Source organism: Gimesia sp. (assembly GCF_040219335.1).
Taxonomy (GTDB): domain Bacteria; phylum Planctomycetota; class Planctomycetia; order Planctomycetales; family Planctomycetaceae; genus Gimesia.
The window spans coordinates 57672-115342 of record NZ_JAVJSQ010000025.1 but is presented as its reverse complement, the minus strand read 5'-3'; the positions used below and the strand labels follow the sequence as shown (position 1 = coordinate 115342).

Sequence of the window (57671 nt, the reverse complement as noted above, 5' to 3'; positions counted from 1 at the left end):
TTGCGGTTTCACGTATGCTGGCAATGCTCACAGACATGAAATTAGTGCCACACTCACATTTTGGCATGCCTGGTAGCATCCAAAAGCACACATTGGTGTATACCGTTATTATGGCCATGCTATTAACGGTTTTCTTTGATTTAAGCCGTATCGCCTCGTTGGGAGCCATCTTCTATATCATCATGGATATCGCCATCCATTGGGGAGTATTTTATCACCTGCGCAAAGACGTAGAGGCCAATAGCCTCGTCTTAATCACGGCCATAATATTGGACGTCGTCGTTTTAGGGGCGTTTCTGGTTGTCAAAGCTCAGACAGACATGCTGGTGATTTACGTTTCCCTTGCCGGATTGAGCTTAATATTCCTCGGTGTCTGGCTTTTTCTTAACTTCAGTCAAACTGACAGTTAACGATGTCGAGTGGAACTCGAAAGCCCGACATATTTCATCATTCTTTTATGCTTGCTAGAACCTCCCCTTGACCCCGTACCATGGTACAGGGTCTATAATACTCGCAGGAGGTTGAAATATGAGTAAGTTGACAATCGGACGAGTCGCCCAGGCAGCAGGGGTTGGTGTAGAGACAGTGCGGTTTTATGAACGGAAGGGGTTGGTCAAACAGCCCGTCGCGCTGTCCTCATTCCGGGAATATCCGCCGGATGTGATTGACAGGATCAAGTTTATCAAACGTGCCCAGGAACTCGGGTTTACTCTCGCTGAAGTCGGACAGTTACTGCATCTCGCGGACAGTCCTCATTCATCCAAGAGAGAGGTCAAGCAACTGGCTGGACAGAAACTGGTTGAAATCCATCAGAAAATTGATGATTTGCAACGCTTGGCGTCAACCCTTGAGACTCTGCATGAAAAGTGCAGTGGACGAGGTACTCTGTCTGACTGTCCGATCATCGAATCAATTACATCCCCGAACAAATAAACCTGTTATTTGAAATATGGAGAACAAAAAGATGACAATGGTGAAGCAGGAAGATCACCTTCAAGAGGTGACCGTATCGACAAATATGAAGTGCCAATCCTGTTTAAGTAAATTACGACCTGTGCTGGATCAGACTATTGAGATACAGGAGTGGGAAGCAGACCTTTCCAGTGAATTAAAAACTGTCACAGCCAAAATGCAGGGGGAAGATCCTGTCGAGAAACTTATCGCGGTTGTAGAGGGAGCCGGGTTTGAGGCAAAGCCTGTTCTAAAACAGAAGGACTTAAAGGCGACTCCCAGGCTGGAGCAGATTCAGCCTCCAGAGGAGAAACATCATTTCAAACTCAGTACCTATAAGCCGCTGCTGCTGGTTGTATTTTATGTATGTGGTGCAGCCGCGATCTTAGCCTCAGCACAAGCATCGGGCTGGGTCTGGGGAAACTTCCTGCGTTTCTTTATGGGCTGTTTTTTCCTGGGATTTGCCTTCTTCAAGCTGCTTGATGTCAGCAAGTTCGCCGATGCCTTTGCGACCTATGATATTGTGGCAAAACGGTCGCGTCTGTACGCGTTACTCTATCCGTTTCTTGAATTTTCACTGGGGATCGCATTTATTTTCGGCTGGGCGCCGGCTCTGATAAACGCTGCCACAGCTCTTGTGATGGGAGTCGGACTGATTGGCGTGCTGCAAGCCGTACGTAAACGTCAGGCAATTCAATGCGCCTGTCTGGGAACCGTGTTTAACCTGCCCATGTCCGCGGTCACGATCATTGAAAACAGTGTGATGATCCTGATGGCCCTGTTCATGCTGTGGTAGGACGGCAAGTTAAAAAATACTTTTTAAGAGACAGGATCTTTATACGATCCTGTTGTTTAACCTGTTCGAGGTGAGAAGTTGCTTCTGCGATTGAAGTGGAGTCATGTCGTCTTCAATCGCAGTCTTCTCCTTGCGGTAGTTTAGTGAGGATAATCTCTCGAGCTTTTAAGATTGAGCATTCTCCTCAAAACGGGGATCTTCGATTCCCCATTTCAACTTCCACTCCATAACACTGCAGTAAAGCACCGGTACGACCAGCATGGTCATGATTTCGATGAGCATGCCCCCGAAACTGGGGATCGCCATGGGGACCATGATGTCAGAGCCCCGCCCCGTGGATGTCAGGACAGGAATCAGAGCCAGAATGGTTGTGGCCGTGGTCATTAAGCAGGGCCTGGCACGCCTTAAGCCTGCAGCCAGAGTGGCATCTCGCGCTTCCCTGGCAGAACCGATCCTGCGTTTACGAAAACTCTGGTCGAGGTAAGTGGTAATGACGACGCCATCATCAGTGGCAATCCCGAACAGGGCCAGGAATCCGACCCAGACAGCAACGCTCAGATTGATTTGATGCACCTGGAACAGAGAGCGCATACTGGTATCGAACAGTTGAAAATCCAAAAACCAGGGTTGTCCATATAGCCAGAGCATGATGAAGCCCCCCGACCAGGCGATCAAAATCCCACTGAAGACCAGCGAGGTCGTGATGACCGAACTGAACTGGAAGTATAAGATCAGGAAAATCACGAACAGCGCCAAGGGCAGTACTATCATCAAAGTCTTCTGTGAGCGGATCTGATTCTCATAACTGCCGGCAAAGCTGTAACTCACACCTGGCGGGAGAACCAATTCTCCGGTTTGTATTTTTTGTTTCAGGAATCGCTGGCAGTCTTCCACAACATCGACTTCGGCATTCCCCGGTTTCATGTCGAACAAGACATAGCCCAAAAGGAAAGTGTCTTCGCTTTTAATCACCTGAGGTCCACGGGTATAGCGTATTTCGGCGAGTTGCTCGAGTGGGATCTGCGCGCCAGTGGGTGTGGGAACCAGAATACGGCCCAATGTTTCAATTTCATCCCGCAATTCACGGGCATAACGCACACGGACCGGGTAGCGTTCACGGCCTTCGACTGTTGTCGTAATCCTCCTACCGCCTATAGCGACCTCAATCACATCCTGAACAGAGCGGATATGTAATCCATATCTCTTAATCGCATCGCGATCGATGTCGATCTCCAGATATGGTTTTCCGACAATACGATCAGCAATCACAGCAGACTCTTCTACTGAAGGAACCTGTTTGAGCAGTCGTTCAATATCCAGAGCCACGCGTTCAATCGTTTGTAAATCGGGACCTTTGATCTTGAGTCCCATCGGGGCACGCATACCACTTTGCAGCATGACAATCCGCGCGGCAATGGGTTGCAGTTTAGGAGCTGATGTTGCCCCAGGCAAACTGGCAGCGTCGGTGATTTCCTTCCAGATATCATTCGGTGACTTTATATGTTCTCGCCACTGACGATAAGGACGCCCACCAGAATCTTCGATCAGCTTTCCATTTTTATCTCGGACAAATTCATTTTTGACTGGATCATATCGATACTTGATACGATGCCCCTGTTGATCCGATTTATACTCAGTCTTGTATGTAATGATGGTTTCAATCATGGAAATCGGAGCGGGATCGAGAGGACTGTCTACTCGACCGACCTTCCCCACAACCGATTCCACTTCGGGGATAGAAATCAACAGTTTATCCTGCAGCTGCAGTACATCCATTGATTCGCCAATAGAGGCATGAGGCATCGTTGTTGGCATATACAGGAAAGAGCCTTCATCTAATGGTGGCATAAACTCTTTACCTAATCCCGGAAATGTCGCTGCCATACTTTTCCACGGAGCTGTGTTACGAACTGGTTCAGGAACGAATCCGAACACACGGTCAAAGCCCAACCAGGCACAACCGCCCAGAAACAGGATCAGTGTTGGAATGGAAAGAAAGAGCAGTTTGTTTTTCAGACACCAGCGGAGCAGCGGTTCATATAAGACGCGCTGGAAGAATTGAAAGAAGGCCAGCAGTCCACCAATTAACAGCGTCACGAACATCAGATTTTGACTAAAACCTTTATCTGGTCCCAGGGGGAGCCAGTGTTCGGTTAGAATCAAGCCGACCACCAGTACGGCCAGGTAGTTTGCGGCCAGGGGCCCAAATTGGCGCAGGCGTTCGGGAATTCGGTGTTCCATTAAATTGTACACCCCCAGCCCCAGTACGATTGCTCCAACCCACCAGGGAAGTGAGAAACGTCCGATGAAACCAGTATTTTCCATAGGGAGCATATTCAGGATAGCCAGCAGAACAATCAGCATGCCAAGAATAACCAGGCTCCAGGGAAGAAAACGCTTGATTGAGGTTGAGTGAACTTTTCCTCTAAACAGAATATGGGCAGCGGGAGGAATAATCGTCAGTGCGACAATGACGGAGGAAATCAAGGCAAAGGTTTTCGTAAATGCGAGCGGCTTAAATAGCTTACCTTCAGCCCCAATCATGGTAAATACGGGCAGAAAGCTGATAACGGTAGTAGACACAGCAGTGAGGACAGCACTGGCGACTTCGCGGGTAGCATTGTAAATCACTTTCAGACGGTCAGCATCCGGACCAGCTTCATCCAGTTGTTTCAGGATATTTTCACAGAGAATGATCCCCATATCGACCATTGTACCTATGGCGATGGCGATGCCGGACAGGGCAACAATATTTGCATCGACCCCCAGTGTTTTCATGGCAATAAAGCACATGAGCACAGCCAGTGGTAACAGGGCACTGATTAAAACTGAACTCCGCAAATGCATCACACTGATCAGAATGACGATGATCGTGACCAGGATTTCCTCAGTGAGTGCGGTGTTCAGGGTCCCCAGCGTTTCATAAATTAACCCTGTACGGTCATAAAACGGAACGACCGTAATCTGGCTGATGGTAGCCCACTCTGGCCACTCACTGCGTTCCAGGGACCTTAAATGCTGAACCCAGGCTTTATCATTCAACTGATCGTTTTGATAGGCATCAAAGTGATGCTGTCGGGCATACTCTGTAATCTTGTCAGGAGTTATCTTCTTGAAGTCAATTAAAACCTTGCTCGGGAGCCCCACAGATACTTCCGCAACTTTTTCTTTCACATTTTTGATTGCTTCAAGCGGATTGTATCCATACCGAACGACGCAAACTCCCCCTACGGCTTCTGCACCCTCTTTGTCCAGCGCGCCACGTCTGAGAGCGGGCCCCAGTGAGACGGTAGCGACATCCTTGACAGTGATGGGTACGTTGTCGCTGACCTTCAGGACCGTCTTCTCAAGGTCGCCAATATTTTCGACAAATCCCAGACCGCGGATGACATATTCTGCCTTGTTTAATTCAATAGTACGCGCCCCCACGTCCACATTTGACATGCGTACGGCATTAAAAACCTGTTCCAGGCTCACCTTGTTTGCCCGCATTGCATCGGGGTCAACGTCGATCTGGTATTCCTGAACGAAACCACCGATCGAAGCAACTTCGCTGATCCCTTCCGCCGAAGCCAGAGCGTAACGCACATACCAGTCCTGTGCCGTACGCAGCTCGCGCAGATCCCACCCTCCAACGACATTGCCATCCGGATCATGGCCTTCGAGCGTATACCAGAAGATCTGTCCCAGGGCGGTGGCATCAGGCCCCAGTGTCGGTTGAACGCCCTCCGGGAGAGTATCCGGAGGCAAACTGTTCAGTTTTTCCAGCACGCGGGAGCGAGACCAGTAGAATTCCGCCTTCTCATTAAAAATCACGTAGATCGTTGAAAAACCAAACATCGAGTAACTGCGGATGGTTTTGACTTCGGGAATCCCGAGCAGTGCCACCGTGAGGGGATATCCAATCTGGTCTTCCACATCCTGGGGCGACCTGCCCATCCATTGACTGAAAACAATCTGCTGGTTCTCACCAATATCAGGGATGGCATCCACGGGGACAGGACTTCTCGGCAGTCCCCCCAGATCCCAGTCGAAGGGGGCAACCAACGCGCCCCAGCCAAGAATCGCGATGACCAGTAAGCTGACTACCAGCTTGTTGTTCAGACTGAACCAGATGACCTTTTCGAGAATCGATTTCGGTTCATCCTGGTTCAAGTTTACATTTTCGGATTCAGTCACCATCTGTTTTCCTGTCGAAACGGAGAGACCATGTTTGCCAACAATATTTACTGATGGTCATGTCCCTTGTGTTCGATTGGTTTTTCCTGAAGTTGCTCTCTAGCGATCGGGACCACTCGATCCGCACACTTTAGCATCGACGTCCCAAAATATGGATTTTTGACCTCAGTATCGCGCTGCAACCAGATCGCTCCCCGCCCCTGAAAGGCCATCGGACAATGCAGTTCATACAGGGGCGGCTGGCGGGCAAGATCAAAAGTCTTCACCAGCACCAGGATTTCCTGGGAAAGCAATGCGAAGGACTTGCGCAGCGACTTCAGGTCCTTTGCCAGCTTAAACTGATCGGCAATCCCGGCGAGATTGGCAGCTTCCTGATTCCAGTATCTCAGAGCATCTCCCTGCAAAGCGGAACTCTGAATCGAACCGAGTATCTGCTTCAACTTCGAACCAGCCCCAAGTGCTTTCTGTTCCTGATCGGATGCCAGAAAATCTGAGAGGGTAAAATAAAAGCTCAGTAACGGTGCTAATTCAGTCTGAAATTCAGCAGGTACTTCAATGTCCTTAGCGCTGTTTTCGTGATTTGTATGATTCATTCCAAACTGGGCACGCACACGTTGTATATGCCGTTTCAGTTTGGCATAGACCTGATCTGCCTCTTCCAGCGATAGAACATCGCCGCCTTCAACCGCGTCATTTGACAGCAACATGGAAAATTCCCCCCACAGCATAGCGGCATGTCCCGTCAGTAGTTTGGTATCTGTCTGCTGCAGGGCCTGTCCCAGTTGCTCGAATGCCGCACGCACTTGAGTCAGTTCCGATTTTTCAATGGCCGCAGTAACGGCATCGGAGGCTTGAAGTACTCTGCTGAGTTGTTGCTGAAACTGGGGTGGCAGAGACATTGTCTGTGACTGCGACTGTTTCTGTTCCATCTTTTTGTTGCTGGAACTGCTGCCGCCGTGGTGATGTCCTCCTCCACCGCCGCCTTCGGGTGTCATCATGGACGGTTTAGCAGAGATCTGCAGAGCACTATCCAACTGGAAGTTGCCATTCGTGACGACAAGTTCACCTTCTCTCAAACCATTCCTGACAATGTAATAATTTCCAGCACGCGGGCCCAGAACGATTTCCCGCCCTTCATAGGTCGGCTTGCTGGCTGTAGGAACTTCGACATAAACAATCGCTCTTGTCCCCGTAACCAGAGCTGCTGATACAGGAATCACCAATGGTTTGTCTTTTTTTTCCTCTGGTGTGATAACGTCTCCCAGCGTCTCAGCGCGAACCAGTGGCATTCCACAGATATCACAGACCCCGGGATGATCCTTAATAATTTCCGGATGCATGGGACTGATCCATTTCCCCATCAGTTCTTCATCGAGGACACGGCCTCCCGTTGCCACCTGTGATTCCACCACGGCGCTGACAAACATTTCCGGTTTCAGCTTGCCATCTTTATTTGGCACATTCACTCTGACTTTGACCGTGCGTGTTGACTCATTCAGGACAGGATCAATGAAGGCAATCCGCCCCGTGAATGTCTCCCCCGGATAGGCTTCGGTTTTGAATTTCACTTTTTGTCCATAATGCAGCCAGATCAGGTCAGATTCGTAGGCATCTAACTTGACCCAAACCAGATTGAGATCGGCTACAGTATAAATTCGATCCCCGGTGCGGACGCGGTCCCCTTCTTCTTTCAGTTTTTTAATCACGATGCCGCCGATCGGTGAGTAAATCGTGAGATGTTCTGAGGGAGTGCCCCGCTTTTCTATTTCCTGAATCTGCTCTGCAGTCAGTCCCAGCAGTCTGAGCTTTTCACGGGCAGATGCAACGAGATCGATCGGTTGCACCAGCCTGGTCGTTTTCGCAGGACCTTCTTTTTTGTATTTCAGTGCCTGAATCAACTCTTCCTGGGCAGCATACAACTCTTCACTGTAGATATAGACCAGATGTTCGCCTTTTTTAACCTCGACGCCGGTAAAATCGACGTACAGTCGATCCAGACGTCCTGAAACCCAGGCCGTGATATGTGCCAGCTTTGTTTCGTCGTACTCGACTTTCCCCACCATGCGAATCTTTGCTGTGACTTCACGCCGCTCCACAGGCGTGGTTTCAATTCGCAGCAGATTACGGGCAGTCTCACTGATCTGAATCGTACGCATTCCCTCCGGCGTCGGCCCCACAGGAACCAGTTCCATACCACAAATCGGGCATTTGCCAGGTGCGTTTCGGCGAATCTGGGGATGCATGGAGCAGGTCCAGATCTGCGGTGCTTTTGCATGCCCTGCATGCGCGGTTTCCTTCGGAGGTTGATCCGACTCCGAAGAGGGGGCCTTCATTGACCAGGCAATACTGAAGCCGATCAATATCAAAAAGGCCGTTTGCAAAACCCAGATTTTCCCGGCATTTCGTTTGTAGAAGTGACGTAACCGGTCAGATTGAAAAGGTGATTTCATTTTCGGCCTCTATCGGAAATCGTAACTTTCCTGAAAACTCAATTCGTGGCTGTCGGCTGATGTCTATTCGACCAGGTCACGAATCGATCCACTTCATCCAAATCTCTAACACCAATCAATGTGATGTAATGAGAACCCCGTTTCCAGCTGGCAGCAATCTGCTGATCGAATTCCACCAGACAACACTTTCTGTCCTTACAGGCAATACAAACATTGGGCCGATCTCCGAACCATTCGCTGGTCTCTTCCTTATCGTGCTCAAAAATTGCCAGCGTGCTACCATCGTTTCTTTTACAAACGGCTTGCACGCAGGTACAACAGGGCATCTTAAACAGATGGGCGGATTCAAGTCTATAATCTGCAGGCAACCCTTTGCTAATGAATGGCTTATAACCAGTTTTCTCTCGAATCTGCCCCTCCTGTAAGGGCTGATTTTGATACTTCGCCAGCAGGAATTGCTGGGCGGCACTGGGATCTTGGGTAAATAGATCGAGATATTGTCCAAACTCAGCGGTAAACTGTTGATGGTTATGTTGATGCTCCTGGACTTCTCGCCCTGACTGAAAGAACCACCAGCCAGTACCGACGGCTACCAGAAAAACTGCCGCTAAAGTCAACCACACCCATTTGAAGAAATTGCGACGTCCAGTCGCGTGATGATTGTCATTTCCTCTTTGATCCATGGTGGGCGAATCATGCAGATGTTGCTGTATTTGATTCCAGATCTGATCAGAGGGGGCTGGGGCATCGAGGGATTCCGTCAACTGTGTCAGCTTTGCAAATACATCCAGTTCTGCTTTGCACTCAGCGCACGTTTCAATATGCGCCGCGACCGCGGATGACCGGGCTTCATCCAGTTCGCCATCATAATAAGCGGAAAGTAATTCCTGGACTTCGGGACAATTCATGTTATGGCTCCCACCCCAGATCAGTCAGGTGCTGTTTCAACTCCCGCCGAGCACGATTCATTCGCGAGCCTACAGTTCCTTCTGCGATATTCTTTACCTCAGCAATTTCACGATATGTCAGTTTTTCCACTTCATGCAGTATGAAAACGGAAAGCACCTCCGGATCCAGTCGAGACAGAGCCTCTTCCAGGAGTTCTTTCATTTCTCTGCGATTCTGCTCTGGCTGATTCTGACTCATGGGTTCTTGTGTAAATGACAGGTGCGACCGGCGGCGTTTTTTCCGCAGGTGCTGAAGAGCCTCATTGATTGCCAGTCGATAAAACCAGGTTTCAAATTTCGATTGGCCCGCATATTGATCGATCTTACGAAATGCCTGCAGAAATATCTGCTGAGTTAAATCAGCAGCATCCTGCAAGCCAACCATCCGAACCATCACGTGATAAATCCGGGCATGGCATAACCCGTAAAGACGCTCTTGCGCATGACTCTCGCCTGCCTGGCACCCTTCGATGGTTTCGGCATCGACCAGAGCCTGCAAAGCAGCGTTTTGTCGGGTTGTTGCTCGTTTAGATGACACGGTTGCAGGATTTCTTCACAGAAACTCAATAATAATTCGTTTTTTTTCAGTAAAGCTACAGAATAGAGAATGTGACGGTAAAAATACAGTAGTTGGAAAACGAGTCCATGGCAGCAGAATATCCAGAGTCATAATGGAACAAGCCCGCTGGTGCAATCCCCTCAACCTGAGTGTTGGTGCAAGACCTTTAGAACATCAGCAGTATGATATAATTCTTATTTTTCGTGAAGAATTCGATGATTCAGGCATCTAAATGAAGAGAAGAGCTTATCAGGTTTGCTCATTGCTTCCTGAAACGGGTGATTCAAAAAAACAGCAATAACGGTCTCCTGTCACTCTCGTTCAGGTTCGAGTTGCAGCACCCTGCTCCGCCCCCCCCATGCGGGAGCTTCAGTGTCGGGCAGTTGCATTTGTCCTTGCGAAAAACCGATCAGTTAGACTTCTGATGAAGCAGAGAGATGCCTGGCTGAAAATCATGGCCCACTCGATTTCACTGAATGCGTCGTATTTCAATATTCAGCGGATGGTGCAGCAGTACGTGCTCAAGGTCTATTACGACTGACAACGGTTTTGAGCCCGCTTTGAATATTAACAGCCTTTCACTGGAAACCAGGGATGAGGCAGCCAGATTGAACAGCTCGCTTCAGTGGCCCAGAAAACGAGTTGATTAAAAGGATGAATAATGCTGCGAAACACCGTTCAGAATATCTGCCAGCACTGCGGGACTCTGGTTGAGAGTGAAACACCTGCCGATCAGTTGCACCAGGGACCGGAATGGGAACGATTTGAAGGTACCCCTGCCCCCCTGGGGGTCAGCTGGTTAAATACGGAACAGGCTTATAATTTTGCCATTGATGCCGTGAATGCGTCCAGGGTGACTTTATTGCTCTTTCGAGAACAGGAATTGGAGACTCCAGCCTGTTGCCTGGAACTCGATCCGCTCAAAAACAAATCGGGCTCCGTGTGGCATTGCCGCGTACCGCTCACGGAGGCCGATGGAGCCGTATATTATGCCTACAAAATCGATGGCCCCGCCGAGCATGCGACCGGCAACTGGCATGTGTACGATCCCGCTAAAATTCTGGTCGATCCGTACGCGCGCAGCATATTCTTTCCCACAATAACACCGGATCGAGATCACTCAGAAATCCCTCATCCTCCTCTGGGTCGTCTGGACATCTGCCGGTGCCCGTTTGACTGGAAAGACGAACTTCGCGTGTGCCACGGTACTGATCTGATCATCTACGAGATGCACGTACGTGGATTCACACAACATCCGAGTTCAGGAATCGACGATGACAAACGAGGCACATTTGCCGGTGTCGTTGAAAAGATCCCTTATCTCAAAGAACTGGGTGTCACAGCGGTCGAATTGATGCCCGTCTTTCAATTTGACCCGTTTGACGAAAACTACTGGGGCTACATGCCCCTGAATTTTTTCGCTCCTCATAATCAATATTCAACGAACCTGTCTTCGTGTGAGCAGCATAGCCAGTTTCGGGAAATGGTCCGCGAACTGCATAGTGCCGGGATCGAGGTGATTCTGGATGTGGTTTATAACCATACAGGAGAGGGAGACCAGCGGGGCCCGACATACTGTTATCGTGGAATCGACAATGCCACCTACTATGTTCCGTCTGGCGATCCGAGTGCCCCCTATGCCAACTTCAGTGGCACAGGAAACACACTCAACACTTCTGCTCCGACTGTCCGCCGCCTCATCCTGGACAGCTTACGCTACTGGGCCAAAGAGATGCATGTGGACGGGTTTCGGTTCGACCTGGCTTCCGTCTTTTCTCGCGGCGGAGATGGGGCTGTGAATCTCAACCAGCCACCTTTATTTAATCAGATTGCCGCCGATCCGGATCTGGCTCATGTCCGTCTAATTGCAGAGCCGTGGGACGCCTCGGGCCTGTACCAGCTAGGCAAGTCTTTTCCCGGTCGTACCTGGATGCAGTGGAACGGCCAGTTTCGGGACACGCTGCAACAGTTTGTCAGGGGCGATCGGGGGCTGATTTCCCAACTGATGACGCGTCTGTATGGCAGTAACGATCTCTTTCCGGATGACACCTATCATGCATTTCGCCCGTTCCAGAGTGTCAACTTTATCACATCGCATGACGGTTTTACGATGTATGACCTCACAGCATACAACAGGAAGCACAATACAGCGAATGGCTTAGATAATCTGGATGGCCCGGACGATTTCAGCTGGAACTGTGGCTGGGAAGGAAATGACCAGTTGCCGCAGGAAGTCGCTGATTTACGCAAACGACAGGTGAAAAACTTCTGCTGTCTGCTGATGCTGTCAAATGGCAGCCCCATGTTCCGCATGGGAGATGAGTTTATGCAGACTCAGGGAGGAAACAACAACCCTTTCAACCAGGACAACGAAACCAGCTGGCTCGACTGGGACCGGCTGACGCAACATGAAGAAGTCTTCCGCTTTTTCAAAAAAATGATCGCGTTTCGCAAATCTCATGGAATGCTGGGGAGTTCGACTTTCTGGCGGGAGAAGATTCAGTGGTACGGGGCAGAACAACCGGAGGTCGATCTGTCCGCCGATTCTCAATGCCTGGCATATCACCTGCACGATCCTTCGCCAGAAACCCGCGACCTTTACGTGATGATCAATGGCTCGACAAGGCCCGTACAGTTCTCAATCCATGCACAAGCAGATAAGACATGGAAACGGGTTGTCGATACTTCCCTGCCCAGTCCCATGGATTTATTAGTGCCTGATATTCAAATCCCGCTGACTCATAATCACTACAGGGTCAATCAGCGCAGCATTGTCGTTTTGGCACAATCGAGAGGTGATACTTGAAATACGGCCCTCCCTGACAATGGATCATTCTACCTGATGACTGAAGTCCCTGAAATAAAATGAGTTCAGGCATCAGTAGACCAGTCGGGCGAACCTCTCTTGACCTGATCTCTGATTAAAAAGATACTCCCTCAGCTTTCCCAAAGCTCTTGATTTCAGAGACTTGCAACACATCTTGAGGCGAAGACGATTTCCCGCGAGTTCGTCTCCAGATCAATTCGGTTTCTGTCCGATTAATACAGATAGAAACCTCTTCGCTGAGATTAAGACAGAAGGGGGAGAAAGATTTCAGTCATGTGGATGTCAAAAACAATCACAACTCGAATCATGGTTTGCCTGGCTGCTTTGACAGTTCCACTGCAAGGTCTGCCTGCCGCATCCTGTCACTGCTGCCCTGGTCAGTCTCAAACTGACACTGAGTGCTGTTCCGAGCAGGGATCATCGACAGACAGTCAGACGACTCGGTGCTGTTGCACGGGGGCCGCTGTCTGCCATTGCAGTGACGATGCTGAGCTCCCATCGATATCGGCTCCGACTCTCGAATCACGGCCCTCTGACATTACCTGTTCCAGCGAAATTCAGGCTGTCGAATCTGGCACCTGCTCTTGTGGTACCGACTGTCATTGTGGTTCTCATCACCAACCTGTCAGCCCTCTTGCTCCTGCTCCCGTCGAAAATAGTCCTGCAGAAAAGCTGGTCGATTTCCCGGAAGTCGTTTTCGTGGTGACGATCGACAATCTGTCACAAACAGCAGGAAAAACGCACTTTAATGCTGCACCACAGGCAGCCCTCGACCGCTGCGTATCTCTTTGTCGTTTCACGCTATAAAGCTGCTCAGACAGCATCTTTACGCGCTGCAGAGTCTGCTGATTTCCCGATATATTGACCGTGTTCAGATTTCTGATTCTGACCACATCCCTCAGGAAATCGGGTCTCCTTCTTCAGCAGACTGGCAGCAGGTGAGAAACACCCCATCAGCGTGAACAGAATTCAGACTTGACTGTTGTAAGTCTGGGCCTTAAAACAAATGAGACTTTCCTTTTTGACCGGTGTAGCAATGTTTCAGACGTTAACACAATCTTTGATCTCCTGGATGCTCGTGGCAGCCACCCTCCTCGGGGGAGTTGTGCCATTCGCACAGGCCGGTCATCGTTGTTCAACTGAAGCCTGCTGCTGCTCGCCTTCGATGGATACAGATCAGAGCTGCTGTTCTGAAACTTCCCATCAACTGCGGTGCCGATGTTCGGTCGAACAGGAGCTGCCTGTTACCCCCGATGAAAACCGCTCTTCCCAGGAACGCGAAGTATCCCGGCTGGCAGCCACTCAGGTGATCACCTATGTCGTCTGCACACAGCAGTTGCAGTCAGGCATGGCGTTCGACACACCTCAATCCTCATTTCAGCCCACGCTTCACCAGCAGGAAGTCCTCTGTAGCTGGTTGATCTGATCTCACCTCTGCTGTCTCAGTGCGCGCTGTTTTCCCTGTTTGATGGATGTTTTGAGACATCCCGGGTTTTGACTCCCACTTCGTGTCTCATTTCCTGATTCAAGTAAAACAGCCAGACCCTATTTTCCCTGAAAATAACCGTTGTCTGACACGATTCCGTAGAGGTTGTTATGAATAATTTGAATCAAAGTGAGATCTGCGCCCGGGATGAGGCGTCTTCACAGAAAAAACAGAATGTCCGCCGCTGGTGGATTCGACTGCTGGTGCAGCCGTTCCTGTTTCTGCTGTGCGGGGCTGTACTGATCGCCGGTCTGGGCGTGGCGCAGCGCATGGGCTTCATCACAGCCGGCGGAGGTGGGCACAGTCATGAATCGCCCCTCAGCAAAGTCGTGAAATATATCTGCCCGATGATGTGCACGCCCCCTCAGACCGAGCCGGGACGGTGCCCGGTCTGTGCCATGGAACTGGTGCCGGCCACCTCGGATGGATCGAAATCAGATCCTAATGCGGTCCGTATCGATCCGGCGGCCCGCAGGATTGCCAACATTCAGACCACCTCGGTCGAATCGATGCCCCTGAGCCACACGATCCAGGCCGTGGGCGAATTAAGCTATGACGAAGGGAACCTCAAGACCCTGTCTGCATATGTGGACGGTCGCATCGAACGGCTCTATGCCGATTTTACGGGTGTCGAAGTCAAACAGGGAGACCGACTGGCTTATCTTTACTCCCCCCTGCTTTATTCGAGTCAGGTCGAACTGCTGCTGGCCAAAAAGGCCTTAGAGAACAGTCGCTCTGCCACACTGAAACGGGTGATCCAGACCAACGAAAACCTCTATCAGAGTTCGAAACAGAGATTAGTCGAACTGGGTATGACGCTGCCCCAGATCGAAGAAATCGAAAAAACGGGCAAGGCCAACAGCCGGATGCATTTATGTGCCCCCATCAGTGGGACGGTCATCAAAAAGCCTGCGGTAGAAGGACAGTATGTCAAGGAGGGACAGGTCATCTATCAGTTGGCTGATCTTTCTCAATTATGGTTGATGCTCGAACTGTTCCCGGAAGATGCCGCCACGATTCGCTATGGACAGAAAGTTGAAGCGACCGTTCAGTCGCAGCCCGATCAGACCTTTACCGGCCGTGTGGCCTTTATCGATCCTCACGTTGATCCCCAGACACGCACGGTCGGCGTACGAATCGTAATGCCTAACCCGGAGGGAGCGCTGCGTGTGGGAGATTACGCCCGTGCGACCATCTCCGTTCCTGCGGGAAGTAAGGGAAAATCCGGAGGCGTTTATGATCCCGAACTGGCAGACTGCTGGATCTGCCCCCGGCACCCGCACGTCATCGCCAAAGAACCGGGCAAGTGTCCTGTCACCGGGCAAGCCCTGGTTCCCACCTCACAATACGGTTATGTCTCACAGTCAATCGCGGAAAGTGAAGCACTCACGGTACCTCGCGATGCCGTCCTGATGGCGGGACAGCATAGTGTGCTCTATGTCGAAACCGAACCGGGACGCTTTGAAATACGTAATGTGGTTCTGGGACCGACCTGCGGCGACCAGATCGTGATCCTGAAAGGAGTCAAGCAGGGAGAGCAGGTCGCGACCCGCGGCAACTTCCTGATCGATTCACAGATGCAGCTGGCAGGCAATCCGTCGCTCATCGATCCGACCCGTGCGGAACCTCTGCCGGATCAGGAAAAATCAGAAACGATTCTGGCGGCTCTTTCGAAGCTCCCTCCTGCGGATCGCAGTCGGGCAGAACAGCAACGGATCTGTCCTGTCACGATGATGTCTCTGGGATCGATGGGGGCCCCTGCCAAAGTCGACCTCAATGGAGAAATGGTTTTCATCTGCTGTGAAGGCTGTCGGGAAAGTCTGCTGGAACACCCGAAGCAGTACCTGGAAAAACTCAAAACGGCTGACAGTTCGGGCCAACAGGATCAAGACTTGCCCGCCATGGAACTGCCGTCAATTGAATCCCCTCTGATGATTGAGCCGGATGACAGCCTGCCCCCGCTGGACGTGCCGCTAGAGATGGAGCCTGAACCGCTTCCACAGGCCCCCAGACTGCCCCTGACGGCTACCGGAGCGAAACAGGAGGTCCGTCAATGATCCGCAGTATCCTCGATTTCTGTCTTCGTCAGCGACTCCTGATCGTCCTGCTGTCGGTCGGCCTGATCGGCTGGGGCTGGTATTCGGCACAGAAAGTTCCCATTGATGCCATCCCCAATGTGGGCGAGAACCAGGTGATCGTGCTGGCCGAGTGGACGGGACGCTCTCCCAAGGATGTGGAAGACCAGATTACCTATCCGCTCTCGATCGCGCTGCAGGCAGTGCCGGGCTCCCGCAGTGTCCGCGGCAAAAGCATGTTTGGCTTCAGTTTCGTGCAGGTCACGTTTGACGATGACGTCGACTTCTACTGGGCCCGCTCCCGCGTGGTCGAACAGCTCACGACCGTCACAGGCTCGCTGCCGGAAGGCGTGGTCCCGACACTCGCCCCCGATGCCACTGCCCTGGGCCAGATCTATTACTATGTGCTCGAACCGCCGGCCGGCATGGACCTGGCGGAACTGCGCTCAAAGCAGGACTTCTTCATCAAGTACGCTCTGCAGTCCGTGGATGGTGTTGCCGAGGTCGCCTCGATCGGCGGCTACGTCAAACAGTACCAGGTCGAAGTCGACCCCGACGAGCTACGCTATCATAACATTCCGCTCAGCCAGGTGATTGACTCGGTGAAAGCCGCCAATATCGATGTTGGTGCCAAGACCGTCGAGACCAGCGGGATGGAATTCATCGTCCGCGGCAAAGGATTCATCGGAGCGGACAAGACGGAACAGGAAACCATCGAGCAGATCAACAATACGGTGATTACCACCAGCAAAGGGGTACCGATCCGCGTCAGCGATGTGGCTCAGGTCCAGACCGGTCCCGCTTTCCGTCGTGGTGCCCTTGATCTGAATGGACAGGAGGCGGTCGGGGGTGTGGTCGTGATGCGTTATGGCGAAAATCCCCGTAAAGTGATCGAACGCGTGCAGGCCAAAATCGCTTCGCTGGAATCGGAACTGGGCGGCATCAAAATCCAGGGAATCTATGACCGGAGCCTGCTGATCGATGAGACCGTCTCCACCCTCACCGAAGCCCTGATACAGGAAACCATCATCACCGTTGCGGTCATGGTGCTGTTCCTGTTACACATCCGCGCCAGTATCATCATTGCCATCACACTCCCCATGGCAGTGTTGATGTCGTTTATCGCCATGAAGACATTCGGCGTCGATGCCAACATCATGTCCCTGGCGGGCATCGCGATTGCCATCGGCACCATGGTCGACATGGGAATTATCATTCTGGAGAACATCTATGGCAGCCTGGCCGAATGGGAGGCCAGTGGTACTCCGGGCGGCCCACAACAGCGTCTGACGGTCATTCGCGATTCGGCAGCCGAAGTGATCCCCGCCGTGATTACTGCCGTCAGTACGACGATTATCAGCTTTCTCCCGGTCTTTTTCCTGACCGGCCGGGATCACAGGCTGTTCACGCCGCTGGCCTGGACCAAGTCCTTCGCTCTGATCTCCAGTCTGATCGTTGCTGTCGTCATCCTGCCGATGCTCTGTCGAATCTTTCTCCGCAGTACGCAGCTCTCCCGCTGGGGGCAACTGGCCAGCGGCGCTGCAGTGGGTTGTCTCACGGCTGCGCTCTGCTGGTTTGTCTGGGGAGATTATATCGCCGAGGGATCGCTGCTCACCCTGGCTGCAGCCACGCTGTTTGCTGCGGTCGCCGGCTTCCTGCTGGGCTGGTGGGTCACCAGCGAGAAGATCCGCTCCATGGAAGAGAATCCCGCCAGTCGTTTCGTGCGGTTTCTGTATGCGGGTCGGTTAAAAATGGCATTAAAGCACAAACTGCTGATGCTCTCCTTTCCCGCCATGATTGTCGTGCTGGGGGCCGGTGCCTGGGTTGGCTTGCCGACCGTGTTAAAGCCCGTCGAGAAAGTAGTCTCACTGCTCGGTGCGGATCTGAATCAGGTTCCCGGCTACGTGGATGCCAAGCACGTCTTCACCGGACTGAAATCGGACGACTGGATCGCCCTGGACGAAGGCAGCTGGTTCTATATGCCCAGTCTCTACCCAGCTGCCAGCTTCTCCCAGGCAATGGAGATCCTGCAGGCCCAGGATACGCTGATCAAAGGGATTCCGGAAGTCGAACACGTACTGGGAAAAATTGGCCGTGTGGAGTCCGCGCTCGACCCTGCCCCCGCGGCCATGGTCGAAACCTACGTGATGCTCAAACCCCGCGACAAATGGCGGGAGGGGATGACGGCCCGCAAGATCTGGGACGAAATCAACAGCGTAGCGACGCTGCCGGGAGTCACGCCTGCATCACCCCTGCAACCCATCGAAGGCCGCGTAGTGATGCTGCAGAGCGGGATTAAGGCCTCAATGGCGATCCGGGTCTACGGCGATGACCTGGAAGGCCTGTCCAAAGCCTCGCTGGCAGTGGCAGAACGCCTCAAGCAGAACCGCTATGTAAATGCGGGCACCGTCAATCCTGATATCGTGATGGGCAAACCCTATTATGAGTTCGAAGTCGACCGGGAAGAAGCCGCCCGCTACGGCATGACCACGATGATGGTCAACCAGATCGTCTCAGCCGGTCTGGGGGGCCTCGATGTGACCACGACCGTGGAAGGCCGCGAACGCTATCCCATTCAGGTCCGTTTCGAACGCAGCGTCCGTAAGGACCTGAAAGACCTGCGGAAGGTCTCCGTGGTCACTCACGGCGGAGACATTGTCCCCCTGGAACGGCTGGCAGACGTCACCACCACCTGGGGTCCGGGGGCGATCAACAGTGAAGATGCCCGGCTTGTCGCCCATGTTGCATTTTCTCCGTCCGGCGCATCCGGCGACCTGGAGACCGTGGAGCAGGTCATGACCGATCTGCGAACAGCCCGGGAAGATGGCTCCCTGACCTTTCCCAGGGGGAATTTTGAACTGCAGGCCGTGGGGTCTTTCCAGAATCAGATCGAAGCCAACCAGCGGCTGATGTGGATCATTCCCACGGTGCTGCTGGTGAATCTGCTGATTATCTATCTCGGTTTCCAGGATTTTGCCATCTCGGCGATTGTCTTCTCCGGGATTCCCGTCGCGTTTGCCGGCGGGATGATCGCGGTCGCCTGGATGGGCGTGGATATGAATACCGCGGTATGGGTCGGCTTTATCGCCCTGTTCGGCATCGCAGTCGACGATGGCGTGGTGATGGCCACCTACATCCAGCAGACGCTGAAACGCCAACCAGTCAAGGACATCGCCGATTTACGCGAGGCGATCTACACGGCCGGGCTGAAACGCATTCGCCCCTGTGTGATGACCACCCTGACCACGATCTTCGCCTTGTTGCCGGTACTGATGTCACACGGTCGCGGAGCCGACGTGGCCCGGGCCATGGCACTTCCCGTTCTGGGAGGCATGCTGGTCGAACCCTTTACCACCTTCATTGTCCCCGCCATTTATTGTGCATACCTGGAATTCAAAATGAATGCGGGCCTGTCAAGTCAGGCCCTGAACCACGAACTACCTCAAACTGGATCTCAGAATTCGAAATTCGATCCAGCCTTAAGCGGTCCCGCCTCCTGAGCGGGATCAGAACGACTTTTTTAGAAGGAGAAATATGATGAAATCGTTCAAAATGATCCTGGCATTGTCGCTGGTTACTATTACCGGATTGGGTGTGCAACAGTTAGTGGAAGCGCAGCAACCACAAGCAGAAGGGAACCAGCGCGATCAGTTACGCATAGCAGCGCAGCAGATCTGCCCCGTCTCAGGACAGAAGCTGGGTGATCACGGGAAGCCGATCAAAGTCAAAGTCGGCAAAGAGTCGGTCTATCTGTGTTGCAAAGGCTGTTTAAACAGCAAGATTAACCCGCAGCACTGGTCGACCATTCACGCCAACTATGCCAAAGCGCAAGGCAAATGTCCGGTGATGAAAAAGCAGCTGCCACAAAAACCGAAATGGACCATTGTGGATGGACGGATAGTTTATGTTTGCTGCCCCCCCTGCACCAAAAAGATCACCGCTGATCCCGAGGCCTATCTGAGTAAAGTCGATGCACTGTACTCGGCGAACTTGCGGAAATAGCAGATACACAACCAGTTCATCGGGGAATGCTTTAAGCAAATTCCCGGTCGACTCCTGAGTGGACCGCCAGAGTGATCGTATGTCGCGCTAAGATACGACACTCAGGCGTTCCCTCTCTTCTCTATAGCTTGATCAACCGGGGCGTCAGCGATTGAAGGAAAGTAAAAGTCATGTCAGTCTTATTTGCCAGTATCGCCCGATTCAAGAATCAACCCCGTACGATCAGATTTCAATTACTGCTTTCCGTGAATCTGACGCTCAGTATCGCGCTGGCAGGACTCCTGATATTGCAATATTACAGGGAAATCGAGCATGCGACCGCACAGATGCGGACAGGCTTAAACGATGAAGCGATCGCGATTCAGTCCGCAGTTTCCCATTTAATCCAGGATCATACGGATCATCAGGATCGCAATGTCCAGAGCTATATCAACAAAGTCTGTTCAGAAATGAGAAAATCAGCCTCACCCGGACACCGGATTATCGTCAGCCTGAATGGGAAATATATACAGACAGGTCATGCTTCTCCGGATAGTGAGGCGATCCTGTCCGAATTTGACTTTACAAATCCGAAATCGTTCAATCTGGCAGACTTCCAGCAACACCAGCTTGTCATTGGTTACAAGACTGGCAAAGGAGCAAGCGTCTTTGTGATCGAAACATTAAAAAATGTACGTCGCGCGATCCGAACCAAAGTCCTGCTTCAGCTTGGTGTGCTTGGGGCATTAGGCCTGATCGCGGCCGGGATCGTCAATCTCGTGCTACTGAAGTTTGTGGGCAGACCGTTAAATCAACTCTTAAAGACTGTGGAAAATATCAGGTCCGGCAATCTGGATACCATGGCCCCAGGCTTTACCAGTAGTGAGATGAACTTACTGTCCTCTTCAATCAATTCCATGAGCGCGGCACTGAAGGAAAACGATCGTGACCGCCGCTCCCAGATGGAGAAAGCACGAAAGATTCAGCAATACCTGCTGCCCCACGGAGTTCAAATATCACAGCTTGAAACAGCGCATATCTTTGAACCGGCAGACAGTGTGGCTGGAGATTATTACGACTTCCTGCCTTTGTCAGATGGATCATGGCTCATCTGCATTGCCGATGTGAGCGGACACGGTGTTCCCGCTGCCATGGGGGCTGCCATGTTGAAATCACTCCTGCTGGCTGCTTCTGAAAAGCCCCCCTATGATCCGGTTACGATCATGAAAGAAGTCAACCGTCAGTTTACCGCTTCGATTCTGCCTGGAAATTTTGCATCCATGTTTCTTGCACGCTGGGAGCCGGAATCACATACCTTGACCTGGGTGAGTGCAGGACATCTCCCAGCCCTCTTGCAGAAAAAATCAGGAGCCCTGGAAACATTAAAAAGTACAGGCCTGTTAGTCGGCATTGACCTGAATGCCGAGTGGGAGCAGAAAACGACGATACTTTCATCAGAAGATCGAATTCTGCTCTTCAGCGATGGAGTCACAGAGTCGACCAACGCCGAAGGGACTTTATTTGGAGTAGACCGACTTACAGATTTATTTTCCCACAGGACTGACAGCTCACTTCTGACAGAAATCATGCGAATCAACGAAACCATTGCGAAATGGCGTTCGAATGCTTCTCCGAATGATGATCTGACGCTGGTGGCACTGGAGCGCCAATCCGTTGCGGACCTGAATCAGTCGGGAGGTCGGTCGTCGAGAGAGAACGAGGAGCTCAATGTTTTCACTCGGTAAGCAGAACATAAAGTTTACCTGACCCGTAATATCCTCACATGGGGGCCTGGGTACGGTAGATTTATTTGTAATCACTGTTTCAGTCAAATCAATTCTACCGATGTTAACCAGTGTGTATCGGTTCCGATCATATCAGGGGGGGAGGCCAAGGATGGCCGTACGAAAGTCAGCTTATTTCTTAAGTATGTTACTGTTATTGTCCGGCTGTAAAACTGCACAGCAGGTCCATGACCCCGGTTACGCACAAGTTTCCGAGTCCGTTCAACAGGCCGCATATACTCCCGCCCAGGCGACCGTCAATCCCGTTGCTGCCGACTTGCAGGGCGCGCATTCCGTTGAAGAGTACATTCAATACGCGTTGTCACAAAACCCGGATATCCAGGCAGCCCGAAAACTCGTAGAAGCCAACGCTCACCAGGTCCCTGTCGCTTCGAGCCTGCAAGACCCTACTCTGGGAATGACGTTTTATCCTGAGCAGGTACAGACGGCTTCAGGCCCTCAGGAATATGCGTTAAATGTTTCACAGAAATTCCCTGCACGAGGGAAACTGAATGCCCAGGGTGAACTCGCCGAATCACAGACCAATCAATCAAGAGCGCACCTGGCAGCCGTCGAACTGGACACGATTGCCAAAGTGAAACGAGCCTATTACGAGCTCTATTTTATTCAACAGACTATCGCTGTAACCGAGGCAGATAAACAGTTACTGGTTGAGATCCGTGACGTCGCGAATGTACGCTATAAGACAGGAAAAGTCAGCCAGCAGGACCTGTTGCGGGCAGAACTGGAAATCTCCAATGTTGAGAATGAATTAATTCGCCTGCAACAAAGACTCGAAAGCGGTCAGGCCAAACTGGCACGTCTGCTGCATGTTTCACCACAGACAAAATTACTGGCACTCGATCATATCGCCCCCGGATCTCTGCCTGACGACCTGAACTGGTTGCAGCAACAGGCGGTTGCTTCTCGTCCCGAATTGCATGCACAACTGGCAGCACTCGAAAAAGACAGGCAGGCCCTCAATCTGGCACGCCTCGCCTATAAGCCGGATCTCACCCTGGGAGCCACCTGGATTGATGTAGGCTCGACCGGCGTCAGTCCTGTCGCTAACGGAAATGATTCGTTTCTGATCACGGCAGGCATTAACCTGCCCATCTACAGAAAGAAACTGGATTCGGCAGTGCGCTCCGCTGAGGCAAAAGCAGTCTCGACGGCCCGATCCTATGATTCATTAAAAGATGCCACTCAAGAAGAAGTCGCAGACCTATTCGCGCAAGCCAAAAGCCAGCAGGATCTGATAACCCTGTTCCGTGAAGACATTCTTCCCAAAGCACGCCAGACGTTAGAGGTCTCCAGCCAGGCCTACAATACCGGAGAAGTCGATTTTTTACAGCTGGTTGACAACTGGAGAGAACTGCTCCGATTCGAGGTGAGTTATCTGAGAATCGAAGCATCACTGGGACAATCACTGGCAGAGCTGGAACGCGTCGTTGGCGGGGTCAACCCGCAGGCATTGCAACCCATTCCCGCGGCGCCGGAAGCACTTGAAAATTTACCGCTGCCAGAAGAACCATAACAGACAGGACTGCAATCGAAGCGAAGCAGTTGCCAACGAAGGAGCTTAAAATGAACAATGCTCAAAAGTGGATGCGCTGGCCCGCAACGCTGGGAGCGATCGTGCTGTCAGGTTGTGCATCGACTTACCACAGTTATTCCGGCTGTGACGTTGACTGCCAGTATTGTGAACCACCTCCGCTGCCGTATACCAGCTACGACAATTGTGTTTGTCACTCCAGCCAGGTTTCAAGCTATCTGGAGCGCCTGCCGCATCAGCCTGAAGCAGCAGATCACGGGGACAGTAATGCAGAATCAGGAAAGTGAACAGGTCGTTCGCCATCCCTTTGGAAAGTTCACCTATTTACTTTGTTCTATACTGACTTTGCTGATCGGAACCGCGTTCATGGGCAGCAGCAGAGTCTCTGTGATGCTCTTCTGCCTGTTGTTTTCGACCGTTCTGCTCACAGCAGTCGTCTCTGTCTGTCATCGCCACAAGACACTGGGGATTGGACTTACGCTTGTCGTCCTGATGCTGATATTGAATGTCAGCAGTTTTCTTACCCGCAGCTATTCACTGACGGTTCTGCACAACAGTCTGGTGATCATTTTCCTGGCGTTTGTGTTTTACCATATTCTGAGTGCCGTATTTCACGACGACCGGGTAACACTCGATACCATTATCGGAACTGTCTCCCTTTACCTGCTGGCCGGACTCCTCTGGTCCTATCTCTACTCAACCATCTTACTGGTTGATCCAGCCGCTTTTCGCTATGACCTGGTCAATGCCTCATCCGAAGCAGTCACGTTACGAAACTCGGACCTGCAACCGTTGATTTACCTGTCGTTCGTCACCATGGCGACTCTGGGATATGGTGATATCGTTCCGGTATCCGGCCCCGCGCAAACAGCCTGTTACCTGCAGGCTGTCTTTGGTCAGTTTTATTTCGCCATCCTGGTTTCCAGGCTGGTGGCCATGTACATTTCAGCTGTGACCCAAAAGAATCAACAGCATGCCCAAAGCAGTTAATCCAGTGCACGATGATTCAGCCTGAGGTGGATGTCTATCTGGGCCAGTTCGCAGTGCTGTTTATCTTGATATTCTAGGCATTTTCTCGCCTGAGGGTAGTCAAGCCTTTTTGGTAAAGATGTGCAGGACATCATATCTGTCCCAAATGCCCCTTTCAGTCTGGGTAGTGTTTCTGAGATGATGACACAGTTGGAGATCACGAACTACGCAAGGTTAAACAGCCACAGCAAAGGCCATTGGGGATTTTTGATATCTAAAAAAATGTCATCGCCGACCACCCGCAAAGGTGGTCGGCTTATAGAAATTATCAAGAACAAGAAACTGGTTCAGTCAAAGTGATTTCCTGCGAGTACGACCATCAGGTACAGGCAAACCACGTTGCTCATGCCAGTATTTGACTGAGCTGGTCACCGTATTCCGGTCAATTTTCAGAGCTTCAGCTATCCGTCCGAGTAACAATCCCTGAGCGAACAGTTTCATCACATCTTCCGCGATAGACTGATAGCGGGGAGGTACTTTGTGTTTTACCGAGAGTTGCGACCGTCGGGATCGTCCATCCGGCTTTTTCTCTCCCTGTAGTTCAAAGACTTCATCTAAAAGCTTCGTTACTCTGCTCCGGCTGACGCCTAATGCTTCAGCAATTTTGAATTCCGGTTCTTCGGCGTCGTACATCCTTTTGGCAATCTCTCTCTGCAGACCTGCTTTATCAGGTTGAATGAAGTCAATCACGACTTCATCGCCCTGTTTAGTACCTTCGATCGAGGATGAGGTACCGGCAAGAAAACTAGAAACCCCTCTGATGTTGAGCCGGAATATCCCTCGAAAATAATTCCGTTTTCTCAGAGGAATCTCGTTTTCTTCCAAAGTAATCTCACCGCAGACAAGTGCACTCAGGGCCTTGTTGGCGGCAGGCGAAGATTCCTTCAGAACATCAAACAACTGCTTAAGCCGTTCCTTCAGCCATGCTTCGGAGGGTTTTCTCGGGTCATGGTTCCGCTCCAGCCGGAGTTGTTTCAGCTCAAATTGGATTTCTTTCTGCTCTTCCTTCCTGGATTTGAGGCGCCGGTGCAGATCCTCTGGGGGATCCCCCTGCTCGACCAGGTCGACCAGACGCTCGATCTTTTGAGTTACCTGGTGTAACTCCCGTTCTTTTTCTCTGATCATCGCAGGAAACCGGTTTTCGTAATCCCTATACAGCTTCAATAAATCATCAAAGACACACTGAAACCACTGATTGTCCTCCAGGATAATTGTCCCGATTTTTTCGAGCATCATCGACTCCAGCAGCTTTAAAGGCACAGAAGTGACAGCGTCACAGGTACCACGTTTCCCGCCGCGACAACGGGCTCGTTTGCCGTCAGAATAGAATGGACTGCCACACTGGGCACACTTCAACAGCCCATGCAACAGCTTGACCTTGCGACGACCATTCGTTTCAGTGGATGAGCCGGTAAATTTGCCATTCACGCGGCGGTGCTTTTCCCACTTTTGTGCATTGGCATCCAGTTTTTCCTGTGCTAGTCGAAACGTGTTGTCATCAATGATACGCAGGTGAGGCAATTCTCGTTTCCATTGTTCACACTCTTCTTCCGACCGAGGCTTCTGACAAACAATGCCCGTTTCAGGGTTACGCACGTTTTGCATCTCTCCCCAGGGCCAGTCACCAATATATTTCGGATTCGATAGCAGATTTACGACAAGGTCATGGTGCCACTCTTTACTCGAAGAACGATGATCTTTAGGGGCCTTTAAATGATTGATTTTTTTGACAATCTGGCCGATTGATATTCCTTCATCGACATACCAGGTAAAGATCTGACTGACCCATTCTGCGTGCTCCTGGTTGATCACATAGATCTTTCGCGGCTTACTGTTACGGCCTGCTCGACTCTGTTCCGTACCCGGCACTGGCTCAGAGCCGTAACCAAAGCACCAGTCTCCCACAGAATAACCACTGAGCAGGGCGTTCTCCTGTCCTCGGAGAACAGCTGCACTTAATTCTTTGATGAACTGCTCATGGATGGCAGCAAAAATCGCAGCGATGACTTCCCAGCCGGTTGTATTCGTGTCAATATTCTCGATGACACAGATACAGCGAACACCGTAGACATAGACGAGCTTCTTGAGGATCGGTAATGTAATCACCGATTCTCGAGCAAGTCGGCTCAGACTATATAAATACAGCACATTGAATTTACCCTGCTTTGCTGCCTCCAGCATCGCATTTAGGCCCTCTCTTTCAAGCTTCGTGCCTGATACGGCCCTATCTTCAAATTCGTAAACAGGTAGAATAGTATGGCCGAAACGCAAGGCGTGTTCCCGACACTTTTGTCGCTGCTGATCGATACTTTCATCGCGCTGGTTATTCGAACTGAAGCGAGAATAATCAGCGGCTACTTCAGGGACCTCCTGGGATTCCTGCTTCTTTTTACCTCGCCGCCGTTTTCTAGCATAAACAGAAGCTGACTCATCAGCGATCGGGACTGGAGCATGGCTAAAATCAATTTGTGCTGAAAGTGTGCTGAAACGATTGCCAAATAACAGAAAACAACCAGCACTAACCAAAAGCAACCATAAGACTGCTTCCCCTACAAAAATAGGAGTATAACGCTTAAACGCTACTATGCTAGAGTAAGATGAAAATAGGGGGCCGAGTTTCCCCCTCTCTCCGCTTATTTGATTGCCGTTGAGTTATAACCCTATAACTCAGCGGCATTTGCTTTTTCTGGACCGCTCCAGAGCTTCCCATTTGTGGCACTTTTTGTGGCGTTTTGTGGCACGGGGGTTCTCTGAAAGGTTCTGTTGATGAAGCAATCATCAAAACAAAATCGGAAGACATCGTTCCGTATCGGCAAAGTCCGCGGCGATCTGCGCGGTAAAATCTGGTATCTCACCTATCAGGAAAACGGCAAGCGTTTACGTCCCCGGATTGGTCCTGACAAAGACCATGCGCGTCAGATGGCAGCCCAGATCAATTCTCAACTGGAGCGTCGGGTACAAAAAGACTGTTGCCCGTCAAGTTCAACGGCCAATTGATCTTTGACAACAAAACCTACTGAAAGAACTGACGTAATTCGGAGCAGGTCTGCCGTGAAGGACTGTTGGTTGTGACATTTCAGGAGCAAGGGCGCGTACGCAGAGCGTGAAAAAATGACTTGTGTCTTGATTTAGTCTATGCAGCAATCCGCTCGTACGATTTGATCAGCCCGCCGAGATGTTCCTCGCAGTGGATCTCATCGAGCTTGATTGTCTCGTATTCGGGTGGCGGATCGATAGAGCAAGGTGGTAGATATTCTCGCGAGCTATGGGCTCGATGTTTGTTGTAATAATCAACGAATTCCGAAACAAGATAATCGAGATGCACTTTGACGAATGCGATAAAATGGTTCAAGGCTTCGTATTTAATCGTTTGCACAAACCTTTCGACCCGGGCATTCAGATTGGGAGATCGGATCGGCAGCCTCTTCGGCTGGATGCCTTTATTTTTCAGGAACTGCCTGAAATCGGCAGAAAACTTTGTATCTCGATCATGGATCAGGCAGGTCGGCTTCTCATCACGATCGGTAACGTGGTTTACAAATGCTTTGACCTGATTCGTGACCCAGGCTGAGTCCGGACTTCGGGTTGATGGTGTCACAAAGACTTCACGCGTCTCAAGATGCATGAAAACCAATACATACAAATCGACGATGCCCCGCGGTGTCACAGCTCGTTTCGTAAAGAAATCCCAGGCCCGGAGTGTTTCTGCATGACTTTTGAGAAACTGGTCCCAAGTGCCGGTACTTCGTTTCGGACTTGGCTCGATCCCTGCTTCCTTGATTATGTTCTTCACCGTCTGACGACAGATCCGGGAGATGCCGAGTTTCCGAAGTTCCCCCAGGATGCGAGTGTAGCCGAACCCCTTTTCGCGGGCGATCTTGAGAATCAGTTCTCGCATCACGGCACTCTTTCCTGGCCGACCAACAGGCTTTTTCTTCCGTCCTCGTTTCTCTTCCAGTAAACGACTCCCAGAATTTGTCCACGCTCGAGTCATCTCGAAGACGGTTTTGTACGGGATGGATCGACTCATCACTTGCAGAACGTCCCGCTGCCGCTCCGTGATGACCACCTTGGCTGCCTTGCCTGGCATAAGAGACCTCCCTGTCTCAGTTGAGAAACTGTAAATTCTCGGAAGCCTGCCACAAAACTCCGATTCCATGCCACACCGATTGGCGGATCGACATCTAGTCTCCCGTGGCTCCAGTCTCGCTACTCGCCCTTCTTTGCCGTCGTCAGTCGTGCTTGCGAATCCGCCAAATCGAATTGTCGCTGGGCCGTTTCGTATGCTCCGAGTGCCCCGGACCGCGAACGCTGTACTGCCTGTTGATCAAGTTGCACCAATGTCTGAAGCTTTTTCTGGTACTCGCTCATCTTGCCATTCGCAAAGGCCAATTCAGCTTCCAAGTCGATCGTTACACGTTTGAGATCGGCAATGGCTATTGGCGACAATCTACCGTAGGACGCCTGCAATTCTTCCTGGTTTAAGGCGACTAGGATTCCGAGGTATTTGATCACGCTCTCTTTATCGTCGTTGACGACTGCCAATTCGTAATAGGCTTGGGCCAGTTCTTTCTGCGACTGGCGTAATGTGGCCCGGTCGATCTGTTTTTGTGCGAAGAGCCGAGCATTTGCTTCCGCCGATATTTTCACAGTCGCAGTCAATTGACCCAATGCGCGGATTTGCGCCTGCTTGTCCCCTGATGCATTCGCGAGACGCACTCGGCGATAAACCGCTTCTTGTTCAATGATCGCCAGTTGAGCCGCGCTTATCGCTCCTTGAGCGGCTGCGTTCCGCGATTGCTGCAAAGCGGCATTGTCCTGCTCGACCAAAAACCGCAATTGTGCGACCACTTCGCGTTGGTTTCCTTCTGCTTCAGCCAACAGGATCTTCGATTCAGCCAATGCCTCGCGGACTTCCCGCACCTTGTCTGGAGAAACGCCACCGGCATCGTAAAAACGAAGCAAGTCCGACAACGCCTTCTCGGTTCGTGTAACCGCAGTCCGGGCATAACGCACGAGTGCTTCATTCTGGCGACCTGTTTGGGAATACGCGGTCGAAGTCAGCAACAAAACAACACAAACAAAGAATAATCCAACAGCACGCATGATGACGATTCCTAATCAAGTGACCTTGCCCCGATCTTAGTACCAGCCTGAGTGAGAGAATCGGGGTTCATGGAGGCGGTGTTCTTCTGGAGTGAGGCCGTAGGCTTAACGGAAGAAGAACACTGCGCGGCAAATGCCGCAGGGGTCTGGTAATCCAATGCACTATGCAATCTAAGATGGTTGTAGTCAAGCCACCAGTGAGCTTCCGCCACGCTAAGGAACAACTCGCAGTTGACCTCCTCCCGATTTCTGTGGTTACACAACCAGGTCAGACTGCAGGAGAGGTTATACTCTGCAAGCGGGACCTGTTGTTTGTCACAACATGCCCGACATTATTGCGCGAGTTCTCGCACTCGGGAAAAGTCCAGTCCATTCGTCGCCGATGGAGATCATGAATTGCTTACGACCAACGGTTCGAATCCCTCTCATTCAATTTCTAACAACACTAATTTCTTCACACTTCCAACATCTCTCAGCTCTATTGGCCTCAAGCCGTAGAGCTAGGGACGCCATGTTAAACTGCGACATCGATAATGCCGGTGGATCGAACGAGTTCTTTCAGACGATGATCGTTGGTGCGTTGACTGCGTTTGCTGTTGGACATGAACAAATTCTGGTGAATCAAGGCGTCCGAGGGAAGAGATCATCAGCAGATAATAACACGAGAGTGTCGAGAACTCGCTCAAAAATGTCAGTAATGTCGTGACAAATAGCAGGGCAGACCTGCGGAGAGAATGAATAGACATTCAATGCATTAGTTATCGCCTTAGGCGATCCGCAGGTCTATCGAAGTTCACGATTCCCGTTTTCTAATTCATTCTCACTTCGATTTACTAACTTGGAATAGATTCTTGGGCAGCTATGATTCCGGTGTTTTTCGTTCTCAGAAAGATAGGAGAATCCTTAGAAGCCTGCATCTTTGGCGGCTTCGGGAGGAAAGTCGACCACGTAACGGATCACTTTGCCCTCACTGTTGAACCACAACAGATTGAACAGTGGAGCAGCCCTAATTTCTGCACCTTCCGAATCGCCTTTCTTGCGGAGAGAAGCGCTCCCTTGCATGAAGTAGGCGCTGCCATATTGATAGACGACGTCGACATAGTGCTTCGTAATGAACGGGGCATCCAGTTTGACAAAGAACTTTTTCACTTCATCCAGACCATGGCTCGTTTTCGGGCCAAACTGCAGCACTACATCGTCTGCAAAGATCTGAAAGCCCGAATCTGCAGAGGTGTCGAGATCATCAATAGATTTAAAAAGATTTAGCATCCACCGAGGTGTCTCGATCGGAATAAATTGGTCGGACATAGTTTTTCTCTAGCTGACTGAGTGGAGTGGTTTTTGAGTGTGTGTAAGTATCTTAGAGATTCCACGTTCTGACAAGCTCGACGATGCCTTTCAGATCCTATGATTGTGTACTGCGAGTTATCAATGTGATAGTAAAATGATAAAACGCCACCACAAGCCATCACTTTGATTTGCGTCGATTCCATTCTCATTACTTAACGAGTAAGCTTGATAACTTCCGGCTTACCGTCAGTGACGAATATTACACGATGTTCGTCCGCCTCCGTCAATCACTGTGTCCTCGCCAGCAGCAATTTCTTCTGTCGAGACCTGCTTGTACAGGTTCACCTCGTCGAGGACGTTTGCGTTCTCGATGCGCTGCTCGCAGCTTCTGTCGAACACGTGGGCGTTTGCGAACAAGATCGGTATTGGCTTCGCATCCTCCGCCAGAAGGTTTCCGGAGAGCGAGGCAAACAACATGACTCTGAGGGCAACTGCGCTAAAGTTGCTGAGAACGTCGAAGGCGTTGATCTTTCATAATGTGTTGCTGAAATATAGTCTACAGAGGGCTGCATTGAGTTGCACTATGCATACAGCCGGGGGGGATATTAGTCATTCCTGAACCGGACGTCGAACCGCTTGACCCGGAATGACGGTGACATCCAACTCGCCTTCCTGAATGACAGGAACACCGTTCACAAGCACATACTGCATGCCGAGTGTGTGCTGATTTGGCTCGGTGTAAGTGGCTCGCACTTCCAGTTTGTCCATGTTGAATACTATGATGTCGGCGTCCATTCCTGCTTGAAGTCGCCCCTTCTTTTTCATTTGCGGGACGCTTGATTCCAAAATCTTTGCAGGACGGTAAGAACATCTCGCAATCGCAGCTGGAAGTGACTCAGCTTTGCGATCACGCACGTAGTCAATAATGAACTTCACGAAGGTTGCGGCGGTTCGAGGATGAGCAAAGGCATCATCAGGCAAGGGCCATTCCTTGCCCTTGATGATGTGTCCGTCCTTTTTGCTCATCCAGGGCATGGCGTCCGAAGCAATGATGCCGCCTGGGTACAAAACGGCGAGGTCCAAATACTCCTGGTCCCGTGGCAATCGGTAATAGTGCCAGACGATAATCTCGCCCGGCGACTCCTTCTGCATTTGTCTCAGTTTCTCTTCGGTCAACGGTTTGCCAAGATACTCGATATCCTTGGCTTTGGCGTCCATCCGCTTCATGTTGGCGGGCTGGAACATGGCGGCATTCACCGCTCCACTGCCAGCGCCGTATGGATAAGCTTCGACGGAGATATTCGCGCCGCGCTCCTGAGCATCGCGAATGATGCGAACGGCCAACGAGATGTCGCTCAAGCTGGTACTGTTCAGATGACAGATATGGACGTGAGAACCAGCCGCAGTTGCGTACGAGATCAACTCGCCGTAGGCCTGAACGGAACTGTTCGGATCGACTTTGCTGAGATTGCGAATATGGGTAAAAGTTGGAACGCCATATTTTGCCGCGAGCTGATGAACTGCCAATACTTCTTTGTAGCCGTAACCCGGTGCATAACCGGAATTGAGCCCGATACCAATACTGCCCTCTTTGATTCCCCGTTCGATCATGCTCAGTATCTTCTTCTGTTGATCATCAGTGGAGACATCGTTGACCCAATGCGTCAATGCGTAGGCGTCCTGAAACCACTCAAGGTTCGGCTGGGGCGTCAAGTCTTCGTGCGCAGAAACACGTGCATAAGTCCATGCTGCAGAGACACCGTAGTTCAATACCCTGCCTGACCGGCGTTGATTGTCGTACCAGGCAGCAACTGGCAAGATGCCCGACTCAAGTTCCAGCGCCGTGGTCACTCCATCGAACGCCTGCATGCGATCGGCTGGAATGTTCTGTCCGTGAGCATGGAAATCGATGAAGCCTGGCGCTACGACATGACCACTGGCATTGATCACTCTTTTTCCGGTGATCGCTTGCTTCGTGATCTCCGTGATCGTGCCGTCCTTGATTCCAACATTGGCGACAGCATCAAAACCAGTTTCTGGATCGATCACGCGTCCATTCTTGATCACAAGATCGTACTCTTGAGCTTGAACCGGAATGACGAACATCCCAATTAACGTAAGTAAACTGTACAAGCTTGTTATGAATTTCATTTCCTGTGGTGTCCTATAAAAATCACGATCACTCAAAAGCTCTTCGCGCTGGCATAAGGTTTTTACCTATTATAGCCATTCACGTTAGCAAATAGAAAGGTGCGGTTTCCAAACTCTGAGATTACCTGATGCTATCATCAGGGGATGATTGGCAAAATTAGTCGTCTGTAAACTAGATGTCATGATCCTGAACACGCCGGCTGTAAAGGGAAGCCAATGGGTTCGCTGAGAGGCCATGCACGATGACGCTGAAGAGGATTGTCCAACTGGTCGTGGCAATCAATAAGTCTTTATGGGGCAGGCTGGCGTCGGCAACCATCACTGCAAATACAATGCTGGCCAGCCCGCGCGGACCGAACCATCCCAGAAAGAGGACTGTATCAAGGCGGAAGTGTTTACCGAAGAGGCAAAGATAAACGGGAAGCATCCGGATAATTGTCAGGCTGGCAACGGCATATAACAGGATTCTCCAGTCGAATTGCAGCACAGGAGGTGCCAACAGGAACGTGCCAAAGGCAAACCAGGTTAGCAGTGCCAATGTATCGCCTGTTCCTTCCGCGGCTTCCAGAACGACGTGCTTGTGTTTATGAGTCAAAGCGCCGAAAGTCATTCCACCGATAAAACATGCTATGAAGCCGCTGCCTCCCAGGAATTGAGCCAGTGCGAAACAGAATATCGATAATGCAATCACAGGAATCTGCAACCACGATCCAGCGACCCAGCCGCGCTCCGCGCAAATCCGCAAAGCAGCGCTTCCGGGAATGCTCAACCCTAACCCGATCGCAGCGCCGATGCCGATTGCCTGCAGAGGGAGCGAGATGGCTAGCGTAAGAGCTTCCTTCTGTCCCTCAACTTGATCGCCAGCCAATGCCAGGAACAGAAGCAAAACCGGGACGCAAATTCCATCGTTCAGACCGCTCTCGACGTTTAAGCTTTCACGGACAGAATCCGGCACCGCTTCATTCGTCACGACCGCCTTGCCCAAGGCGGCATCGGTCGGAGCGAGCATTGTCGCCAACAGAGCAATTTCTAACAGGCCGAGGTCTTGGAAGAGAACCCAGCCCACAAGGTATCCCATCGCAATCGTCAGGGGCAATCCAACCAACAGCAATCGGACGAGAAGTGATTCAAAACGGCGCAGAGTTTTCAAATTTGAATTAGCTGAGTCGGTGAACAATACCACCGCCAGCGTCAACTCGGCCAGCCAGCTCAGCCCTTCCCCTTTAATGTTCAGATCGACCAGTCTAAAACACTCCGGCCCGCAGATAACCCCCACCAGAACATAAATCATTGCCCCACTGATCGGCGTCCGTTCCAGTCTTGAAGCCACCAGACTGTACAGGAATGCAAAACACGCAACTACCGCGAGAATCTGGTAGGGGGACATTAGTGTCAGGACTTTCAGGATGAATGATTCAGGATGAACTCAAATGAGGATCAGCTCGGCAGAAATTTTACCAAACTATGTCAGATCTTTTCCACTCAAATTAAATCAAAAGTAGGCTTTAGTCCATTCTGCCCAGTCTAACGCATTGAGGTTTCTCTGAAAGTCAGTCAGTGCTTTGACAAGAGACTTATGTGCAAAAAGGTATGCTTCACTAGAGTCAAGTCGGTGCAACAATTCATCATCGATTGAATCGACGTTTACCGATCGTTGTTGGCTCAAGGAATGCCCAGTGGCTGCAAATATTCCAACATACAAGGAATAGAGCCTGTCGATGTCAATAGATTGACGCTCGTGCAGACGATCAGTGATATCAATCCAAATCACTCTCAGAATCAAGGTGCCCACCGAATCTATAACTGCTTCGATTTCCCGAGCTTGGATTCCTGGTTTCGTTCGATATTTGATGACGCCATAAAGCTGTTTCATTTTCATGTATTGATTCAATAAAGAGTGCTGTAACCGACGTGAACTGCAGTCGAGGTCAGATTCGGGTCTTTTTGAAACGTCCCTGAAGAGGACTGACAAGTCATTGCAAATCGCGCTGACCAACTTCAGAAAGCCGCTTCGCGGATTACGAGTTTCAAACAGCGAAGTAATCAAAACAACAATGAAAAAACCACCGCTCAAACCTAAATACAAATTTGTGAAAGTATCAAACTTGTAAGTTGGTGGCGTGGGGGATACTGAAACGAGGATGTTGATGACGATCACCTGAATCAGACTGGTGAGGCTCCGAAATGGGTTTGGACTCGACATTCCATACAACAAGTAAAGAAACAGGATCGCCAGCAGCGGGGCCAGTTCCTCAAAACTATCCAAATGAGGCATAACCAGGAAATGAAAAAACGCGGCGACCGGCAAGATTGTCAGCAGGCTCTTTACCAGTGTCCCGGTTGCCACCGAAACCGGCATGGTTGAGTTCTTTAAGATGAGTACAACGATCGGGACGATGGCAATATGGAGCGCAAGTGGCCAATTCATAATCAACAAAAAATAGGTCGCCACAACAAGCTGGACCACTGCCAGCAGGGAACGGTGGAGTTTTGTTTCCCAGTCGATTTTACTCGCAGAAAGTGATTTTGGCTTATTGCCCGGCTTCGGTAGCGCCTGCAAGTTGTCGATGGCGTGCAGGGCCTGGCTAGCAGATCGATGAAACAGGTGGCATCGTTCAACCAATAAACCTTCAGCAGGGGGCGCAACATCCTCTTCAACGGACAGCCAGGAATCGAAACTGTCCCGATCGGCTTCCTGCTGTTGTGGGATTGGTTTGGCGTCACGAGCTAAGTCAAATTGCTCCAACAGAGACACGCAGCACTGGTCGAGCTCGCGGAATAGATTATCGTAAGACTTGATCCGTATACCTTCAGCTGACACAAGTCCGAAATCATCCTGCGTGACGACATTTGCAATGGATGCTGCTGCAAGGGTAAAGTCCTCGAGTCTTTCGCAGAGGACCTCATAGTTTGCGAAGTTTCGTTTGATTCTAGAATTTTCAATCCGTGCGTTCGCCAGGAGTTGGGGCAGGGTGGTCGACATCACGATGATCTCAGTTTGTAACGACTTTGCATCCTCAATTTTCTGATCCGGATTAAGCAAGCAACTGTGGGTGATTATTAAGAGTTGCTTAACGTCCGATAGCAGTTTGTCGACAGCGGCTTCAAATTTCCGATCAGCCCGGAGAGGCCAGATCACGCCGAAAGCTAACCCGCTCAACACTAGACCGAGAATGGTTGTGGATAGCCTGACGATGCTGGACTCGAATACCCCGGACGGGTTCAGACCACCGGGCCAGCCAAGAATCGCGGTGCTCAACAAGGTGACCAACCAGGCATAGGGTCGTTCACTGCCCTGTACTCCCCAAACACAGAAGGCCGTCCACAACGACATCGCGCCGATAAATAGTTCACGGTCATGCGCGAAAGCCGCAACCATCACCACGCCCATTACAGCCCCCACGATGGTTCCCAGCAATCGCGACAAAACCTTGTCCAGAGTTGTACCCCACGTCGCTCCGTACATTATAGCCACCGTGATTGCCGCGAGGCCAGGGTTCCATTCCAGACGCAGAGCTACCCAATATGCGATCAGCATCGCGACCGTACCGCACAACGCAGTCATGACTCGAGACGCATCGAGCTTACACCCCAAGATCGTCACGAATCACTCCTCGTCCGATGGGTATACGGCGACAGAAGCTGTAGTACCAGAAATCAGCTGGATCTCTTCGGGGACATTCAGGAGCTGAATCGTGACCGGAACACGCTGGGGCAAACGAACCCAGTCAAACGTTGGCTGAATCTGTGGCACCTGTCCCGGCTGACCTTCTGTGGGAGCGATGTTCGGCGGATTCACGGCATAACCGATCGTTTTCACTTGACCTCGCAGTTTCTGGTTCGGATTGCTCATCAACGTGACAATCGCCTCGTCCCCCTCTTGGATGTTTCGGAGTTTCGTTTCCTGGAAATAAGCATGCACACGGAACGATTCTTTCGAAACCAAGACTAGCAGAGGTTGTCCGGCGACCGCGTAGGTCCCTTCGTCGATAGCAAGATTACTGACGTATCCATCGCACGGAGCGACAACACGTGTCCGATTTAGTTCGAGTTCTGCTTGAGATCGACTGACAATTGCAGTGCGGACTCGAACATTATCATCACCTGGCTTCCCGAGCGTCGCTTTCGCCTGATCCAACGAAGCTTTCGCCGAGGCTTCGGCTGCTTTGGCTTCAGTCAGAGAGTCTTGAGCAATCAGCAAATTGATTTTGGCTCCACTGTAACTGGCTTTCATCTGTGTCAATTTCAATTCGGCTTGAGTCAATCCCGCCTGAGCATTCGCCAGTTCCGCCTCTTTTGCGGTTGACTTGGCCGCAGTACTCTCGGCAGTTTCGATTGAACCAGCCTTTTTGGCCAACAGCCGTTTGGCTCGCGCCGCTTCCGATCTGGCATTGTCCAGTTCCGCCTGCCTCTGTTTTATCAATTGCTGAGCAGAGATGATGCCTGCGTTTGCCTGTTCAATGTTGGCCTGAGCAATCTTGATCTGTTCCTGAGCTGCTGAAATGTTTCTTTTAGCCGTTGCCCTGGCTGCCTGAGCTTCTTCAAATCGGGCCGCTGAAACTCCCACCGAGGCTTCCAAAGAGGCGACCTCATCCCGTGATTGATCGATGGACACCTCGGCTTTGTCCAGTGACAATTGATACGACGATCGATCGATTTCGAACAGCAACTCACCGGCTCGCACAAATGAGTTGTCGGTAACAGCGACATTGACAACTTGGCCATTCACTTGGGGAGCGATCTGGATGATATTGGCGCGGACCTGACCGTTTCGCGTCCAAGGTTCCAAAGTCCAGCGATTGTATAGCAGCAAAGCACTGATTGCAGCCACAGCTACAAACGACCAAGTCACCAGTTTGGGAGCAATACTTTTGAGAAAGTTCGAAGGCTCGGACATCATCGACTCCTAAGGGGTTATCCATACATGGCCGATGAGCGATGTTAACAAAATCCAGATCGCCAAAAATGCCAATGGAGGATGCCAGAAATAACGGCTCAACCCCGCACGATTCAGGATATTCGCGACCATGGCGGCAAGCAACAGACCGAACAGGCAGATCAGAAAGAAGGGGGGAAAGTAAATCCCCAGAAGATCGAGTTCCGCGGGAGTTTGAAACATATCCGGCATCCGTACGATATGGATTTGACGACCTAAGCCTTAGAAATACAGCCTGGCTCAAATCGCAAACGTGCGAGGCTGGTTCTGCAACAAACGGCCGCAGATAGGGCGGTTAGGGGAGTATGGGAAAGATTAACATACAATACTTAAATGTCAAAATATAAATTATTATCCGGCCAATTTTAAAAAGCTGGAAAAATAAGTCGGATAGTGCCGAATAGGAATAAGGGGAAGAATATCAGGATGATTCGGATTCTCCTGAGGAAATACATGCCTATTCGTTGTGGAAGAGAATTGATCGTTGTACTTGCAGTCTACACTTATACGGCTGATAGCCGGCCTGAGCTGCATGTTTTGTTGCGGATGCGGTCTGTCCGAATGGGCTCGGCAAGGACTCCGAGTTGGGCCTGACTACTGTCCACCCACTGTTGCGATTGCCCCCGAGTGGATTGACAGCGGCAACAAGCACGTTTTACCACTGCCGAACGAGCATCCTGACTGGTGGAATACACTCCAAGACCCCATGGTTAATGAGCTGATTCGATTCGCGCACGGACAGAACCTGTCCCTGCGTCAAGCTGGCACACGGGTCATGCAAGCGCGAGCCACCCGAGCGATTGCGATGGGGCAATTCTTCCCCCAGGTGCAACAAGGGTTCGGTACTTCCAATCGCATTCAGCAAAGCCGGAATGTGGCACTCGCGGCCCCGCTGCAGAGCTTCGATCAATGGGAGACCGGCTTCAACGCCTCGTGGGAACTCGATCTCTGGGGCAAACTGCGCCGCGGGATTGAGTCCGCGGATGCCAGACTGGAAGCCTCCATCTATGACTACGATGCGGTACTTGTATCTGTGATTGCCGAAGTGGTCTCCGCTTATATTGAGATTCGCACCTTCGAACGGCGGTTGGATATCGCGCGCAAGAACGTCGAGATTCAGGAATCTTCTCTGGAACTATCCAGCAATCGCTTCCTGGAAGGGAAGACAAGCCAGGTAGGGGTCTACCTGGCGGAGTCGAACCTCAACGCCACCAAAGCTACTATTCCGCCCTTACAGACCGGATTGCGACAGGCCAAAAACCGATTGTGCGTTCTGCTGGGAATCCCCCCTACTGATCTCTCGCCACTTATCTCACCGGGGATCGGTCTGCCGACAGTGTCTTCGGATATCGCGGTAGGCATTCCTGCTGATCTACTCCGGCGCCGCCCGGATGTCAGACAGGCCGAACGTCTGCTGGCCGCTCAAAGTGAACAGATTGGAATCGCAACCGCTGATCTCTACCCGACCATTTCCATCACGGGTGAAATCTTCCTCGCTTCGGAAGAATTCAGTGATCTGTTTCAATCGTCAAGTACGGCTGGTTCGGTCGGTCCTTCCTTTCGCTGGAACATTCTGAACTACGGCCGCATTGTGAATAACGTCGCGCTGCAGGATGCCCGGTTCCAGGAGTTGCTGGCGAATTATCAGAACACCGTTCTAATAGCGAATCGTGAAGTGGAAGATGCTCTGATTGCATTCTTGAAATCTCAGGAGGAAGTCGAGTATCTGCAGGCGACTGTCGATGACTTGAACGAGTCATTGAATTTACTGCTGATCAATTTCGAGGAAGGATCAATTGACTTTTCCCCCGTGTTCGTTCTGCAGGGTACTCTTCGAGCCACTCAGGACCAACTGGCGGCCGCACAGGGACAGGTGCTGCAGAACATGATCTCCGTCTATCGTGCACTTGGAGGCGGCTGGGAACTCAAGAATACTGAGTATCAGACGACAACGGTTCCAATCATCGAAGCCCCCGAAGAGAACTCGAAGATACTGCCGCCTTTTCCTCTCCCCGAAGTGGATGAGACTATGAGCAACGATTCATCCTACGAGGTCAAAGATGACCAGATGCTTGAAATGCAGGAAACGGCTACTCCGGAAGGGCGTTGGGAAATCGGAAAAGTCACGATCCTGACCAGTGATCGGCAGCCATCTACTACGCGACATGAGGATAGAGATGAGTAGCAAACAGGTGACTTCGATCAAGATCTTTCTAATATTCGTGCGACATTCCATGCACTACTGCTGGTTATTACGTTCAATACTTGGAATGCAATTCGCGATCATCTTATCAATGGGAATCCTGTTTGCATGGTTTGAATCGATCCCGGCCGGGCAAGGATTATATTTTTCGATGATTACATCCACCACGGTCGGTTTCGGTGACATTACGCCCAACACCGGCATCGGGCAACTCATTAGCGTTGTACTCGGATGTCTAGGCCTAATCTCTTTCGGCTTGGTCGTCGCTGTCGCAACACAAGCCTTTAAAGTCACCATCGAAGAGTGCCTGCTGAAGGAAGACGACTCGCCGACAACCGAATCCTCTGATCCCAGAAGCAGGACATAATGAGGTTACTTTTTGGAGCGATGTTTATCCGATCCTTGAGAGGTCATGCTTGTCCTGCCACGGGCCTCATCGCCAAGCCAGCGGCTTTCGTGTGGACCGAAGAGAAGACTATTTCGATGGTACGTCGAGTGCCGCCTTGGTCCAACCGGGCAACAGCGACGGAAGTCCTCTGATCTCGATTCTGTCAGGAAAGAAGATAGGAATGGCGAGAGCCGACGTGCATCGGCTTAGGGATGACCAGATTGCCATCGTGGCAGCCTGGATTGATGCGGGCGCTGATTGGCCCGACCGCCCGGAAAAGCAGACAGGTATAAAACTGTAAACAATGGCCAGAAAACGTAGCGACTGCCGGGGAGTAGCAAATTGGATAAAAACGTAGCGCCCAGATGACCACCTGGTGGTTTTAGGTCAGACTCTCAGTATATGAGTCAGTTCTGATCCGGAAACAGCGGGGGCAAGGGTGATTACAGATATGGAGCTATGGGGGGAGATCCATCGGCGTGTTCTGATCGGAGAAATCAGTCAACGTGCTGCTCGTGACGAGTCCGATATTCACTGGGACACGTTACAGAAAATACTGACCTACTCGGAGCCGCCGGGAGATCGGCTGACTAAGCCCCGTCCTTCCAAGCTGGAGCCGTTCCTGCCGATCATTCATGAGATTCTGCAGAACGACCGCAGCGTTCACCGCAAACAGCGCCACACGGGGAAGCGCATCTTCGAACGTCTGCTGGACGAACACGGGTATTCCGGTGGAATCACGATCATCCGGGAAGCCATCCGTGACTGGAAGGCCCAGTTCCGCGAGGTTTTCCTGCCACATCGCCATCCCCCCGGGAGAAGCCCAGGTGGACTTCGGCTTTGCCGATGTCTGGCCGGACGGCACACTGACCAAGGTCGCGTTATTTGTGATGACGTTACCTTATTCGGATGCCATTTTTATCCAGGCCTTTCCCCAGGAGTGCACGGAAGCTTTTCTGGAAGCCCTGAACCAGCAGTTAGTGCAATGCTGTCGGAACGATCTGCAGCGTCAGTTGCGGGGACAGAGCTCTCCCAAGCGGAGCCTGCTGGCGGAAGAACAACGGGAGTTCCTGCGTCCTCTGCCACAGCAGACATTCGCAGCCTGCCGGCTGGGACAGGCTCACGCGGACTCCCTGTCGCTGGTCCGCTTTGATACCAACAGTTACTCGGTTCCCACAAAATACGCGCATCGCCAGATCACCATCGTGGCCACCATTGCCGAAGTGCGGCTGGTGTTTGAAGGGACGTTAATCGCACGGCACCAGCGGGACTGAGATCTGCCGGTCTGTCTGGGCATTCTCCGCCGCCGGCTGGAAGCCGAACTGCAGTCAGCCGGCACGCCGGAGTTTATCAAGGTACTGCGTCTGCTGGAACGTCATCCGATCACCACGCTGAAACGTGCAGTGGAACACGCACTGGCCATTGATGCAAACCGAATATCCTCGTCACCTTTGGGGACGATGTCTGCCACTGGAGCATCCATGACGACAGCGATGATTGACCTATGACACCAAACTCTAATAACTTAGCCTTCTTCAGTTTAAATGGCCATTGACAGGAATAAGATCGCGATCAACTCCTGTCTGATACGTTCTCCGACTGTGTCCGATTCAGTCAATTCAACCATCGCTTATGCTCGGGCTATCATCTTGGAATGATGTACTTTCAGTCGAATTAAAAGCGGTAGCGCCAGAACACAAAATAACCCTGCACAACCCCATGCCGCATGCCGATTCTTTGCGACTGCGTAGGCACTACAGCCCCAAAGGTAGGTAGCCGTACCAAGCAGGTAAGGGCCCAGGAATACCAGCGTTTCTGTCGGCTCTACCAGATTGATGAGGAACACGGCAGGGCTGCCAAACTTTAAGATAAGTCCACAGGTTATGATCCACCAGGCACGCTTTCGGTTATTAGAAACCATATTCTAGACTCCAGTTAAGGACTGGTTCATGGAATTGTAATCCGCGGTATTTCAGGCAGCTCGCTGCCTGCCGATTTCAGTAATCATCTCAGGCAAAGAATGCGAGTTATGTGATGTCTTCGTTGTTCGTTTTTTGGGTCGTCGACTCATTAATTTCAGAAACAGCGAGGGCGCCAAACGTTTACAGAACCACAGGATTCTGGCCAAAGGTGTCACAACCACAAGAGGTTGATTTTTTCGAATGGCTCGAACGGCTATCGCAGCGACCTTTTCCGGTGTGGTCGTGAGCCAGGTGGGAGGAGTGCGAACTTGACGCGAACTTCCTATCCGAGGTGAGTTCTGGAATATCTGTGTGCGGACGAACCCGGGACATAATGCCGTCACCCCCAGGCTGCCACGACCATACTCTGCGAGGAGGGACTCACTCAATCCCAGCAGGCCGAACTTACTGACATTGTAGGCAGTGAGTTTGCTGCCGGCGACCAGGCTTGCTAAACTCCCGACGTTTAAAATGTGCGATTCATTCTGTTCCAGAAGAATCGGCAGCAATTGGCGAGTGATCTCAATCGGTGCCAGTAAATTAACATTCAGTAACTGGTTCCATTGCTGCTCCGTCATCTCATCTGTAGGGCCATAACAGGCAATCCCGGCGTTATTGACGAGAATGTCGAGCCCGCCCGACTCCGACAATAAGCCATTCAGACAAGTAGTCGTCTGAGTTGTATCGGAGAGGTCGCAGAACCTCCCCCTGGCTGTAACACCATATTCCTGCGCCTGTTGGACGACTTTTGACAGGCCATTTTCATCAATATCGACCAGGTATACATCCACACCTTCTCGCGCCAGAGTCAATGCAATTTCGCGGCCAATCCCCGAAGCGGCACCTGTGATCAGAGCTCTCTTACCATTTAAGTTTTTCATCAGGCAGCATCTCCATATGTGTCGGCTGATCGTGTGAATTTTGATTTGCCATACTTAACCTGAGGGAAGCTTGATCGATTGGATTCTGTCTGCTTAAGATCGACCATCTGATGAATGTTCCCTTTCACAGGGACTGCCTCGAACCTGCGGTCTTGCCGATGAACGTACATCGAAATGCCGCGTTTAGGACTCATCGTCAGCTTCACCATGCGATCGATTCGGGTTTGCGGTATTACTGACAAACGAAATGATTGCAGAATCATTGCCAGACTGACCTTGATGATTGTCATCCCCAGAGTGTATCCCAGGCAACTACGAGGCCCAGCCCCGAACGGGAAGTATTCGTAAGTGTTGGGATTGATGGAAAACCACCGATGTGGGTTGAATCGGTTCGGCTCCGAAAACAGATCCGGCGTATGATGCGTAACATACTGGCTACACATGACTCTGTCACCAGAGCAGATCTGAACTCCATTCAGTTCCGTCTCTTTGCGAGCAACGCGATAAGTAATGGGAACTGGTGTCAGAATTCGCAGGGACTCCTTGATCGTGGCCTCCAATAGCGGAAGCTGGGCTAATTGTCTGGTTGAGGGAGCCTCGCCCCCCAGCACCTGCTGCAACTCATCGAACAGTTCAGCCATAATGTGTGGATGCTGAGCCAGCAGAAAGAGCGTCCAGGTCATGGCATTGGCTACAGTTTCAAAACTGGCGACGAACAGAAACGCAGCTGGACCAACGAGGTCGGGGATGTGCTCAGCATCAGTGCTGTTCTGGAAGGTACGGACCATCATCTCAAGAACATCTGAGCGTGCAGTTATGGATGTTTCTCGTCTGTCCAACATATTCTGAATAGTGGAGGCGATCTCCTCTCCACGCCGGACTAAAGCGTGATAGGGAGTTCCTGCCATGTTTAATCTGAGCGATGCTGGCGAAACATAACTCTGTTGCATAAATTGTTGCAGAGACTCACCCAACGCGCGGGAGTCTTCCAGTGATTCACGGCCAAATAACAATTGGCATGCCAGATTTCCTGATAAGATACGCATTTGTTCCCAGATTTCAATTTTCTGGCCATCAGACCAATGCTCCAGGACCTCATTCGTGAGAGTCACAATATCGGCATGATAATCCTGGACTGCGTTCTTCTGAAATGCAGGCAGAACAATTTTACGTAAGGAATTGTCTTGCTGATGTTTCGCTACAGAAAAACCAACGCGGATCCGATTCAGCCCGGAATCACGTGGGCCACGTACACTGACTGAACCGGGACGAAACGTCTCCGTATCCTGAAGTATTCGGCGGTTATTGTCAGGGCCAAAAGCGATGACAAATTTACGTTGTTTCCGCCTGAACGGAATTGGCGATCCCACAGCGAAAATCTGGCCGAATTTCTGTTGCATGTCAGCAAAACACGTGAGCGGGTCATGAAAAAAATGAGTGTACCAAGGCAAAGCTTTGATACCTTTCAGGACATGCGTCCGGTCCGTATTTGCAGACAAGGTGGTTCACCTCCTGAATCATGTGGGAAACTCAGATTGTCACTCTTCAATTTTTCTACTGTTTAAGCGCAATCCAGCCCACAAATTGGTATTCTTTTATACGTCTATTAGTTTCGGTCAAATCTTAGTTGGACTTTACTGATTGTTCCGGCTGTCCTGAATATCGCATTAAATTCTTCGAAACGATCCAGGAAATAGCAGAACTCATTTATGGGCTGTCTGCTTTAGAAATTTGATTAACTGACCTGGCGTCTGGACCAGTTGAAGGACCAAAGCGATCATGCTCATTAAACGAGATTCCTGCAAACGGATCATTACCAGACACCGGGAAACAGAAGTCCATCTCCCCAACCAAGTATAATCCTGTCAAGTGATCTCATGGATGCTCCAGAGCAGCTGTATCATGAAGAATTATTTAATGCTTCACAGGAGAAGCTAGCATTCATCAAGCGCTGGAAAAGTAAATAAAATATTTAATAATAGAGGTCCCTGACCTGATTAAAGGGAGCTGCATTCATGAGAGAAGTCATGAGACGAGTCGTCATCGCCTTTTGCCTTTATACTGGCATCGCGCTGTGTCTGACACCTGCTCGTAACCTGTTTGAGATCAAGCCCGTCGACTGGAAGCGTGAGATCGGCGAACAGCAGCAGCATTCCGAGAACGTGAAGGGGATGATGTCGAAGTATGTTGGTGAGGAAAGGATCAAAGATGTCGATCTCGCCAGCGAAACGCGGGGGACTATCGATGAATACATGGCCTACGAAACTGAAGGCAGACTGGTTGTGGTATCAGGAGCACAATGGGAAGGGCTCTGGAACGACATTATGTCAACGGTAACCGACAAGGCTCCCTCAAATGCATGGGCTGCTGCGCGAGGGCTCGGCTATCACCGCAATTCCGTGTTCCTCTCAAGGACGACTCCACTGCTCCAACAGCTGAATAATCAATGGCCGGCCGATACACTGCTGGCGTATGTTCGCATTGATCCTGTAAATTCCACGATCGCGCCTCGCTATCTAAGTGTTTACGAGCCGAGTCCCTCAGATCTCCGGGATGCCGCCCCGACTCACAGCGTATTTCCTTATCGTACCTATGGGGCATTGATGTTGTTCGGCGGCTTGTTGTTCTACATTCTGCTGCCTCATGCTCCGCCAGCTGAATCGGGCGTTTTCTATCAGGCGCGAGCAGCAGGCTGGCTGCCCGATCTGCTGGCGACTCTGGGCTCAGGTGCCTTCTTCGCATTGCCATTCTTCATAACCGGCGATACATCTGGTGGACCACTGGATCGCGGCTGGTGGCCACTGACAGTGGTAATGTGGGGGATCGGGGGCATCTTCGCCACAATTTTTGTGATCACTACGTGGTACCAGACGCGGCGGTTGACATGGGATGAGAACGGGATCTGCATCGAATCCTGGGGGTTTTCCCGGCGATACTTGCGCGTGAACGAAATCGAAGCGATCGGCGGCTATGTACAACAGATGCCCCAATGGCTCCGTGTGCTGGCCTGGATGATCACCCTCTTCAACTGGAGGGCCACAACATCGGCCATATTACTCGATCAGACTGACCCGGGTTTCTCCATCTCGGTGACAGACGGAACCAGGTACAGTTTCAGCGGCGAGGGGCTGTGGGGAGCCAATTCATTTCTCACCTGGAGCGATGCTCATGACGTACCAGTTGAACCTGTTGTGCGACCATTGATGGAATCCAAACCAGACTATCAGCCGTCCAAAGCTGGCCGCGTTGTCTCGATCGTTTTCGCTCTGCTTGCTCTGCTCGGAGCAGGCTGGCCATTGATGCAAATTGCTGTTGGCGTCATGCCACAACCCGAACCTGAGTACCGCAACGGTTTGTTCGATTCGCATACGGAATTCAGGCAGGCACCTCCCGAACCCGAAAAGCCTATTGTCCCACCAGCAAACCAACCACCCACAGTCAGTACGCCACCAGTCAAGGTGACGCCGGAAATGCTCGCCAGGGAACAACAAATCATAATTCAGATTCAGGAAGTCCGGGACGAAATCAAAACGTTGCAATCACAGATCGGCACTGTATCGAATCCAAACCCGGTTGCCATCGAGAAGGCTCAGCAGGCGATGAAGCGACTGCAGGAATTACAGAAGCAGTTTGATGCTGTACGCTCAGGGAAGATTCCAGAAGAACATCCAAGCGATTCGAAGACGCCATAGGGCAGGAGAATCGTATCGGGACTGTCTTGATCCCGTCCTATTTGGGATGCGCGATCTTTCCGGTAAACGTTCCATCGACTGCATTTCGCGATGTTTTCTGTCCCGGGATTTCAACTTCGACATCAAGTTTTATAATGCCAGTCATCCCTTGTTTGCCAGGCTTGATCCAGATTTCGGCTTCGTGCACGGTGACCTTAATCGCGGCAATGGCCGCATCGATCTTCTTCTGAGTCTCATCTTTCGAACTCCCACCCCCACCGCCGGGAGCAATGGTTCCTCCGAAGCCTTTAAAGCCTTCTGCAAAGCCCATGCCCAGCGCGACCCCCATCGAAGCGACCGCCTTAAAGTACTTCCTGATGATCTCTTTCAACCGGTCATCATCAATCACATAATATCCATCTTCCGCTTTCTCAGCAAAGAAAGTCAGTTTGCGGTCGATACCAAGCTGTTGTTTAAGCTCGGCGGCTTCTTCGGCTTTGATCGGCAGATGAATGATCACCTTAGCCGCCATCTTTTCGTCTTCTCCCGTCAGCATAAACTCCACAAACACTTCTTGAGGGGGTTGCCCTTTCTTCCCCGTGATGGGAACGACGTAGATCAGATTTTCGCCCGTACCAGGAGGATCGTCGTCAAACAGGATCTCAGGATCTGTGATCAGCTTGGAACCCAGATAGCCGGCGATAGCACCGAGGATCGAGCCCGGAACTGCACCAATGCCGCCAGCACCGGCCCCCATCGCTCCCCCCAGCTTGGCACCCAGCCAGACCGAACCCCAGATACTGACTTCACGTTTCGCCTGATCGACGCGGTCTTTGGCGTTATAAATATTTTTACCACTATGATAGACCCCGTAGATGATGACAGCCCGTCCCAGCCAGGGGGCCATGCGGCTGCCGAGTATACGAAGCTTTCCTAATTTGGTCATTTGGCTGGGAAGGCCACCTGCTCTCAGCGTCTGATATGCTGCCTGCTGTTCGGCTGTCATCGCAGCAGTCCCTCCTGCCTCGGCAGGGGCTGCCCAGGCTGCTCTACGAGCAGCTTCCATCTGCTCGAAGGGATGTCTCATCCCTTTCGGAATCCATTCATTGACCGGCATTTTGGGAATTGTAACGAGAGGATGTGTAGGATTGATGGGTTGACTCGGAAGAATTTCCAGCCAGACAGCCCCGGTTGATCCGGGCGCCGGGATGCCTGTCGTGCCTGCGGGGTCTATCTGATTGACGGGCTCACCGTTCAGATAGAGATAGGCGTTTTGTGTCACTGGATCGGCGAGTGTTCCCTCATCGGTATCAGGAGAGATGAAGACAGACAGGGACGCGTCATACCAGCGACTGCGGTAATGATAGAGTCCCGTTTCCCGGTCGAGATAGCGCCCTTTGGCGAAGAAGCGGTTTGGAACCTGTTCTTCAATAACACTGACCTCACCGCAGGGGGAATAAGTGTAGCTGTTGACGAGTTCACCCTGCTGGTTGATGACTGCGAGGACGGAGTGATCGGGCGCGGTGATGAAGTAATACTGTTCGTTGCCGATAACCTGCCCGAACCGCTGATCGAGGTCGTTTCCATTGAGATAGATGCGATCCAGTTTACCATCGCTCAGTTCGCCCACGATGTTTTTTCGGTCCTGCAGGAACTGTATGGTCTTGCCAGCAACGTTTCGCGCAGCCAGCAGACCATCGGGATCATAAGCGTACTCGACGGACTTGCTGTTCTGCAGGGCGACCCGCTGCAGGAAATCGAGAGCGTCATAATCGTAGCGGGTTGAGCCCTGTGGTTGCGACTGGCTGATCAGATTGCCGGTGGGGCTGTACTGCAGGGTTGTCTCGCCGGCATTGAGCAACTGGTTCAACACATTGAATTTGCGTTCTTCCGTGCCCTGTTTCTTCAGGTTGCCGGCCAGATCGTACTCATACGCTTCACGGCGGCCATCGGGATAGACGGTTTCACTCAGGCGTCCCTCGGAATCGTAGGCATAGGTAAAATTTTTGTTCTGGAGCACCGCGCGGATGATCCGTCCGGCGGAGTCGTATTCATAGGAGGCCTGATAGATCAGCCTGCCATCGTTCTGTTTGCATTCGATCCGCTGCAGCAGACCATTGGGATGGTAGGCATATTCAATGCGAGCTGCCTTTCCAGCAAGGAGAGCTTTTCGGCGACCGAGTTCGTCGTATTCAATGCTAACCTCTGCACCTGCGGGGCCAGCAACTTCGGTGAGTCGAGCAGCGACATCGTAGCGGTAGTTGATTGTTTTGCCTTCCGGGAGTATAACCGACGAGACGCGATCCCCGTTTCCATAGGTGTAACCGACCGAGGTGCGCTGTGTGTCATTCCGCATTTCGAGCAGTTTACCCGATCGATCATACAGATAGCGGTAGTGCTGATCCTTAACCGTACTGGTGACGGGCAGCCCCTGTGTGTTGTATTCATGAGAGCGAATGACGTTCTGTCCCTCGCTAATCTCCACCGGTTTGCGTTGTTCGCCATACTTATAGGAGAGCTGTTTGCCGCTCTCGAGTGTCAGTGCTTCGAGTTGATCGGCGTGATTCCAGCGGTACTGACGGCGCTGTCCCAGGGCATTAGTGCGGCTCAAGACGCGACCGACGCCGTCGTATTCAAACCGGGTCTGTCCCCCGCCGGGAGCGTTGATGGCCGTCAAATTATCTGTCGGATCGTACTCATAACGATACTCGCTCTGCCCTGACTGCACACGGGTCAGATTACCGGCGGGATTGTATTCGTACCGCCGCGTGCCGCGTGTGGGAGTTGTCTCTTCCTTCAAGCGGTTCAGGGCATCATAGTCGTAGCGTTTCGTGCCGGTAACCGTAGAGTCTTCCCGTTTGAGTTGCCCGAGCAGATCGTATTCATAGCTTACCGTTTCGCCTCCCAACTGGCGACGTTCGATGGGCAGATCCAGATTCTGATAGGAGAATTCGACCTGCTGTCCCCGCGTATTCTGTACTTTGGTCACACGACCGGATTCGTCGTATTGATAGTCAGTTCGTCCGCGGAAGGTATCGCTCAGTTGAATCAGTCGTCCCCGCTGATCGTACTGCAGCGAGGTCAATTGTCCCGACCAGAGATCGACGATCCGCACCGGCCGATCATAATCCTCGTATTCATAGCGGAGCGAACCGGTACCCGACGTGAGCTCGACCAGACGGTCGCGATCATCATAGCGATATGTGGTGGCAGGGTCGTTCGTCCGCTGATCCGAGACCAGCCGACCGGCGGCATCGTAGACCAGGTTGCGCGCGGTACCATCCGGGAAGGTCATTTTCGAGAGCTGCTGGAGCCGATTGTATTCGTAACCAAAACTGCGGCCGAGTGGATCAGTCTTTTTGGTCATCTTGCCGAACGGATTGAATTCAAACTGGAATTTGTGGTCACCAGGGAGCGTAACCGACTGGGGAAGTCCAGCTTTCGTATAGGAAATGAGCACCTTATCCTGTGCACCAGAACGGCTGATGACGCGCACATTTCCGGCACTGTCGTGGGAATAACGAGTGGTTTCGCCCAGTGGGTTGGTCGTGGAAACCAGCTGCCCTCCGGGGCCGTACTGAAACGAAGTGGTTTTGCCAAGGGCATCGGTTGCGCGGCGGAGCTGGCCGCTGGTGGTGAACTCAAAAGACTCCGAAGCCCCATCCGGCTCGCGGAGGGTCGTCGTGCGACCGTTCTCTGATGTGCTGAACTCGAGGGGGTTCTTGCCATCAAAAGTCATCTGCTGCAGTTCTCCCCTGGTGTCGTAGGCAAATCCCACCGACTCGCCATCGGAACGCTGCACGCCGCGCAGCTGATTTTTTGAATCAAAATCGAAACGGGAGCTTACTTTGTGCGCATCGATGAATTCCTGAATCAGTCCTTGCGAGTTGTATTGAATCGAGACTGTACCCAGACGATCCGTGACGGAAGTCAGTCGATTGGATGTTCCGTCGTAGGTATATTGCTCCTGTGTTTTATCGTAGCGTGTTTTGCTGATAAGTCTGCCGAACGTATCGTAGGCAAACGTCATTTGCGACTGGTCGGGCCGGACGTAGCGGATCAGCCTTCCGGCGGGATCGTAGTATTTCTTTGTGACGTTCTGATCGAAGTCGATCTGCTCTACCGAATGCTCTTTGTCGTTAAACTTCCAGCTGAGTGTGGCCAGGGACAGTGCGGGTTGCTGAACTGGCTCGGGCGAGGCAGTCGTCAGCCCCGGTTCGGGTTGGGGAGTGGGTTGAACCGGCGGCGGTGTGGGCAGAGGTGACTGTGGCACTGGAGGAGCGGGGGTGATGGGCTGAATTCGATTGAAGGAGACCGCATTAAACAGCTGTGCCAGCTCGGGCGATGGCTGATCCAGACGGGCCGACCCGGTCTTGACCACGTTGATCACGTACCGCCGATTTTTTTTGACAAATGAGATACGAAATACTGCGCTCTGACGCCCGGCGGTGTAATAGCCAACACGAGCAGCGGGTGCATTGCCCACCTGAAAGTAGGCAGTTCCCATATTAGAAGCCATCTGTGGATTCTGTCGTACCTCCTGCTGTTTCTCGGCAACGAACTGCTTGAGGGCAGTCTGGGCATCAGAGACATCTTCATGCCCTTTCCAACAGATCAGGATGAGTGAACGATCCTGATTGACCACTGTGTCGAAAATCTCATCCTTGACCTTGTTACGGCTGTTTTGCTCCACGTGCCAGCCGGGCAGCAACGGGAAGCGATAATCGTTTTCCCCATGCAGATACCATTTGCCGGTCTGATCGGTAGCCGGGACCAGGCGGGTGGATTTGAGTTTGATCCCGCGGATCTCGGTGATGCCCCGACCGCCGGTCTCCTGGTTTTGTGCCCAGGTTTCCGGCTGACTGTCGAGCACGGTATAGGTGCCTTTGATGAGCAGGACATCGGGTGTGCATTCCCAGATGGCATTATTGGGCCGTCCTCCCTCGCGGGGGGCGTGTGTCTGCCAAGGGCCATACAGGGTACCGTTTTCGTGTTTCAGAGCGATGGTGCCGGGGGTGCCTTCATTATTCTTCGTCCAGTGATAGTTCATCATGTAGGTCAGGCGGATGGGCGTTTTGAGCGTGAACTGTGTCGCGTGCGTGGGCTGCGGCAGGACACCCTGGTCGTTGGCGTTGTAGAAAATCGTCTCGACTTTGTCGGCCTCCGATTCCGGTTCAATAACAGGCTCCGGAATGGGCAGCGAGCGGGGGGGCTGGGGAGTTTCCGCGACGGGCTGAGGTATCGAAAAGTCTGTGATTGGGGGAGGTGTTACTTCGCCGGGAAGTGTCACAATCATTTGGCGACTGCCTTTGGACTGTCGAAACGCAAATGAGGAGCGTTTCAGGCCGGGGCCTTTCATTTCCTGCAGATGCCCCTGGGAATCCCAGGTAAATAAGACGCGGCTGCTGTTGCGGAAACGGGCTTCGGTAAGCCGTCCCTGTGCGTTGAACTGATAGGCTTCGGTGGTCCGATCAAAGTGGGAAACCTGTTTCAGGTGACCTGAGGAATCATACTGATACTGCAGAGTGCGGTTTGTGTCGTCGATCAGTTGTTCGATATGTCCCTGCGGGCCGGTTTTGACCTGGAGGAGTGCTTTGCCGCCCACGCGAATCTGCGCAAGCTGATTGCCCGTATATTGAAACTCAAACGTGGTCCCTTCCTTAAGCCAGGTGTTGAGCTTGCCGGCGGCCGTGAAAGTCCAAGTCCCTTCCGGCAAGAGGAAGTGATAGGATCCGTCGGCCGCTTTTGAGAGTCGGGCTGTTGAAGACTGCAGCGGTTTGGTTAGTGCCGGATTCGCCGGGTCGGTCTGAAATCGATAAGTCATCCCCCCGATACTGACTTCGACGATGTTATTTTTGCCGACGTTCAAGGAAGCATCGAGACTGCTGTGCCAGCCTGTGCCGAAGAGGCCGCGAAAGCGGGAATCGCTGGTGTAGAGCCGCTCAATGCGGAGTTCGGTTGTCTCTGCGGGAATCACGAGGTCCGTTACCGGCAGACAGTAATTTCCCCGCCCGGTCTGGATGAAGCCTCGATCGGGAGAATGCACGTAGTTATTTGCGGCCAGATCATCACGATCTGCCAGCCAGGCCCGCTGGATAACCTTTTCCGGCGTCCATTCATATATATTGTGTGGCGACTGAGCCTGGAGACTTGAAGTGAGGATCATAAAAAGGAGCAGAAACGACACCGACTCAATTCGGTTCAAACTCATGACGACCAATCCTCATATTCCTAACCGTTTCCAGTTAAATACAGGCCCTTGAAAGTACGCTGTTGCAACACATAAAACGTTCAAGGGCACCTTGTAGTAAAGTCAAAGTCCGGATTTATTATCAGCGACAGAATTCAGGCCGTCAAGTAGTAGATCCAGCACTCTGAAATGGGGAAATCCCCGATGTTCAGATTCGACTCTGAGACATTTGAATATGGCATATCTGCTGCACACCGTTCTTCATTACTCTGCACTTTGATTTTCATTATGGGGGAATTAAACCAGAGGAGCTTTTTCAGGGTTGAAGACGCCGGTGGAGAACATGAACTGCGAACGACTAACCTGTTAAATCTGTCCTGCCAAGCTCACACTCCCGCTCAATTATTGACCGCAAGAAGTTCTTCACACATCCAAGAGCCCTAAGATCGATTCAACTCCATCCGTGATTTTCACGCTCCGATACGCTTCAGTTGCAGTTGCAGTAGCTCTGGTATCTACTGGCCGATTCCAAAATCCATCTTGTCAGGTGTCTACCCCTGGAACACGGAATGTGGTAAATGCTGACCAGCCCCCACGAATGACACCACTCAATGTTCGTTACCCGATCATTCACTCGCGGTATTATTGTTGGCATACTGAGGATCTGGTACCCATGTAATAATTGTTCCGCAGCCATCGAAGTAAACAAGATTCCCGGGAACCTCACAATACGAGCGACGTTCTGCTTTAATGATTTCGCATGCAAACGTTGGACATGATGGTTTAGCCATTTTGCTCTCCCTCAATAGAAATCTCCCCCCCCTATAAAAAATACACACTCTAACATTAAAGAAGCTCTTCGGGAAAAGCTAAGAAGAATTGTCCGGTTGATGATATTGCCCCAGCCGTTTTTCATTAGGGGCCTGCCCACGTCTCAAGGTAAAGACACGACACAGAGTCTCTGGCCAGCAAAATCCTGCCAAGGATATAAAATTGACCTATATATCAGTAAGGGTCTAAGGGGTTCGCTTTTGCGGGATCCAGAAGCTTGATCTGTTCGCAGATTTCTTTAATCCCTAGTGCCAGCATCACTCTGACCTGGCCTCGAAGTGACTTTCCATGTCAAACGCGCAATCGCCTATGCAACTTTTTCACCGACTGGAAGAACATGACTACGATTACCTTCGTCAATCGAATAAGTGGTCTAAAATTCTCGGTTCATTAGTTCTAGCACTTCATGACAACGTCTTCGTGGCAACCTTGAGCCAGCGAAGTGCTTCTTCCTTTTCTGAATGAGGAAAATGTTTGATCTCTGCCTGAATGAAATGATCAGCAAATGTAGGGACTGCTGATAAAAATCTGTCGTCGCTCAGTACTGCGACTTTTTCGTTTTTTTTGTGATGGCTTTCGACAAACTTCAGGTGATCAATCAGGCCGGCAAAATCATCCCAGCCAGAAAACTTATTTGCATCAATTAACAATCCATGCAATCTGCCACGCGCTTCAATATAAGGATCGATCTCTTCAGAAAGCTTCTGAAAATCGGATGCTGCTAACGGTCCTACAGGAGACACGATCAGTATACCTTCGGATTGTATGAGTTCGTATTGAATCATTTGGAGTCCTTTCTTTTTCATTGCCGAAATTTAAGAACAACACATCTTTTTAATTCATGATCGGTCTAATTTCAGAATAGAATAGCTTGAGATACCGCTCCCTGTTTGAATCAAGATTAGAGGATCGTATAAACCTCTCTCGGAGAAACCGTTTCCACCTCTAATATATCAAGAGGAACTTCATTTCGCCGGACCTTTATTTTGCGGGGACATTCAATTCCCAATTTCACTTTCCTCACCTGGACTCGGATCACTTCAAGTACAATATGCTGCGAAATACGTATCTGTTCAGTGACCTTACGGGTAAGTACAAGCATAAGTCTGATCTTCTGTTTTAATGGATGGTGAATTCGATCAGCTTAATCCCACAATAAAAAAAGCCGATGCGGTGGAATACTTGAAAGTATTTCACCGCATCGGCTTAATAAATAACTCGCTTCCCAATAATTATGAGCAGCGATTTTTCTATTCATCCGAAACTGTGTGAGATTTTATAACCTTCCATTCTCTATAACACGCCAATGTTATCCGCTCGCTTTACTATGTCAAGCAGTGACCTTGAAGTTTCCCATAAAATGCGATCCCTCTGAAATACACAACATTTTTCCGAGAGGGAAGCGACATAAGTCATCTGACAGTGATGCAGTGTACGGACAAATCAGAGAGGCATTCATCCTCTCCGAAGTAGTGGCATGACAGGCACTGCCGAAGTTTAGTCTGCTTTTGACTCATTGAGAAGAGTCTTTCATTTTCCAGCCGGCGCTATGGGACATGCATGATGGAATCCTCGATTTCAGCCCTATCTTGTGAAGGTATAATCAACTGAGCAGAAATTAACGATGGCATTCGACCTGCTATTAACCAGATGCAAGAATGTTGAACAGAGAAACCGCTCATGTCATGTAGGTATCCGCAGACATCCAACAAAATCAAAGTCCACAGACCATATCGTTAAACTTGTCTATTCTTGTTGCAGGGAGGCTTTTCATGAACTATTCCCCAGTCACCGTTACTGCACAAGTGGCTCATTCCGTTCGCAATTTTCAACAACAACATACCGGGCATGCTCCGAAATCGGTGACGGTTGTTCTCAGTAATGGAACAATGGTAGTCACGCTGCATGAGACGCTTACTCCTGAAGAGAAGGTTCTTTGTAGCACCGACGAGGGGGAAGCCCAGATCCGTGACTTTCATCGTAAGTTAATCAGATTGTCACTAGGACCGTTGCAGGAAGAAGTAGAGCAAATTACCGGGAATGTCTTACGCGAAATTCTTGTGGAAGTCGAATCGGAAACTGGAGCTGTCATATATGTCTTCACAACTGGATGCATGCTACAAGTGTTTAAGCTTGCCGGCGGTTTATCCTCTGAGGTATGGGGGGAAAGCGAACCAGATTCAGTCTGAAACAGGACTGAATCTGCAGATAATTTAAATTCCATTAAGAGCGTGTTCCGATCATCTAGATCCCTTAGATCGCGAAACTGTGAAAACGCTGGACATCTCATTAGAAGAAATATCGTTTACCCACCCGAATCATCTCTATGGCGAGTCCTCCAAACTGGAGCATCAATAGAGCGGTCTTCGAAAGGTCTGGTAACATCCCCCGCCAGAACCGGATTATTCCCAAACATATCCCTTGAGCCCATGACACCCCATAATCTTTGTGACAGTTTTGTGGCATTTTCTTTTGCCTGAAAATGATCAACACCAGATTATAGTTCTTGACGAATAACTGAATAAATCTATTATTACAGTCTCAAACACATGGAAAGCCCGGCAGCAAATCGGCGGTCAGAGAACCCCCTCTCCCCATAGATGATTGCCGTTGGGTTATACCCCTGTAACTCAGCGGCTTTTTGCTTTTTATAGACCGCTCTAAAGATTCCCATTCGTGACATATAGTGGAACAGGATCCCTTAAAAGATCTGTCGATGAAACCGTCATCAACATGAACAGATTCTGCACTCCCCTCCAGTACATCCAGGGGAATCGAATCAATTATTTCTCTGATCAAGTTCGTCTGCGAGAATGGTGTCTTGTCAAAAAGACCGCATTTTCAGGCCAGACATCTTGAAGAAGAAGTGCTCTATCTGCTGTTGTTCGTTATCGCTAACGATGGGCATGCGGCTCCCAAAGTGTCAACTTCTCACATTTACACTGTGGCTCCAGATTCCACCTGGCGCAATGCAAAGCCGATTTGTCTTTATCTCCGGTTACGATCAGCCCGCTTCTAAATTGCCCCTCATTTTTATCATACTCTCACTGACATAGGTATCTTGCGAACAGACGACATTTTTGTATAGTATTGTCCGATGCAACGATTTCCCTATATCACCGATTACATGAACGACGTTTTCGCGAAAGAGAAAACACAGTGGGACTTTATTCTGCTGCGCCCTTTGCTGATCGTGTTCTACTTCTTTTTGCGGTTCATCAGTTTTCCGATCAAGTTTATTCTGCGACGGAATCCACTCGGATTTGAAGGGTACCTGATCGACTTCTGGATGGCATTCGGTATTAAATATCTGGCGCGCCATGATGCAGCTGAGGTGTTTATGCGGCACGTGCAGATCGAGCCACTGCTTTATCGCCACATGCTTTCACGTCGTGATGCAGTGAGTGAAGCCAATCAGAAAAAGCTGAATGGGATCGACGGAGA

The 57671-nt window shown here is 51.1% G+C and carries 40 protein-coding genes and 1 pseudogene (2 of these 41 cut by a window edge); 22 read left to right on the top strand and 19 right to left on the bottom strand.

Going from position 1 to position 57671, the window contains the following annotated elements; translation table 11 throughout:
- The 3 genes from RID21_RS19965 to RID21_RS19955 all read left to right on the top strand — a co-directional run.
- Positions 1 to 410: the end of an APC family permease gene (locus tag RID21_RS19965; RefSeq protein ID WP_145441706.1), read on the top strand. It extends 910 nt beyond the left edge of the window; only the last 410 of its 1320 coding nucleotides appear in the window; its start codon lies off the left edge, out of view; it ends in the stop codon at positions 408 to 410.
- 118 nt (positions 411 to 528) lie between these two features.
- Positions 529 to 933, top strand: a complete 405-nt coding sequence (locus tag RID21_RS19960; protein ID WP_145441708.1) for a MerR family transcriptional regulator — start codon at positions 529 to 531, stop codon at positions 931 to 933.
- A gap of 31 nt (positions 934 to 964) precedes the next feature.
- On the top strand, positions 965 to 1747 hold the full coding sequence (locus tag RID21_RS19955; protein ID WP_350191894.1) for a heavy-metal-associated domain-containing protein: 783 nt from the start codon (positions 965 to 967) through the stop codon (positions 1745 to 1747).
- Between the two features lie 165 nt (positions 1748 to 1912).
- On the opposite strand, the gene RID21_RS19950 is transcribed toward RID21_RS19955, so the two are convergent.
- From RID21_RS19950 to RID21_RS19935, 4 genes are read right to left on the bottom strand one after another with little or no spacing between them, the layout of a single operon-like run.
- The gene (locus RID21_RS19950; protein ID WP_145441712.1) at positions 1913 to 5929 is read right to left on the bottom strand and encodes an efflux RND transporter permease subunit; all 4017 of its coding nucleotides are present in this window, start codon (positions 5927 to 5929) and stop codon (positions 1913 to 1915) included.
- A 44-nt stretch (positions 5930 to 5973) separates the two neighbouring features.
- The gene (locus tag RID21_RS19945; protein WP_145441714.1) at positions 5974 to 8376 is read right to left on the bottom strand and encodes a heavy metal-binding domain-containing protein; all 2403 of its coding nucleotides are present in this window, start codon (positions 8374 to 8376) and stop codon (positions 5974 to 5976) included.
- Between the two features lie 38 nt (positions 8377 to 8414).
- On the bottom strand, positions 8415 to 9284 hold the full coding sequence (locus tag RID21_RS19940; RefSeq protein ID WP_145441716.1) for an anti-sigma factor family protein: 870 nt from the start codon (positions 9282 to 9284) through the stop codon (positions 8415 to 8417).
- A 1-nt stretch (position 9285) separates the two neighbouring features.
- Complete coding sequence (locus RID21_RS19935) at positions 9286 to 9861, bottom strand: RNA polymerase sigma factor (protein WP_197993585.1); 576 nt, start codon at positions 9859 to 9861, stop codon at positions 9286 to 9288.
- Positions 9862 to 10543: 682 nt separating this feature from the next.
- Between RID21_RS19935 and RID21_RS19930 the strand changes: the two genes are divergently transcribed.
- From RID21_RS19930 to RID21_RS19890, 9 genes are all read left to right on the top strand, one after another.
- Positions 10544 to 12688: a glycogen debranching protein gene (locus tag RID21_RS19930; RefSeq protein ID WP_145441718.1), complete on the top strand. Its 2145-nt coding sequence runs from the start codon at positions 10544 to 10546 to the stop codon at positions 12686 to 12688.
- A gap of 1057 nt (positions 12689 to 13745) precedes the next feature.
- On the top strand, positions 13746 to 14135 hold the full coding sequence (locus tag RID21_RS19925; protein ID WP_350191892.1) for a hypothetical protein: 390 nt from the start codon (positions 13746 to 13748) through the stop codon (positions 14133 to 14135).
- 170 nt (positions 14136 to 14305) lie between these two features.
- On the top strand, positions 14306 to 16252 hold the full coding sequence (locus tag RID21_RS19920; protein WP_350191890.1) for an efflux RND transporter periplasmic adaptor subunit: 1947 nt from the start codon (positions 14306 to 14308) through the stop codon (positions 16250 to 16252).
- Positions 16249 to 19770: an efflux RND transporter permease subunit gene (locus RID21_RS19915; protein ID WP_350191888.1), complete on the top strand. Its 3522-nt coding sequence runs from the start codon at positions 16249 to 16251 to the stop codon at positions 19768 to 19770. The genes RID21_RS19920 and RID21_RS19915 overlap by 4 nt, the downstream gene beginning before the upstream one ends.
- Positions 19771 to 19807: 37 nt before the next feature.
- Complete coding sequence (locus RID21_RS19910) at positions 19808 to 20272, top strand: hypothetical protein (RefSeq protein ID WP_350191886.1); 465 nt, start codon at positions 19808 to 19810, stop codon at positions 20270 to 20272.
- Between the two features lie 170 nt (positions 20273 to 20442).
- Positions 20443 to 21996: a PP2C family protein-serine/threonine phosphatase gene (locus tag RID21_RS19905; RefSeq protein ID WP_350191884.1), complete on the top strand. Its 1554-nt coding sequence runs from the start codon at positions 20443 to 20445 to the stop codon at positions 21994 to 21996.
- A 151-nt stretch (positions 21997 to 22147) separates the two neighbouring features.
- On the top strand, positions 22148 to 23572 hold the full coding sequence (locus tag RID21_RS19900) for a TolC family protein (protein WP_197993586.1): 1425 nt from the start codon (positions 22148 to 22150) through the stop codon (positions 23570 to 23572).
- Between the two features lie 50 nt (positions 23573 to 23622).
- Entirely contained in the window at positions 23623 to 23877 is a 255-nt protein-coding gene (locus tag RID21_RS19895; protein ID WP_145039112.1) for a hypothetical protein, read from the top strand.
- Positions 23858 to 24580 carry an ion channel gene (locus RID21_RS19890; RefSeq protein WP_350191882.1) on the top strand — a complete coding sequence of 241 codons (723 nt, stop codon included), beginning with the start codon at positions 23858 to 23860 and terminating at the stop codon, positions 24578 to 24580. Before RID21_RS19895 ends, RID21_RS19890 begins: the two co-directional genes overlap by 20 nt.
- A gap of 330 nt (positions 24581 to 24910) precedes the next feature.
- On the opposite strand, the gene RID21_RS19885 is transcribed toward RID21_RS19890, so the two are convergent.
- Positions 24911 to 26926, bottom strand: a complete 2016-nt coding sequence (locus RID21_RS19885; RefSeq protein WP_350191916.1) for a recombinase family protein — start codon at positions 26924 to 26926, stop codon at positions 24911 to 24913.
- Between RID21_RS19885 and RID21_RS19880 the strand changes: the two genes are divergently transcribed.
- Both RID21_RS19880 and RID21_RS19875 read left to right on the top strand, forming a co-directional pair.
- Positions 26876 to 27046: a hypothetical protein gene (locus tag RID21_RS19880; RefSeq protein WP_232102306.1), complete on the top strand. Its 171-nt coding sequence runs from the start codon at positions 26876 to 26878 to the stop codon at positions 27044 to 27046. The two genes, RID21_RS19885 and RID21_RS19880, sit on opposite strands and share 51 nt — an antisense overlap.
- A 339-nt stretch (positions 27047 to 27385) precedes the next feature.
- On the top strand, positions 27386 to 27616 hold the full coding sequence (locus RID21_RS19875) for a hypothetical protein (protein WP_350191880.1): 231 nt from the start codon (positions 27386 to 27388) through the stop codon (positions 27614 to 27616).
- A 136-nt stretch (positions 27617 to 27752) separates the two neighbouring features.
- On the opposite strand, the gene RID21_RS19870 is transcribed toward RID21_RS19875, so the two are convergent.
- The 8 genes from RID21_RS19870 to RID21_RS19835 form a co-directional block, all read right to left on the bottom strand.
- Positions 27753 to 28709, bottom strand: a complete 957-nt coding sequence (locus RID21_RS19870; protein ID WP_350191878.1) for an integrase core domain-containing protein — start codon at positions 28707 to 28709, stop codon at positions 27753 to 27755.
- A 119-nt stretch (positions 28710 to 28828) separates the two neighbouring features.
- Complete coding sequence (locus RID21_RS19865) at positions 28829 to 29725, bottom strand: coiled-coil domain-containing protein (protein WP_350191876.1); 897 nt, start codon at positions 29723 to 29725, stop codon at positions 28829 to 28831.
- A gap of 903 nt (positions 29726 to 30628) precedes the next feature.
- A complete protein-coding gene (locus RID21_RS19860) occupies positions 30629 to 30994 on the bottom strand; it encodes a hypothetical protein (protein ID WP_350191874.1) in 366 nt (121 codons plus the stop codon).
- A 630-nt stretch (positions 30995 to 31624) separates the two neighbouring features.
- Complete coding sequence (locus RID21_RS19855; protein ID WP_350191872.1) at positions 31625 to 33166, bottom strand: amidohydrolase family protein; 1542 nt, start codon at positions 33164 to 33166, stop codon at positions 31625 to 31627.
- A gap of 172 nt (positions 33167 to 33338) precedes the next feature.
- Positions 33339 to 34553, bottom strand: coding sequence for a cation:proton antiporter (locus tag RID21_RS19850; RefSeq protein ID WP_350191870.1), 1215 nt, complete (start codon positions 34551 to 34553; stop codon positions 33339 to 33341).
- 105 nt (positions 34554 to 34658) lie between these two features.
- Positions 34659 to 36770, bottom strand: coding sequence for an FUSC family protein (locus RID21_RS19845; RefSeq protein WP_350191868.1), 2112 nt, complete (start codon positions 36768 to 36770; stop codon positions 34659 to 34661).
- Positions 36771 to 36773: 3 nt separating this feature from the next.
- Entirely contained in the window at positions 36774 to 38063 is a 1290-nt protein-coding gene (locus tag RID21_RS19840; RefSeq protein WP_350191866.1) for an HlyD family secretion protein, read from the bottom strand.
- Between the two features lie 9 nt (positions 38064 to 38072).
- The gene (locus RID21_RS19835) at positions 38073 to 38207 is read right to left on the bottom strand and encodes a DUF1656 domain-containing protein (RefSeq protein ID WP_350191914.1); all 135 of its coding nucleotides are present in this window, start codon (positions 38205 to 38207) and stop codon (positions 38073 to 38075) included.
- Here RID21_RS19835 and RID21_RS19830 point away from each other — a divergent pair.
- The 4 genes and pseudogenes from RID21_RS19830 to RID21_RS19815 form a co-directional block, all read left to right on the top strand.
- Positions 38145 to 38321: a hypothetical protein gene (locus tag RID21_RS19830; protein ID WP_350191918.1), complete on the top strand. Its 177-nt coding sequence runs from the start codon at positions 38145 to 38147 to the stop codon at positions 38319 to 38321. The genes RID21_RS19835 and RID21_RS19830 overlap by 63 nt on opposite strands.
- Positions 38322 to 38634: 313 nt before the next feature.
- Entirely contained in the window at positions 38635 to 40287 is a 1653-nt protein-coding gene (locus RID21_RS19825; RefSeq protein ID WP_350191864.1) for an efflux transporter outer membrane subunit, read from the top strand.
- Entirely contained in the window at positions 40280 to 40672 is a 393-nt protein-coding gene (locus RID21_RS19820; protein WP_350191862.1) for a potassium channel family protein, read from the top strand. The genes RID21_RS19825 and RID21_RS19820 overlap by 8 nt, the downstream gene beginning before the upstream one ends.
- 49 nt (positions 40673 to 40721) lie before the next feature.
- Positions 40722 to 40838: pseudogene (locus RID21_RS19815) on the top strand (c-type cytochrome domain-containing protein); the annotation flags it as partial.
- 399 nt (positions 40839 to 41237) lie between these two features.
- Here RID21_RS19815 and RID21_RS19810 read toward each other — a convergent pair.
- Complete coding sequence (locus RID21_RS19810; RefSeq protein WP_350191860.1) at positions 41238 to 41495, bottom strand: hypothetical protein; 258 nt, start codon at positions 41493 to 41495, stop codon at positions 41238 to 41240.
- Between the two features lie 25 nt (positions 41496 to 41520).
- Here RID21_RS19810 and RID21_RS19805 point away from each other — a divergent pair, with 25 nt between their 5' ends.
- Positions 41521 to 41967, top strand: a complete 447-nt coding sequence (locus RID21_RS19805) for a Mu transposase domain-containing protein (RefSeq protein WP_350191858.1) — start codon at positions 41521 to 41523, stop codon at positions 41965 to 41967.
- A 698-nt stretch (positions 41968 to 42665) separates the two neighbouring features.
- On the opposite strand, the gene RID21_RS19800 is transcribed toward RID21_RS19805, so the two are convergent.
- Positions 42666 to 43535 (bottom strand): SDR family NAD(P)-dependent oxidoreductase, encoded by an 870-nt coding sequence (locus RID21_RS19800; RefSeq protein WP_350191856.1) that lies wholly within the window; start codon positions 43533 to 43535, stop codon positions 42666 to 42668.
- The gene (locus tag RID21_RS19795; protein WP_350191912.1) at positions 43535 to 44986 is read right to left on the bottom strand and encodes a cytochrome P450; all 1452 of its coding nucleotides are present in this window, start codon (positions 44984 to 44986) and stop codon (positions 43535 to 43537) included. The genes RID21_RS19800 and RID21_RS19795 overlap by 1 nt, the downstream gene beginning before the upstream one ends.
- Before the next feature lie 564 nt (positions 44987 to 45550).
- Here RID21_RS19795 and RID21_RS19790 point away from each other — a divergent pair.
- Positions 45551 to 47227, top strand: a complete 1677-nt coding sequence (locus tag RID21_RS19790; RefSeq protein ID WP_350191854.1) for a hypothetical protein — start codon at positions 45551 to 45553, stop codon at positions 47225 to 47227.
- Between the two features lie 37 nt (positions 47228 to 47264).
- Here the strand turns inward: RID21_RS19790 and RID21_RS19785 are convergent, their stop codons facing one another.
- The 3 genes from RID21_RS19785 to RID21_RS19775 all read right to left on the bottom strand — a co-directional run bounded on the left by RID21_RS19785 (position 47265) and on the right by RID21_RS19775 (position 55329).
- A complete protein-coding gene (locus RID21_RS19785; protein WP_350191852.1) occupies positions 47265 to 53417 on the bottom strand; it encodes an RHS repeat-associated core domain-containing protein in 6153 nt (2050 codons plus the stop codon).
- A gap of 1214 nt (positions 53418 to 54631) precedes the next feature.
- Positions 54632 to 55012, bottom strand: a complete 381-nt coding sequence (locus tag RID21_RS19780) for a SpoIIAA family protein (RefSeq protein WP_350191850.1) — start codon at positions 55010 to 55012, stop codon at positions 54632 to 54634.
- Positions 55013 to 55128: 116 nt separating this feature from the next.
- A complete protein-coding gene (locus tag RID21_RS19775) occupies positions 55129 to 55329 on the bottom strand; it encodes a carbon storage regulator (protein WP_350191848.1) in 201 nt (66 codons plus the stop codon).
- A gap of 670 nt (positions 55330 to 55999) precedes the next feature.
- Here RID21_RS19775 and RID21_RS19770 point away from each other — a divergent pair.
- Together RID21_RS19770 and RID21_RS19765 are read left to right on the top strand one after the other, a co-directional pair.
- Positions 56000 to 56416: a Na-translocating system protein MpsC family protein gene (locus tag RID21_RS19770; protein WP_350191846.1), complete on the top strand. Its 417-nt coding sequence runs from the start codon at positions 56000 to 56002 to the stop codon at positions 56414 to 56416.
- Between the two features lie 908 nt (positions 56417 to 57324).
- On the top strand, positions 57325 to 57671 hold the start of the coding sequence (locus RID21_RS19765; protein ID WP_350191844.1) for a hypothetical protein. 517 nt of this gene lie beyond the right edge of the window; only the first 347 of its 864 coding nucleotides appear in the window; the start codon lies at positions 57325 to 57327; its stop codon lies beyond the right edge, outside the window.

Coding starts and splice junctions, on each gene's coding strand:
- RID21_RS19770 (WP_350191846.1), top strand. CDS start 56,000: ATGAACTATTCCCCAGTCACCGTTACTGCACAAGTGGCTCATTCCGTT.
- RID21_RS19800 (WP_350191856.1), bottom strand. CDS start 43,535: ATGAAAAACTTAAATGGTAAGAGAGCTCTGATCACAGGTGCCGCTTCG.
- RID21_RS19850 (WP_350191870.1), bottom strand. CDS start 34,553: ATGTCCCCCTACCAGATTCTCGCGGTAGTTGCGTGTTTTGCATTCCTG.
- RID21_RS19855 (WP_350191872.1), bottom strand. CDS start 33,166: ATGAAATTCATAACAAGCTTGTACAGTTTACTTACGTTAATTGGGATG.
- RID21_RS19895 (WP_145039112.1), top strand. CDS start 23,623: ATGAACAATGCTCAAAAGTGGATGCGCTGGCCCGCAACGCTGGGAGCG.
- RID21_RS19950 (WP_145441712.1), bottom strand. CDS start 5,929: ATGGTGACTGAATCCGAAAATGTAAACTTGAACCAGGATGAACCGAAA.
- RID21_RS19940 (WP_145441716.1), bottom strand. CDS start 9,284: ATGAATTGTCCCGAAGTCCAGGAATTACTTTCCGCTTATTATGATGGC.
- RID21_RS19780 (WP_350191850.1), bottom strand. CDS start 55,012: ATGATTCAATACGAACTCATACAATCCGAAGGTATACTGATCGTGTCT.
- RID21_RS19860 (WP_350191874.1), bottom strand. CDS start 30,994: ATGCTAAATCTTTTTAAATCTATTGATGATCTCGACACCTCTGCAGAT.
- RID21_RS19945 (WP_145441714.1), bottom strand. CDS start 8,376: ATGAAATCACCTTTTCAATCTGACCGGTTACGTCACTTCTACAAACGA.
- RID21_RS19960 (WP_145441708.1), top strand. CDS start 529: ATGAGTAAGTTGACAATCGGACGAGTCGCCCAGGCAGCAGGGGTTGGT.
- RID21_RS19775 (WP_350191848.1), bottom strand. CDS start 55,329: ATGCTTGTACTTACCCGTAAGGTCACTGAACAGATACGTATTTCGCAG.
- RID21_RS19920 (WP_350191890.1), top strand. CDS start 14,306: ATGAATAATTTGAATCAAAGTGAGATCTGCGCCCGGGATGAGGCGTCT.
- RID21_RS19880 (WP_232102306.1), top strand. CDS start 26,876: ATGGCCGAAACGCAAGGCGTGTTCCCGACACTTTTGTCGCTGCTGATC.
- RID21_RS19910 (WP_350191886.1), top strand. CDS start 19,808: ATGAAATCGTTCAAAATGATCCTGGCATTGTCGCTGGTTACTATTACC.
- RID21_RS19905 (WP_350191884.1), top strand. CDS start 20,443: ATGTCAGTCTTATTTGCCAGTATCGCCCGATTCAAGAATCAACCCCGT.
- RID21_RS19865 (WP_350191876.1), bottom strand. CDS start 29,725: ATGCGTGCTGTTGGATTATTCTTTGTTTGTGTTGTTTTGTTGCTGACT.
- RID21_RS19830 (WP_350191918.1), top strand. CDS start 38,145: ATGCCAGAAATAACGGCTCAACCCCGCACGATTCAGGATATTCGCGAC.
- RID21_RS19810 (WP_350191860.1), bottom strand. CDS start 41,495: ATGTGGCAGGAAAACCTCGCGGAACTGGGCCTTCCAGTCACGGATGGC.
- RID21_RS19820 (WP_350191862.1), top strand. CDS start 40,280: ATGAGTAGCAAACAGGTGACTTCGATCAAGATCTTTCTAATATTCGTG.
- RID21_RS19900 (WP_197993586.1), top strand. CDS start 22,148: ATGGCCGTACGAAAGTCAGCTTATTTCTTAAGTATGTTACTGTTATTG.
- RID21_RS19890 (WP_350191882.1), top strand. CDS start 23,858: ATGCAGAATCAGGAAAGTGAACAGGTCGTTCGCCATCCCTTTGGAAAG.
- RID21_RS19790 (WP_350191854.1), top strand. CDS start 45,551: ATGAGAGAAGTCATGAGACGAGTCGTCATCGCCTTTTGCCTTTATACT.
- RID21_RS19785 (WP_350191852.1), bottom strand. CDS start 53,417: ATGAGTTTGAACCGAATTGAGTCGGTGTCGTTTCTGCTCCTTTTTATG.
- RID21_RS19875 (WP_350191880.1), top strand. CDS start 27,386: ATGAAGCAATCATCAAAACAAAATCGGAAGACATCGTTCCGTATCGGC.
- RID21_RS19925 (WP_350191892.1), top strand. CDS start 13,746: ATGTTTCAGACGTTAACACAATCTTTGATCTCCTGGATGCTCGTGGCA.
- RID21_RS19915 (WP_350191888.1), top strand. CDS start 16,249: ATGATCCGCAGTATCCTCGATTTCTGTCTTCGTCAGCGACTCCTGATC.
- RID21_RS19930 (WP_145441718.1), top strand. CDS start 10,544: ATGCTGCGAAACACCGTTCAGAATATCTGCCAGCACTGCGGGACTCTG.
- RID21_RS19870 (WP_350191878.1), bottom strand. CDS start 28,709: ATGCCAGGCAAGGCAGCCAAGGTGGTCATCACGGAGCGGCAGCGGGAC.
- RID21_RS19840 (WP_350191866.1), bottom strand. CDS start 38,063: ATGTCCGAGCCTTCGAACTTTCTCAAAAGTATTGCTCCCAAACTGGTG.
- RID21_RS19825 (WP_350191864.1), top strand. CDS start 38,635: ATGTTTTGTTGCGGATGCGGTCTGTCCGAATGGGCTCGGCAAGGACTC.
- RID21_RS19955 (WP_350191894.1), top strand. CDS start 965: ATGACAATGGTGAAGCAGGAAGATCACCTTCAAGAGGTGACCGTATCG.